The sequence below is a fragment of the Putridiphycobacter roseus genome, assembly GCF_003234935.1.
GTDB classification, from domain to species: Bacteria; Bacteroidota; Bacteroidia; order Flavobacteriales_D; family Crocinitomicaceae; genus Putridiphycobacter; species Putridiphycobacter roseus.
Map to the genome: position 1 here is coordinate 1 of NZ_QKSB01000014.1, position 57671 is coordinate 57671.

At 33.4% G+C, this 57671-nt stretch carries 53 protein-coding genes (1 of these 53 running past the window's edge); 2 read left to right on the plus strand and 51 right to left on the minus strand.

Features of this window, described 5'->3' with window-relative positions; all coding sequences use genetic code 11:
- Positions 1 to 346: 346 nt before the first annotated feature.
- The 12 genes from DNU06_RS15410 to DNU06_RS15465 all read right to left on the minus strand — a co-directional run bounded on the left by DNU06_RS15410 (position 347) and on the right by DNU06_RS15465 (position 11416).
- Positions 347 to 829 (minus strand): hypothetical protein, encoded by a 483-nt coding sequence (locus DNU06_RS15410; RefSeq protein ID WP_111064395.1) that lies wholly within the window; start codon positions 827 to 829, stop codon positions 347 to 349.
- A 64-nt stretch (positions 830 to 893) separates the two neighbouring features.
- Complete coding sequence (locus DNU06_RS15415) at positions 894 to 1826, minus strand: sugar kinase (RefSeq protein WP_111064396.1); 933 nt, start codon at positions 1824 to 1826, stop codon at positions 894 to 896.
- Positions 1823 to 2845 carry an SPFH domain-containing protein gene (locus tag DNU06_RS15420; RefSeq protein ID WP_111064397.1) on the minus strand — a complete coding sequence of 341 codons (1023 nt, stop codon included), beginning with the start codon at positions 2843 to 2845 and terminating at the stop codon, positions 1823 to 1825. Before DNU06_RS15420 ends, DNU06_RS15415 begins: the two co-directional genes overlap by 4 nt.
- Before the next feature lie 258 nt (positions 2846 to 3103).
- On the minus strand, positions 3104 to 4009 hold the full coding sequence (locus tag DNU06_RS15425) for a DUF4238 domain-containing protein (protein ID WP_111064398.1): 906 nt from the start codon (positions 4007 to 4009) through the stop codon (positions 3104 to 3106).
- An 84-nt stretch (positions 4010 to 4093) separates the two neighbouring features.
- On the minus strand, positions 4094 to 4372 hold the full coding sequence (locus DNU06_RS15430) for a hypothetical protein (protein ID WP_111064399.1): 279 nt from the start codon (positions 4370 to 4372) through the stop codon (positions 4094 to 4096).
- Between the two features lie 401 nt (positions 4373 to 4773).
- A complete protein-coding gene (locus DNU06_RS15435; RefSeq protein ID WP_146239275.1) occupies positions 4774 to 5724 on the minus strand; it encodes a hypothetical protein in 951 nt (316 codons plus the stop codon).
- Between the two features lie 85 nt (positions 5725 to 5809).
- Positions 5810 to 6019, minus strand: a complete 210-nt coding sequence (locus tag DNU06_RS15440) for a hypothetical protein (RefSeq protein WP_111064401.1) — start codon at positions 6017 to 6019, stop codon at positions 5810 to 5812.
- Between the two features lie 91 nt (positions 6020 to 6110).
- Entirely contained in the window at positions 6111 to 7094 is a 984-nt protein-coding gene (locus DNU06_RS15445; RefSeq protein WP_111064402.1) for a hypothetical protein, read from the minus strand.
- A gap of 14 nt (positions 7095 to 7108) precedes the next feature.
- On the minus strand, positions 7109 to 7600 hold the full coding sequence (locus DNU06_RS15450) for a hypothetical protein (protein ID WP_111064403.1): 492 nt from the start codon (positions 7598 to 7600) through the stop codon (positions 7109 to 7111).
- Positions 7601 to 7692: 92 nt separating this feature from the next.
- A complete protein-coding gene (locus tag DNU06_RS15455) occupies positions 7693 to 9000 on the minus strand; it encodes a tyrosine-type recombinase/integrase (protein ID WP_111064404.1) in 1308 nt (435 codons plus the stop codon).
- 541 nt (positions 9001 to 9541) lie between these two features.
- Positions 9542 to 10585 (minus strand): ArsO family NAD(P)H-dependent flavin-containing monooxygenase, encoded by a 1044-nt coding sequence (locus DNU06_RS15460; RefSeq protein ID WP_111064405.1) that lies wholly within the window; start codon positions 10583 to 10585, stop codon positions 9542 to 9544.
- A 75-nt stretch (positions 10586 to 10660) separates the two neighbouring features.
- Entirely contained in the window at positions 10661 to 11416 is a 756-nt protein-coding gene (locus DNU06_RS15465) for a hypothetical protein (RefSeq protein ID WP_111064406.1), read from the minus strand.
- A gap of 266 nt (positions 11417 to 11682) precedes the next feature.
- Here DNU06_RS15465 and DNU06_RS15470 point away from each other — a divergent pair, with 266 nt between their 5' ends.
- Positions 11683 to 12150: an OsmC family protein gene (locus DNU06_RS15470; protein ID WP_111064407.1), complete on the plus strand. Its 468-nt coding sequence runs from the start codon at positions 11683 to 11685 to the stop codon at positions 12148 to 12150.
- Here DNU06_RS15470 and DNU06_RS15475 read toward each other — a convergent pair.
- The 7 genes from DNU06_RS15475 to DNU06_RS15505 form a co-directional block, all read right to left on the minus strand.
- Positions 12147 to 12455, minus strand: coding sequence for a hypothetical protein (locus DNU06_RS15475; protein WP_111064408.1), 309 nt, complete (start codon positions 12453 to 12455; stop codon positions 12147 to 12149). The genes DNU06_RS15470 and DNU06_RS15475 overlap by 4 nt on opposite strands.
- A gap of 10 nt (positions 12456 to 12465) precedes the next feature.
- Positions 12466 to 13539 (minus strand): cytochrome d ubiquinol oxidase subunit II, encoded by a 1074-nt coding sequence (gene cydB, locus DNU06_RS15480; RefSeq protein WP_111064409.1) that lies wholly within the window; start codon positions 13537 to 13539, stop codon positions 12466 to 12468.
- Positions 13540 to 13541: 2 nt separating this feature from the next.
- Entirely contained in the window at positions 13542 to 14873 is a 1332-nt protein-coding gene (locus DNU06_RS15485) for a cytochrome ubiquinol oxidase subunit I (protein ID WP_111064410.1), read from the minus strand.
- A 127-nt stretch (positions 14874 to 15000) separates the two neighbouring features.
- Positions 15001 to 16647: a toxin-antitoxin system YwqK family antitoxin gene (locus DNU06_RS15490; RefSeq protein WP_111064411.1), complete on the minus strand. Its 1647-nt coding sequence runs from the start codon at positions 16645 to 16647 to the stop codon at positions 15001 to 15003.
- Positions 16648 to 16727: 80 nt separating this feature from the next.
- On the minus strand, positions 16728 to 17303 hold the full coding sequence (locus DNU06_RS15495) for a hypothetical protein (RefSeq protein WP_111064412.1): 576 nt from the start codon (positions 17301 to 17303) through the stop codon (positions 16728 to 16730).
- Positions 17304 to 17466: 163 nt separating this feature from the next.
- Complete coding sequence (locus tag DNU06_RS15500) at positions 17467 to 18666, minus strand: YCF48-related protein (protein ID WP_111064413.1); 1200 nt, start codon at positions 18664 to 18666, stop codon at positions 17467 to 17469.
- 720 nt (positions 18667 to 19386) lie between these two features.
- Positions 19387 to 20715, minus strand: coding sequence for a hypothetical protein (locus tag DNU06_RS15505; RefSeq protein WP_111064414.1), 1329 nt, complete (start codon positions 20713 to 20715; stop codon positions 19387 to 19389).
- 354 nt (positions 20716 to 21069) lie between these two features.
- Here DNU06_RS15505 and DNU06_RS15510 point away from each other — a divergent pair, with 354 nt between their 5' ends.
- Positions 21070 to 23205 (plus strand): response regulator, encoded by a 2136-nt coding sequence (locus DNU06_RS15510; protein ID WP_111064415.1) that lies wholly within the window; start codon positions 21070 to 21072, stop codon positions 23203 to 23205.
- A gap of 271 nt (positions 23206 to 23476) precedes the next feature.
- Here the strand turns inward: DNU06_RS15510 and DNU06_RS15515 are convergent, their stop codons facing one another.
- From DNU06_RS15515 to DNU06_RS15670, 32 genes are all read right to left on the minus strand, one after another.
- The gene (locus tag DNU06_RS15515) at positions 23477 to 24943 is read right to left on the minus strand and encodes a serine hydrolase domain-containing protein (protein WP_111064416.1); all 1467 of its coding nucleotides are present in this window, start codon (positions 24941 to 24943) and stop codon (positions 23477 to 23479) included.
- A 97-nt stretch (positions 24944 to 25040) separates the two neighbouring features.
- A complete protein-coding gene (locus tag DNU06_RS15520) occupies positions 25041 to 27692 on the minus strand; it encodes a caspase family protein (protein WP_158526923.1) in 2652 nt (883 codons plus the stop codon).
- A gap of 638 nt (positions 27693 to 28330) precedes the next feature.
- Positions 28331 to 29050, minus strand: a complete 720-nt coding sequence (locus tag DNU06_RS15525) for a hypothetical protein (RefSeq protein ID WP_111064418.1) — start codon at positions 29048 to 29050, stop codon at positions 28331 to 28333.
- Positions 29051 to 29087: 37 nt separating this feature from the next.
- Positions 29088 to 29600 (minus strand): SPFH domain-containing protein, encoded by a 513-nt coding sequence (locus DNU06_RS15530; protein WP_111064419.1) that lies wholly within the window; start codon positions 29598 to 29600, stop codon positions 29088 to 29090.
- A gap of 13 nt (positions 29601 to 29613) precedes the next feature.
- Complete coding sequence (locus tag DNU06_RS15535; protein ID WP_111064420.1) at positions 29614 to 30495, minus strand: T9SS type A sorting domain-containing protein; 882 nt, start codon at positions 30493 to 30495, stop codon at positions 29614 to 29616.
- A gap of 134 nt (positions 30496 to 30629) precedes the next feature.
- A complete protein-coding gene (locus DNU06_RS15540) occupies positions 30630 to 32642 on the minus strand; it encodes a reverse transcriptase domain-containing protein (protein WP_111064421.1) in 2013 nt (670 codons plus the stop codon).
- 207 nt (positions 32643 to 32849) lie between these two features.
- Positions 32850 to 34166 (minus strand): tetratricopeptide repeat protein, encoded by a 1317-nt coding sequence (locus DNU06_RS15545; protein WP_111064422.1) that lies wholly within the window; start codon positions 34164 to 34166, stop codon positions 32850 to 32852.
- Positions 34163 to 34975, minus strand: a complete 813-nt coding sequence (locus DNU06_RS15550) for a hypothetical protein (protein ID WP_111064423.1) — start codon at positions 34973 to 34975, stop codon at positions 34163 to 34165. The genes DNU06_RS15545 and DNU06_RS15550 overlap by 4 nt, the downstream gene beginning before the upstream one ends.
- Positions 34976 to 34983: 8 nt before the next feature.
- A complete protein-coding gene (locus DNU06_RS15555) occupies positions 34984 to 35295 on the minus strand; it encodes a hypothetical protein (protein WP_111064424.1) in 312 nt (103 codons plus the stop codon).
- A gap of 154 nt (positions 35296 to 35449) precedes the next feature.
- Positions 35450 to 36445 carry a hypothetical protein gene (locus DNU06_RS15560; RefSeq protein WP_111064425.1) on the minus strand — a complete coding sequence of 332 codons (996 nt, stop codon included), beginning with the start codon at positions 36443 to 36445 and terminating at the stop codon, positions 35450 to 35452.
- Between the two features lie 140 nt (positions 36446 to 36585).
- Positions 36586 to 38430, minus strand: coding sequence for a hypothetical protein (locus DNU06_RS15565; RefSeq protein ID WP_111064426.1), 1845 nt, complete (start codon positions 38428 to 38430; stop codon positions 36586 to 36588).
- Positions 38431 to 38833: 403 nt separating this feature from the next.
- Positions 38834 to 39514 carry a hypothetical protein gene (locus DNU06_RS15570; RefSeq protein WP_111064427.1) on the minus strand — a complete coding sequence of 227 codons (681 nt, stop codon included), beginning with the start codon at positions 39512 to 39514 and terminating at the stop codon, positions 38834 to 38836.
- Between the two features lie 323 nt (positions 39515 to 39837).
- A complete protein-coding gene (locus DNU06_RS15575) occupies positions 39838 to 42081 on the minus strand; it encodes a T9SS type A sorting domain-containing protein (protein ID WP_111064428.1) in 2244 nt (747 codons plus the stop codon).
- A gap of 320 nt (positions 42082 to 42401) precedes the next feature.
- Positions 42402 to 43316, minus strand: a complete 915-nt coding sequence (gene rlmF / locus DNU06_RS15580) for a 23S rRNA (adenine(1618)-N(6))-methyltransferase RlmF (protein WP_111064429.1) — start codon at positions 43314 to 43316, stop codon at positions 42402 to 42404.
- A 94-nt stretch (positions 43317 to 43410) separates the two neighbouring features.
- On the minus strand, positions 43411 to 44457 hold the full coding sequence (locus tag DNU06_RS15585; RefSeq protein WP_158526924.1) for a tetratricopeptide repeat protein: 1047 nt from the start codon (positions 44455 to 44457) through the stop codon (positions 43411 to 43413).
- Positions 44458 to 44467: 10 nt separating this feature from the next.
- Positions 44468 to 46222, minus strand: coding sequence for an aromatic amino acid hydroxylase (locus DNU06_RS15590; RefSeq protein ID WP_111064431.1), 1755 nt, complete (start codon positions 46220 to 46222; stop codon positions 44468 to 44470).
- A gap of 262 nt (positions 46223 to 46484) precedes the next feature.
- Positions 46485 to 47909, minus strand: a complete 1425-nt coding sequence (locus DNU06_RS15595) for an SDR family oxidoreductase (protein WP_111064432.1) — start codon at positions 47907 to 47909, stop codon at positions 46485 to 46487.
- Between the two features lie 259 nt (positions 47910 to 48168).
- Positions 48169 to 48654 carry a hypothetical protein gene (locus DNU06_RS15600; protein ID WP_111064433.1) on the minus strand — a complete coding sequence of 162 codons (486 nt, stop codon included), beginning with the start codon at positions 48652 to 48654 and terminating at the stop codon, positions 48169 to 48171.
- Between the two features lie 21 nt (positions 48655 to 48675).
- Entirely contained in the window at positions 48676 to 49596 is a 921-nt protein-coding gene (locus DNU06_RS15605) for an alpha/beta fold hydrolase (RefSeq protein ID WP_111064434.1), read from the minus strand.
- Positions 49597 to 49602: 6 nt separating this feature from the next.
- Positions 49603 to 50469 carry an SDR family oxidoreductase gene (locus DNU06_RS15610; protein WP_111064435.1) on the minus strand — a complete coding sequence of 289 codons (867 nt, stop codon included), beginning with the start codon at positions 50467 to 50469 and terminating at the stop codon, positions 49603 to 49605.
- A gap of 62 nt (positions 50470 to 50531) precedes the next feature.
- Positions 50532 to 51083 (minus strand): TetR/AcrR family transcriptional regulator, encoded by a 552-nt coding sequence (locus DNU06_RS18130; RefSeq protein ID WP_111064436.1) that lies wholly within the window; start codon positions 51081 to 51083, stop codon positions 50532 to 50534.
- 421 nt (positions 51084 to 51504) lie between these two features.
- Entirely contained in the window at positions 51505 to 52032 is a 528-nt protein-coding gene (locus DNU06_RS15620) for a GNAT family N-acetyltransferase (RefSeq protein ID WP_111064460.1), read from the minus strand.
- Between the two features lie 13 nt (positions 52033 to 52045).
- Positions 52046 to 52825 carry a penicillin-insensitive murein endopeptidase gene (locus tag DNU06_RS15625; RefSeq protein ID WP_111064437.1) on the minus strand — a complete coding sequence of 260 codons (780 nt, stop codon included), beginning with the start codon at positions 52823 to 52825 and terminating at the stop codon, positions 52046 to 52048.
- Positions 52822 to 53355, minus strand: coding sequence for a PH domain-containing protein (locus DNU06_RS15630; protein ID WP_111064438.1), 534 nt, complete (start codon positions 53353 to 53355; stop codon positions 52822 to 52824). Before DNU06_RS15630 ends, DNU06_RS15625 begins: the two co-directional genes overlap by 4 nt.
- 27 nt (positions 53356 to 53382) lie before the next feature.
- A complete protein-coding gene (locus DNU06_RS15635) occupies positions 53383 to 53886 on the minus strand; it encodes a hypothetical protein (RefSeq protein WP_111064439.1) in 504 nt (167 codons plus the stop codon).
- A gap of 113 nt (positions 53887 to 53999) precedes the next feature.
- Positions 54000 to 54719 (minus strand): 3-ketoacyl-ACP reductase, encoded by a 720-nt coding sequence (locus DNU06_RS15640; protein ID WP_111064440.1) that lies wholly within the window; start codon positions 54717 to 54719, stop codon positions 54000 to 54002.
- 107 nt (positions 54720 to 54826) lie between these two features.
- Entirely contained in the window at positions 54827 to 55162 is a 336-nt protein-coding gene (locus DNU06_RS15645; RefSeq protein WP_199399035.1) for a n-acetylglutamate synthase, read from the minus strand.
- 6 nt (positions 55163 to 55168) lie between these two features.
- Positions 55169 to 55591, minus strand: a complete 423-nt coding sequence (locus DNU06_RS15650; protein WP_111064442.1) for a hypothetical protein — start codon at positions 55589 to 55591, stop codon at positions 55169 to 55171.
- A 13-nt stretch (positions 55592 to 55604) separates the two neighbouring features.
- Positions 55605 to 55982: a DUF3703 domain-containing protein gene (locus DNU06_RS15655; RefSeq protein WP_111064461.1), complete on the minus strand. Its 378-nt coding sequence runs from the start codon at positions 55980 to 55982 to the stop codon at positions 55605 to 55607.
- Between the two features lie 14 nt (positions 55983 to 55996).
- Entirely contained in the window at positions 55997 to 56536 is a 540-nt protein-coding gene (locus DNU06_RS15660; protein ID WP_111064443.1) for a lipocalin family protein, read from the minus strand.
- 25 nt (positions 56537 to 56561) lie between these two features.
- Complete coding sequence (locus tag DNU06_RS15665) at positions 56562 to 56813, minus strand: hypothetical protein (RefSeq protein WP_111064444.1); 252 nt, start codon at positions 56811 to 56813, stop codon at positions 56562 to 56564.
- Positions 56814 to 57252: 439 nt separating this feature from the next.
- A protein-coding gene (locus tag DNU06_RS15670) for an ABC transporter permease (protein ID WP_111064445.1) crosses the window boundary here: on the minus strand, positions 57253 to 57671 show its 3' portion. The gene runs 751 nt beyond the window's last position; 419 of the gene's 1170 nt are visible here — the last part of the coding sequence; its start codon lies off the right edge, out of view — the gene reads right to left on this strand; the stop codon is at positions 57253 to 57255.

The following is a 57671-nucleotide window of genomic DNA, read 5'->3' on the forward strand; positions in this document are numbered from 1 at the left end:
TGGAAATTGTCTACCGAAAACTGTGGGGTGCTGTGGTTTTTTAAACCCTTTTTTACCTACTTGCGCTTGTAGTTAACAACCGAGTAAAGCACACTAATATAAATAACATAATTGTTGTTATCGACTAGTTAGCTTTGCCTTAGCCGTTTTTAAGCATTTGTTACTTGTTATTAAATGTTTAGTTTAAAACAAACATTTGTAAACAGTTATGTAGACAAATATAATAAACAATCCCTTAAAAATTAATGGACTAGCTTTTTTTTATTGGATGGCCTGCGGTTTAATTTAACGTTCCAACAGAGGTTAGGGGGGGGTAAAATAATACTTGGCTTGCATATATGTTTTATTAAAAATTAAAACCTGCTTTAATTCCAATTTGAACGTTATTATAATGGTTCGGAGGGGTTTTTGAAAAATGTAAGGAAGGAGTCCATCCAACAGAAGCAAATCCACCGCTTGTTTTTTTTGAAGACACTCTTAAACCCAACCAAGTATAATAATTTATAAAAGTAAATGATTTGTAAAAATATGGTGAAGCATATATCGCACTTTCAATAAAAACATATTTGAAGTCAAAAAGCGCAATCATTCCTAAATTCAAGCCATAAATAGGCCGATCTAAAGGATCTTGGTCGTCTGCATATTCATTAAGTACAACCCCGGTTGCTCCATTAAGTAGTAATTTCCCTTGGTGAAGTATGGTTCTGTCATATGAAAACCCTACTATAGATTGACCTCCAAATTGCAGTCCCAGAAAATTTTTATTCACATCTTGACTATAAGTATAAGAACCAAAACAAAGCGATATAATCAACAAGCGTGTTTTCATTATTAATGGTTACTAATGTTTGAATATGAGTATTAACCTGCCGATAGGTGGCTACTAATTATATTTATTGTTGTATGGTGCTATTCATTACTATGTTTGCTGTTTCTTTTGCTATTCCGATTGTCGCAATTGAGCCACTATTAAAATTTAAAAAGTCTTTTTCAATGCCGTCACTAAATATTATTCCATTATTTGGCATAAATGATTCTATTGTTAAGGTGTTATTTCTGATAATTCCTGCTGTCATTTCTGTTTGAGTTCTAATACTTTTAAACGGTTCTCTAACAGCAAAAAGTAAATCCTTCTCTTTTAGTTTTGGCTGTTTAAGTGTCAGGTTTTTTTCAAACATATTAGTAACACCATAAGCCATATTAAAAATTGAACTCAACCATCCTGTTGAACCTGCGGAAGTTGAAATGATGATTCCACTTGATGAATGTTGTTCCGTTTTGTTCTTGAATGATATTTTATAACGAGCAGAAACGTGAGAAGAAGCACCAATGAATAAATCATTAAAAGCAAGCAATCTTTGACCGTCATTCAATTTTGCTTCGGCAAAACTCATAATTTTTGAGTTGAACTTATTAGTTAGCACATTTTCAACTCCTTGAATAAAATTCATTGTGTTGAAAGGCAACAATATCCCATCATATCTTTCAATATCTGGATTTACGGCAATTATGGGAAGATTGTCAGAATATTTCGCTGTATTTGCTACAAGTCCATCTTGACCAATCACAATTATTATATTCTTCTTGGAAAAAATATAAGAAGAAACATATTGTCTGTCAATAGTTTTGTTTTTAATTACTTTTGATAGTTGTGTTTGTAAAGAATTTAATGAGTTTTTAAAGATCTCATCTTCTATCTCATACTCATCAAAATTTCCTCCAAGTCTTTCTATGTAGAACTTGGCTTGAGCCTTTGTATTAAATCTTTCTATTAGTGATTCTAAACGAGTTTTACTCTTTACGATTATTGCATACTCAAAACTCATTTTTTAGGTGTTCCTTTTTCGTTTAGAATTGAATCTAATAAGTCTGGACTAATATTTAAATTACCAATTTTTTCAGCATTGTCTGCTAACTCTCTAAATGCGAGTGAAATATTAAATCTTGGGTCAGAATTATTATTTAAAGCAGTCAAAGTTTTCCAATCCATATCTCTATATGGTTTTAGAGTTGTCTCTAATACGTAACCCTTTGTTTCCGCTTCTTTTTTGTCATTTTCTGTTTTTTGTTCAATAAGCGATTTACGCTGATTTTCAACTGAAATATCAGCTTCCAACTGCATTTCCCTCAATTTTCTTTGGTTTTCAGCCTTTTGAACATCAGATTCCATTTTCTTTTCTGCTATTTGTTTTTGTTTTTCCTCAACCGCAATTTCTGTATTTAGTTCTGATTCTTTAATTATTCGTTCTTGCTCAACTGCAAAATTTCGTCTTTCATAAACTGCCAAGTCAGCTTCTTGCTGCAGTTTTTCACGTGTTTCAGTTTCCAATGCTCTTGCCATTTCTGGGGTTGCTTGAATGGCAAGAATATTTGCACCAAGAATCTCAATTCCAAGCATACCAATTGCTGTAGAAGATTTTAGTCCTTCTGTAATATTTTCTTCGATTGCTTTTGCAGAACGTATTGCTTCTTTCAGTTTTATTCCGTGAATGTATGCAGAAGTTGCAGTCTGTGCTTCATTGATTATTCTTTGATTCAGTTTCTCAATATCATTCTTTTTGTATTGTCCGTTATCCTGAACCGTAAAATCTAGAACGTCTGCTAATGTTTTTGGGTTGTTTATTTTATAACTTATTTGTCCTTGAATTGTTACCGTTTGGTAATCATTTGTAGATTCATTAAAAACAAATGGCAAGTCATTACTTCCCATTGGAATTGCCGCTATTGAACTATTAGGTGCAAAATAGAAAAATGATAGTCCTCTTCCTTCTCTTTTTATGTTTCCATTTTTAAAATGAAGAACATAAGTCATTGAGTCAAATTTTATGTGTTTAATTCCAAACATATTATTTTCAGTTATTATTTTTTGTTACTTGATTCGTTTTAATGCCATACGACTGGCTATGTTTCTGTTTGCTTTACTTAACAGAAATTTAATTAGATAACCGCCAAGACATTGTTTAGCTAAACTAGTCATTTTAATTATTCTATACAATGTATTGGCGCACTTTCAGATAACTAAATAACTGATTGGTAAATGGAATTTGAATATAGGTTTTGGTGTGGCTAGTTTTCCTTGTTGTTTTTTATTTAAAATGTAATTCTACCCAAAATCTTTTATGAATAATTTTAAATAATTCTCATTTTCGCAGGCAATTTCACCGTATGAATTATCTAAAATTACTTTATTAAAAGCTTTAACCAATTCACTTTCTAAATCATAAATACCATGCCCGAAAACCTGTAGTTCTTTGGGAATTATTCTGTTTGAAGTTACAGAAATAAGTATTTTACTATTTATAGGCATTAGTACTGACGCTATTGGTTCAGAATTATTTACATAAATTTTATCATTTAAAATATCATTATGTAATTTCACCCTTACAACTACGGCTGTTGAATCTGGAAGCATAAAAAAGTCTTTTTCAGGAGCTAAGTTGATTGAATATGTAACTTCACCCATAAGTTCTTTAATACCATCTTTTAATTCTTTAAAATTAATTGGAGTTTTATTCCTTAAATCAGATCGGTTATTATAAAGTGCATAAATCTGATGTTTAAGCTCATCTGTTGCGAGTTCAGCCATTTTATATAATGTACTCCAAATAGCATTATTTCTTAATTCAATTTTTTTTGGATGTCTTGCTTGACCAATTAAAGCCATCCATAAAAGATAATCCAAGGAATTTATGACTTCATCATAATTCGGTATTGTGGCTTCTAAACCGATTTTTAAATTTATTGCTTTTACTACTGTGTCGTAATGTATGTTGAAATCATTTTCAAAATTTTGATTTAATAATGTTTCAACAGAACTGTGGTCAATTTCTCCAGAATGTTCTTTTCGCGAGTTTAAATCATATTCAGAAAAAAGTTTCTTGGTTGAATTTTTAATTTGAAATACGTGATAAGTGCTATTTCGATTGTATTTATAGATTTTCCCTTCTGATGATAAGAATTTTTTACTAAGCACTTGTGATACGTAATGATGATTCCTTGGTTCACTCATATTCTTTCTTTGTAAGTGTTAAAACACAATTATTTGCTACATTCAAGTCAAGAAACGCTAAAGTTATGATTTCAATTGTTTTTATTATTTATAAGATTCAGTTGGGAGTATTTTAAAACTCATTCCTTGATCTACAAACCCATCCATAAAATCACTCAATCTGTTATAAACTGATTCATTATTATTTATTCTAGTATCAATTTGAATTTCTTTATGGAATTCAAGAAACAATTCGTAAATCTCTTTTTTCGAAAATGTATTTTTATGAAGCTCCTCAATAAACTCCACAAATCTACAATGATGATTTTCATTTAATAAAATATCAAATAGTCTGTTTCTGTATTTATCTAATTCCAGTTTCATATCAATTAGCTACAACGGTTGAGCATGTTTTCCTTGCTGTAAGGTACGAAACAGTAATGAAATATAGGTTTTGTTACTTTTAATTATTTTCTGCTTTATTCAGGTTTAAATCGAATCACAAATTATTGCGTTACTTTTATTGCTTGTTATTGATTGACCCATTTTTTTAAATCGTTTAAAAAAGTAACTGAAGGCCGAATTTATGAAAAGGTTGAATTACTGACAATCGAAGAAGAAATTAACTGTGAGCCATTACATGCCGTTATTTTATATGACAGTGAATTATATCTTCGAAGGGCCATCCAAAAATCACGGTCTTTATCGCCATTCTATATTTTTATCGAATCCTATCCTCTAATTGCGATACCTCAAAAAATTAAATTATACTTTTCAGGACATTATCACTTTGGCTTAGAATAAAGCGTCCTCCCTCCAAGAGAAAGTCCAATGCTAAGCTTGAAATAATATGGAGTGATATAATCTATTTTGTACTGATTAATATGGTTAAAAATAACAGGTTCAGAATTACCTAAACCAAAGCCAATAAACTGGCCAACACCAAGACCTAATGTGTAAGAACTAATTGTGTAATTTCTAAATCCTTTTTGATATTCATAACTTAATTTCCATCCAAAAGGATTAAACTCAAAATCACTAAAAATTTCATTACCTGTAATTTTCAAAGAATTATTTAAAAAAAGATATGACCGACTGTTGCTCAGAGCATAAGTAAAGTTAACTTTAAATCTGTGAATGATAATTGTTGAATTAAAGAAACACTTATCTATAGCTACAGCCTTATAAGCCCTTGACCTTTCAAAACTTGCTCCTAAGTGCACATCATCAATCTTACTTACTACAGTTGTGGTTATATTATTATTTTTAGAAGAATAACCAAACCGAGAACGTCCTAACCCAAAATATAAATATTGTGAATTCAAATATCTAGTCTTCGTAAAAACTCGTTGATTCAAATATATAAGTGAATCACTTTCAGACCAATAATTTAACATAATTTTCTTATTCTTCGATTTCTGTTTACTATTAAACATCCAATTTAATAATACACTACCACTAAAATCACCTGCAGCTTGTAATGGAACAGAAACAATAAGTCGATTGTTTAAATGAAATCTAGGCTCGAAATGAACTCCCAAATAGTTTCTTGATATTTGATTGCAAAATACTTTCTTTACGTTTATTTCCCATCTAGGTAAAACTGATGGGTTGTCTTCTAAGATTATTCTTTTAATCTCCCCTTCAAACACATCAATTTCAACAGTGTCTCCCTGGCTAAAAACACACCAGGCCTGCAATGAGGTTATAATTAATAATAATTTTAATTGTTTCATAAAAAGGTTTTTAAACCAAAAAAACGCCATTAATCTGTGACTTATAGTGGCTTTTCGTAAATTATAAATATACTATCTATTTACTTTATTTTGAATTTACATGATCGTACAAAAAAGAGTTATTTTCTTTTAAACCAAATTTTTTGTCGCCATTTCTAGTGGTTTCAGTTTCCGATAATGTAAACTCACTTATTGGTTTTTCTGATATTGAGGTAACGGTTAGCATTGAATCTTTCAAATATTGGTCATTTTCAATTTCTGCTACTTCCTTATTAGAACAAGCTAAAAGAGGCATATGAAACTATAATAATATTTTGATTTCATTAATATTTAATTAACGTTTGAGCATATTTTCGTTGCTGTAAGGTATATAACAGCTATGAAATTTACCCGTTGTTAGGTGCTTTTTTCCGTGTATATTTTGTTTTTCCTCCAAATGAAAATCCAAATCTTATGTTAATATATAGCGTGTTACTGTATGATCTAGGATTACTTGTCCAACCTAATATACCAACACCTATCTGTTTATAGCGTGCTTTTTGGCCTGTTTCAATTCCAAAAGTAAAAGCACTAGATGAATGCTTTATGCTTTTACTAAAGCAATATCCTATTCTCCAACCAAAAGGTATAAATTTAAGAAATTCTGAGGCCCTAGCATCCTGAAGTGCGGCAGCATTATAAGAGTATCCTTGCGAAAAATACATATCAAACTCATTGACTAATCCTAAAGTCCCATTTACATATAATCGATTAATTCTAAATTGAGAAATTGAAACACTATCAATCTGAAGATGAATTGCTTTTGACTTTTCCCTACTAAATCCGAAAATTAATTCCAAAGTTCTGATTGCACCGCCGTCAAATGAAATAGTAGGTCCATATATCTTGTGTTTTTGATAAGATGAACCTGATTGACAATACCCTATTCCAAAGTCTCCGTAATAACTACTAAGTTTATTCCTATTGATATTTCTCCAAATTATGCTATCATTTTTTATGGTTATGATCTCTTCCTTTACGCTTTCTTTACTTGTTAATTCATAATGACCCAATAGCTTACAATCTATTGCTCTCACAGTGTCGTTATAGGCCGGAATTAAATCGTATTTTGAATATGAAAACATTAGTGGCATAGAAAAAGACAAGTTCTCACATCTATATCTTGGTTCAAGATATGCTCCAATAAAATTTGGACTTAAACCTATACTGAAAGGTTGTATATTTATTTCCCATTTAGGCAGAACTGAAGGGTCATCTTCATAAATCAATTCCTTTGTTAAGCTCCCATCTCCAGTAGTTATTCTTTTTGTTTGACTAAGACCGGTAAAAGCAATAAATAGTATAATTGAAATAATAATTTCTTTTCTCATAATTTATAGACTTACTAGTCAATTATAACCTTTGAAATGAGGCCTCCAATCCAATCAATCTTTCCTGGCAAGGTAAGTACATCCCCCTGGGTTATATATGATACTAATTCGTAAGTTGTTGTGTCATGCTTTTTATTACCCTCTGATGACAAAACAAAGAATGTAAACAGATCTGCGTAATTTTGTATGTTGTATGTTTCAGCGGAATCGTAAATAGGATATATTGAATCTTCGTGCAGAAGTTCAATCTTAACAGCTCCCTCATCTAACATTTTATTGACAAAACTTTCGTATACTTCTACATAACATTCCGAAATATAAAAGCATGAATTGTCTTCATTTTGAGAATCAATAAACTCGTTATAATTCACTGCAGATGCATCTGTGCACCCAACTTTTTTTTTACACGCCGACAATTGCAACATTGCAAGTATTACCAAAGGTAAGATAATAGGACTTTTAAATTTTATCTCTTTAATTGCCCTATACTTTACTGATAAATTCATTTTAGCTCTCTTTAGTTTTTGTATTGCTCCCTAACGTTTGAGCAAATTTACGTTGCTGTAAGGTACGAAACAGCTATGGAATTTGCTTGTTGTTATGGTTCGTTTTTAATAATATTAACCAAATCTTCAATGAATGCCTTTGCCTTATTTATTTCAGGTTTGTAGGAACTAGGATGACCACAATGATTTCTTAAATCCAAATTATTTTCCATTTGAGAAAGTTGATGTTTTGAGATTACCTTCAATTCGAATGCAAGTTTCAGTAAATTCAGTTCTTTAATCGACTCAAAGTCAGATATTTTTTCAAATTTCTTTCTGAATTTTAATTTAGCCGAAGCCTCATTTATTGCTTTGTACCCTTTTTTTTCACATCTGTTTTGTAAAATACGAATAAATGATGACCATGAAAAAACAATCCCCGCTTTTAATGCTCCTGCCCTAAAGCATTGAATCGCTTCTAATAAATACTCTTTTTCATCTTCTGAATTTAAGGTAAATACTAGTTGTTCTAAATCCTCAATTTCAGGTTCGTTTATTTTCGGCTTCCCAATAAGCTTGTCAAGCGGCGTAAAGTCTATTTTCACAGAACCATGAATAGCTCGCGTGTATTTTTTTATACTGTCAAAATGATGGACATCTAACTTCTCAAGAATGGAAATAATTGGAATACCCAAACTAACCATATGCTCCATATAACTTCTTCTTAGAGTTTTCACTACGAACGCACTGACCATTCCATTCTCCTCAAAAGCCTTCTTAATTACTTTCTCAGCACTTGTTTTTCCATATTTTTTTCCTGCTTCAGGTCCTTCAAGCAAGTATTCCTGTGGTTTGGTTATGCAGGTTTGCCAATATTCATTTAAATACTCAATAATCTTTGGTGATATACTCGCTTTACGGACAACATCTCCACTAGCATTTCTAACTTGGAGATAAAAAGGTTCCTTCTTTGAATTAATATCTGAAACTCTTAGATTCAACAACTCAGTTAATTCTAAACAACATGAATACACTAAGACAAAAATGATTCTATGTTTCATATTTTCGAAGTTGTCAATCATTAGAAATACCTGCTCCTGTTCTAGAGTATTAATCTCTTTTTCGCGTGCACTAGGTATGTTTTGTCTATAAATCACAAAACTTTTTTTATGTATGTGATTAAAATAATACTCCGCAACTTGAATAAATTGCATGATTAGACTACGTGAACTCTTTTTGCTAATAATGACTTTAATATAAGCATTTAATTCTGCTTCCTTAATATCAATTGGTTCCGTTGCAGGATAATACCTGACAAAGTCCATAAACCTTTTTGTGTAAATGTCAATTGTTTTAATATTCGAATATCTAACATTTAGGATTCTTCGTATCTCCAATTCAGCTTGAATTAAATCAATCATAAGGGTATTTTTTATGAACCATAACAACCGAGTAAAACACACTAATGTAAATAACAAAATTGTTGTTATCGACTAGTTAGCTTTGTTTTAACCGTTTTTAAGCATTTGTTACTTGTTATTAAATGTTTAGTTTAAAATAAACATTTATAAACAACTAAGCAGACAAATATAATAAACAATCCCTTAAAAATTAATGGACTAGCTTTTATTTATTGGTTTTTTATTGGATGCGCTGTGGTTTAAAGGAAAAAGCTGTAATGGGAATCGCATATTCGTGCATTTTTGCTCACTTCTTGACGATAGTCCATGAAAAGAAAAGCCCTTGGGGTTAAATTTGTAAAGCAGAATAAAACAAATACAAACCATGAGAATACCATTTATAATCGCAGTATGGATCAGCAACTCTTTCCTGCTAGGTCAAAATAACAAACAAGAGGGTAACCTGCCAAATCATACAGAAAATCAGATGTAACATCCGCATGCCGTTGTTGCGTCTTTTTTTATGCTGGGTAATTTTTTGGCTGTTTTGCGCTACTACTATTTAGGCTAAATAATCTACAATTTCATGCACGGTTTGTCTTGCTGTTTTACCTACGCCGTATATGGTAGCAGAAGCAAAGCCTGTCCAACTGCCATAACCCACAAGCCATAAATTGGGAATATGTTTCGCACGGGTATATTCCGTTTCTATCCTGTTGTTATTGATGATATTCAAGTCTTTTAAATGGTTTAAATTGGCCTTAAATCCAGTACACCAAATTACAATATCACATGCACTTTTGGTACCGTCTTCCCAAATAACTCCCTTATCATAAAAAGCTTTAAATGGTCTTTTGGCATGCAATACACCGCGTGCTCGAGCCTCTTTAACCGAATCTATCATTACTATTTCACTCAAAGAAGGTTTTTTGATGTCAGGATGGTCTGCTTTATTTTCTAAAAACTTACTGGTCGCCTCATTAAACAAATAACGACCATCAATATCATCTGGCAGAAAACGAGGTGCTTTCCTGGTGACCCATTCGGTATGCGCAACTTTTGATACTTCGGCTAAAATTTGTGCACCAGAATTTCCGCCACCTACAATCAATACCTTTTTATGGGCATAATTGTCGGCATTTTTATACCCAGAAGAATGCAATTGTTCCCCTTCAAAAATGGCTTGACCTGGATATTTTGGAATAAAAGGATGTTGTGCAGTTCCGGTAGCACTGACCAATGTTTTACTGTAAAAAGTACCTTTATTGGTGGCTACGGCAAAGCCTTCATTTTCTTGGATTACGGACAGTACTTTGGTGTGGTGTTGTACCGGAAAGTTATACCGTTTTTCATATTCATTTAAATAAGAAATGAAGGCTGCTTTACCCGGATATTCTGCTGCTCCTTGTGGCATTGCCCAGCCCGGTAGCGAGCTAAATGCCGCCGGTGAAAATAATTTTAAACTGTCCCAAGTCCCCAACCAGGACCCTCCGGTTTGCGCTTGATCATCTAAAACAAGATAATCTAACTTGTAGCGCCTTAAAAAATATGCGGTAGCAAGTCCGGCTTGGCCACCACCGATTACAAGGGTATCGTATGTCTTCATTTTTAAAATTATTTATGTTTTAATTTACTACATGTCTACTCATTCAGCAATGCTATTAACTTATTTTCAAACTCCCTACTCATCCAGTATGGATTGGTACAGCACTTCATTTTCGTAAATAAATTGACTGCCACTTTGCAAGCTGGGGTTGATGGCGCCGTTTTCTCTTACTCTAAAACTAATGCTTAAGCCGACGGTAACTGTTAAGGAATCTTCAAAAGCCGATTTATCTACTATATAACTGCCATTTTTTGTGGTCAGCTCATGGTTATAGATATAATCTTTCTGGTAAGCATTGCGGTGAAGGGCATGCGCGTATTTTTTGTCGTAGATTTCTTTTTTAATATTTAAAACTGTTGGAACATAAATGCCTTCCCATGTTAAGCTTAGATTTTCAGCTGCAGTAAATTTTTTTGGCACCGCATAGTCTATATCCGTATAATCCTGTCTCGGCTTTATATAGGCTAATTGATGCCTTGAACTGTCTGCTAAAATTATTTCTATTAAATAATCCCTCTCTTTTTTATTTTCACTTAATTGGTAGTACGAATAGGTCGTGTAATAATTACTTTTTACGGTTGCTAAATTAAAGGCTTGGTTATTTATTAAAATGGTATTCTTATTGTTCTTTTTTCCATGATCAAATACCTCCAAGTGAATCACTTTAAATTTTTCGGGATCTGAATTATTGTCTCCAATAAAAATATTGACATAGATATTGGCCAATCGTTCGTCTTTTGCGCTATCCAGAAAGTACTTGTCCTTATCCGCAATTGTTTCGGTGCATTGTTGGAAAAGTAATAAAAGTAAAAGAATTTGAATATACTTCATTGGGGTTTCATTAACGGTTGACAATATATGCGCTTAAATATTAATTTCACCACAAGCCCATTGTGCTAATTTAAAGTTTATTGCATTAAATCGCTTTCAGCTTTGTAGTTTCCTTTCATTCAAATCTAACCATTGTAAATAGGTAAACAGCAGTAAAATGAAGGATTTATTTTTTTATTTCGTCCAGCAAAAAATAAGGGGCTAAAAAAAGTAAATCAGCTAGACTTGTAAGGCAATTGTGTACCTTTATTTTTTAAACAAACCTTATGTCTTTTAGTCAAATTTTTGAAGCGGAATTATTCTGGGAACTCAATCCGGGAGAAAATACCGAAAACCCAAGAAACTACAGTAGAAATCACGAAGTGAAAATAGCGGATAAAGAATTATTGGAACTGTCGGCTGCCAAAAGCTTTAAAGGAGACACCAATTTATTGAACCCCGAAGACTTGTTATTGTCGGCACTTACTTCTTGCCATATGATGTCTTATTTGTACGTCTGCGCGCAGCATAACATAGCGGTTCTGTCGTATACCGATAAATCGAAAGGCGTACTAGAAGTCGTTGGAGAAGGAGGGAGGTTTAAAAGTGTGGCACTGAATCCTGTGGTTACCCTACAAAATGCTAAGGATATTGAACTGGCTAAAGAATTGCATACCAAGGCAAATGAATTGTGTTTTATTGCCAATTCTTGTAATTTTCCCATTCACCACAAAGCGACCATACGAGTAGGTTAATTTTCTTTTTTTGGATTAAACTTCTGATTTAGTTTTGCAATCAGCAGTAAGCCAACGGCACCACTGACGAATGATAGCAACAAATTGAGTGCCAATAAGCCATAATTTACGGTGGTTGTTTCTAGGATAAAATGAGGGTTGAAGCCCAAGCGTCCAAAGGATTTGATGGTGAAAATGGCGCCAAATACACCTGCAATGGTATTGCCTACGAGTCCAAAAGAGTACTTTTTATAAAATACTCCAAATAGGTTTGCCCCAACAATACCCATTAATATGCTTAAAAGTGAAATTAAAGTAGCCGTCATCTGTTAAGCTTTAATGGCCGTAATCCATGTCGTCTATTTTACCGCTCATTAATTTTTTCTGCACTAAAAAGTACACAATTATTAAAATTACACCCACAATAGCCCAAGATAATGCAACCGACAATCCGTAATCTTCTGCAGCGGTATTGTAAATGGTAAGAGATTCGTTTGCCGCATTAGTGGAGGGGAGGATAGCGGGGAAAATAGAGGCCAATGAGGAGGTAATGCCACCCACAATGACCAAGGTAGAAAATATAAATCCGTACACTTCTTTTTTCAGTTTTTTGATAAAAAATAAGCCAATTAAACCGGCGGTATAAACCATAGGAAATAGAATAAGGTAAGGTCTTTCTTCAAAGTTTGTCAATGAAGTTGGATTGACATATTGCCAAACGACTAAGGAGAGAATGGTCAAAGCCACAAGGGCAATATTCAGTTTGAAAATAACCGATTTTAGTTTTGTGTTGATGGATGAATTTGTTTTCAGAATAATCCAATTGGCACCGTGAATAGCCAAAGTAACCACTGCAATTAGTCCAATGATAATGGTAAACCAATCAATCACACCAGGGTGTTGGGTAAGTGGACTAAAACTACCATCCCACAAAGGCAAGAAAAAATAATGGGCTTCATAAGCCGATTCTCCATTTTCAAATCCGCCTAAATTTACGCCGCGTATGATGTTGCCTAATGCAATACCAAAAAACAAGGCAAGTAATAAGCTAGAAACACCAAAAGCTTTATCCCAGATGTCTTTCCACATTTGGTATTTAAAATGTCCCCTAAACTCCAGTCCAATTGCCCTAAAAATAATAAGCCAAAGCACAATAATGAGGGGCAGATAAAAACCGCTAAATACGGAAGCGTAAAACGTGGGGAAAGCCATAAATAACATGCCCCCAGCTGCCACGAGCCACACTTCGTTAGAGTCCCAAAACAAGCCAGCAGATTTGGTGATTACTGCTTTGTCTTTTTCATCTTTAGCAAAAAACAAATGAATGATTCCCGCTCCAAAATCGTAGCCATCTAAAATAAAGAATACGGTCAATACGATTGCGATTGTGATATACCAAAATAATTCCATATTTAATGTTTTTGAGTGTTTGGTCCTTCGTTAACAGTTTTTCCTACCAAAACCAAGAATAAGATGCCGAGTAGCATATACAATGCAATAAAGCCCATTAAGGTGAACAAGGTATTTCCTGACGACACAGTAGGGGAGACCCCTTCACTTGTTTTTAATAAGCCATACACCAAGTAGGGTTGTCTGCCCAGTTCGGCCGTGTACCAACCAGTGATGTTGGCAATGTATGGGAAAGGCAACAAAAACATAATCGACCAAAGCAATGGTTTAAAAGTGAATAATTTTTTTCGCCACATCATGAACAAAGCCAATGCCATTATGCCAATAAATATAGTGCCCAAACCGACCATGATGTGATAAGAATAGTACAGGGCCGGAATGTTATCTGGCAATTCTTCTGCTTCAAACTGATCCATCCCCGGGATTTGTTTATCCCATTCTTGGTAAGTTAAAAAGCTCAAAATATTGGGGACCGCAATTTTGTTATCTAATTTTTTCTCCACCATATTGGGTTGTCCAACCAGTACAATTTCAGCACCTGCTTCCTCGGTTTCAAATATACCTTCCATGGCTGCAAAAGCAGCTGGTTGGTATTTGGCTACGTTTTTTGCATTCCAATCTCCGGTAGGAAAAGCGACCAATAAACTAGCGATTAATCCAAAAACCACTCCTGTCTTAAGAAACAACTTTCCGTATTCAACTTGCTTGTTTCTTAAAATATAAAAAGCCCCTATGGCTGCCACTACAAAAGAGGAGGTAACCACCGAAGCCATTTGATTGTGTAAAAAGGAAGGTATTAACCAAGGATTACCAAAAATTGCGGAGAAATTATTCAACACATATTTTCCATTTTCTAATATTTCGTAACCTACTGGGTGTTGCATCCAAGCATTGGTTGCCAAAATAAACCAGCCACTGGCCCAAGAGCCGAGGAAAACCAAAAAAGCAGTTAAAAAATGCAGTTTTTGTCCCATTAGTTTTTCACCAAAAATAAAGAGTGCCAAAAAGGATGATTCCAAAAAGAAAGAGAACATCCCCTCCATGGCTAGGGTTTGACCAATTATTCCGCCTGTCAACTCAGAAAATTTTGCCCAATTGGTTCCGAATTGAAATTCCATTGGTATCCCTGTCACTACCCCCATAGTAAAATTAATGGCAAATATTTTCATAAAAAACTTTGCCGCTTTGTTGTACTTTTCAACAGTAGTCCTAAGAAATTTCCATTTGAAAAACACAATTAATAAGGATAAACCCATCGTCAATTGTGGGAAAATATAGTGGAATGTGATAGTGAATGCAAACTGCAACCTATCGTATAAAATCATGTCTTCCATAGGAAATTAAATTGTGGATAAATTTAATCATTATGGTCCAAAAATTATATGACGGTTATCATATAAATAAAGATTTATTAGGTGATGGTCTGCATTTAAAATGCCAGAAAAAATAGGCTAATTCGACTTAGAAATTAATCTTTTCGGTAGTTTCGATTTCACCTGCTTCGTCATAGGTAATGACTATGTTTTTTTTCCAATTAATCCTTTCCCAAATAATACCTTCTCGATAAAATTCCCAAATACCCACTTTTTCTCCGAGTTTGTATTCTTCCTTTTTTATCAATTTACCATCCGGATCAAACGCTTGCCAAACACCATCTTTTTTTCCCATTGCGTAACTGCTCACTTCAGCTATTGCGCCATCTTCGTAATAGTCCGTCCACTTTCCGTTTCTGCTGCCGTTTTTGTAAGTTTTGATGTGTTTTAGTTGATTGCTATTTTGATAGTATATTTTTTCTACTGTTTTCAACTCGTTTTCGTAGGTAGAAACTTCCTTTTTACTGCCATCTTTATAAAACGAATTTAAGGCTACGTTTTCATTGTTTTTCTTGGTAAAAACAAAATCTATTTGGCCATTGTCGTAATACCACACCCAATCTCCGTCCTCCACTTTGTTTTTATATGCGCCACTGCGGTAAGGTGCGCCCTCACGATTGTAGGTCATCCATTTAAATGAGGTGGTATTCGAATCAATCAATACGCCATTTATATCATAGGATTGTATCCAACGGTAAGTTGGACCATTTCCTTTACCGATTCTAGCCGGTTTTCCATTTTTATGGTACCTTTTTACTTCAATAATATTTCCTTCGCTATCGTGTAAGGTGGTTTCAAAAACGGTTCCATTGCTGTGGTATTTTTTCCAGTCTCCAATCTGCTGGTCATTTTTATAAATCCCAAATTCTTTTATCTGCCCATTTTCGTAATAATAAGTCCAGGCTCCATTTAATTTCCCACGGTCATCTTTGGTAAATCTATTTTTTATCTGACCGTTATCGTAATAGTCAAACCCATCATTGGGGCTTGACAGGTCAATGATCTCTACCACGTCATCTACTGGATCAAAGTTCACGGTTTTGAAAACTGTTCCATCTTCCAAATACCAAATCCAATCGCCAACTCGCCAATCATTTTCGTAACTCCCTTCCTTGTCTAAAGCCCCGTTTTCGTCATAAAGCTTAAACAGCCCCGACTTTTTGTTTTCTAGATAAAAACCAGTCTCTTGCAATTTACCATTTTCGTAATAGGTGCTAGATTCACCTTCAAGCTCACCGGCTTTATAGTGTGTGGTTTCCTTTAATTGTCCATTTTCGTAATAGTAGTTCCATACACCATCTTTGGCGTTCGCTTTCCAATTCCCAATTTCCTGTACTTGTTTGTTTTTGTAAAAAGACTCCCATTTTCCTTCTTTTATAACATCACTACTGTAGTTGGCTATGGTAGAAAGGTTTCCTTCCTTATCGTAAAATCGAGCAATGCGCATGTCAGTGCTATCGAAATAAGTTGTTTTGGCAATTAAATAGCCATTTTTGTGAAAGTAATTCCAAGTGTCTATTTTTTTGCCTTTTTTGTATTTTCCAGTACTTTTAACCTTTCCGTTTTCAAAATAATACGTCCAAACGCCTGTTTTCATTTCGTTTGTGAGGACTCCTGTAGATTTTAATTGCTTATTTTGATAATACTCCTGGGTTAAATTGGATGGCTGTGCGATTGAAACCAGGGGCAATACTAATAGAAAAATAATTGTAGAAATAGATTTGAAGCGATACATGTTGTTTGAATTTTTATGAATTGGCCTTCACCGAAAGTTAAGTTTTATACTCGCTTTTTGCTCGTTTATGCCGATAAAAATTAATTTTTAAGTGATTCAATAAAGGCTTCACCGTTTACTTTGTAAGTCATGTCTTCAATTATTTTCCATTGACCAGCAACAGTTTTAGTGGCTTCTATTTCAATATATAGATTTTCGTTGTTAATCTTTAATTGAACCAGTATATCTGTGTGTTCAATGTTATTTTCCGCTATAATTTTGTAATGACATTTTACAAACGAAACTTGATCCCATTCCAAACGAGCAGCACTTAGTTTTCTCCCCCAGAAACGTCTTATTTCTGCAAAATCTTCAGGCACTTTAACCACACGTACTCTTGTTTCGCCAGGGTGTTCTTGGTTTGCGTTGCTAATTTCTTTTTGAATATATACCTCAGGTACTTTGGCAATTCTCTTTATTTGTATCATTTCCGCTTGGGTAAAAGCCAAATTAACAACCTGCTGTAAGTCATTCGCTTTAATGCCAATAAAAACCTGATAACCCAAGTCGTCAGGTGTAGCAGTACTTGTGGAGTCAACAGGTAATCTCAAGCTGTCCGCCTGTCCGTAAGCTGAACCTGCAAAAAGTAATAGTCCAATGATAAAAATGTGTTTCATATGCGCATTGCTACAGGTGAATAATAAGGAAAACCCAAGGCCATAAAAAAGTATTATCCTGTCGGTTTATTACTTTTCAAAAGATTTTAATTAACCACCGTGTCGTTGATTTTATCGCAGGATAGTATTTGAAAAGCCTTTATTTATGGTCTATTGGGTAACTTTACTTATCTATCTGAATTTTTGAATTAAATTTATTAATGCCATCTGTTAATTCAATAATATAAAGTCCATTCAGTAAATTAGTTTCAACTTTAAGTTGCGTACCGTTACTGTATGCTTGTTGATGAAATTCGATTCGGCCATCAAGACTATAAACGTTTATAGTTAATTCACTGGAAAGTGTTTTGGGGATGTCAATGCTAAAGTTTGCATTGTTACTTGGGTTCGGAAAAACATTAATTCCACGCGCCATTGCTGTTTCAGCAATGGAATTGGTTCCCCCAAGTTTGTAAGCACCATCACCTACGGCATATGCTGTATTTTCTATAAAGTTAAAAGAATTAAGACTTCCAGTAATTCCTGACATGGTGCTAAACGTACTGCAACCATCCGTACTTTTTAAAATAGTATTAAAACTTAAAACGTAGCAATTATTGGCGTCATCACAATAAATATCCAAACCTCCTTGATTCGCATTAGCAATCGACCAGTTAACACCGCCATCTATGGTTTTCAAAATAGTATCTGTACCCAGTACATAACCAGTCAAATCGTCCACAAAATAAACCGAATTATAAGTTTGTGAAGTAGGTTGACCTGAAAGCGTCCATGTGGAATCATTAATCGTCTTGTATATTTCACCACCCCATGCTGTTACTGCGTATCCAACACTACTTCCCGTTGGAAATTGTATGTCTTTAATGCCACTTCCACCGAATGTCCCATTCGCGTAATGCGTCCATGAAGTACCTCCATTTGAAGTAAAAGCTACATCATCCCCATTGCTGGGAGAATAATGAAAACCTTTATCAATGCTTTTAAAATATATTTTACCGTCATTGTAAAGGGCAGTATTAAAACTTGTCCAGTTTGCACCACCGTCAATGGTTTTGTAACACAAATCCATGGGCGTAGCCTGACTGGTTGAAATGAATCCCAAGGTGTCATTTAAAAATTGAATGGATTGTAATGCATAAGTTGAAATAGTTGATGTATTCCAATTGGTTCCGCCATCATTGGTATAAAAATATGCTGAGTTTGGTGCAGACCAGTTACCTCCAACTACAAATCCAGTATCTGCATTTAGGAACGTGACATCATTTAAAGATGCTGTACCTGAATTAATATTCAATGGATTCCATTGTGAAAATGCGCTAAAATTCATTAGCGTGATCAGCATTGCGAGGTTTATTTTTTTCATTTTTATTAAATATAAATTATTAAAATTAAGTTTTGTTTTAAGGGCTATTGCCCGTCACTGGGCTATATTTCTATGGTTAGTGCTTAGTACAATCTAATTAGATGGTGACCTAGCATGGTTTCGCTAAACTAATTATTTTATTGTTCTTTATCGCAATCTATCGAGAATTAAAACGCTGGCGCGTAATTGCAAAGTTGAATTTTTGTGATAAAATTTTCCTTTTCATGATAAACTGTTTACTGAAATTAACTCCATAGAATTCTCCAGCGTGGGCAAGTTATTTCATGAATGGTCAGTCATATTTCCACGCAAAATACCATAGGAATGATCGGCCGAAATGCTAATGGTTTATAGGTGAATAGGTGTTTTTTCTTTTCAAGTATAATAGACAAGCTTTACTTTACGCTGTATAATTTTATCTCCCAGACCTTAATGGCCAAGTAGAAATTATCCGCTAAATCATCACGCCATAAAGGGGTTCTTCCGTTATCCATATCATATTGAAATGTCATGAGTACCTGTTTAAGTAAATCATTGTCCGCTTCCAAATAGTGTTTATCCTGAAAAGTTAGACAAGGACAAGAAATTTCGGCAATAATTTTAAACCATATATGAAGAGGGGGCTAGATGATAAATCCAACCCCCTTAAATAATGACGGACACACTTTAGTGAATTGTATCAAATAGGACTATCGATCAGCGCGTCTTATTTTTTACAAATTAAAAGTTAACTGCTTTTATTATCTCTTTGTATTTTCCATCTCTACCATTGCTTCCTCTGTTGTAACCATATGTTCCTGCTCCACCGATTCCACCATCTGTTGTGTATTCTACAGTTAAACTTGTTACATTTGAATCTTTGTAAACAGTTATATCTCCACCATTTCCACCATTTTCTCCTGGTCCAGTTTCATTTCCATTTCCTGCAGTTTTATAGCCTTTATGTCCTTTTGTCCATACAATTAGCGATTGGTTTGCATCAATGATCAAGTATTTTGGTTGTGCCCAACCTGATAAATCTGTTACTCTAAGCATAATAACATCTTTACCGGTAACTGCATGTTTTCTTTGTTTAGCTTCTATTTTCATAGGCGTACCCGATTTCCCCCAGTTCTTAGAGTTAAAATCCATGGTTAATGATTCACTATAATCCATTACTAAATCAGCAGTAGCCACTATTTTTGAATCAAATTTTGATTTTACAGTAATAATCACTTTGTCATCTTTTACAAATCTTGTATCCTGAATGGTTTTGTTTTTTATATCTGCATTTGCATAAGTAATTTCATAATCCGACCAAAAACCACCATCACGAGTAGAAATTGTTTTACCGTTGGCAAGTGTTGCTTTCATTTGAAAAGAAAAAGATCTATAGTAACCTTTTGAATGAGCTGCATCAAGATCAATAATTTCAATTTTAGAAACTTTTTTCCCTTCAATAGACCATTTTTCTTTTTTCACGGCTGCCGCTTTATCTGCTGCTGCTGATTCATTTTTTGCATAAGCCGCTAATTCGGCTTCTTGATTTGTTTTTGCACTTTCTACATAACTCAAAAATTGCGCAAACTCAGGTTTCGTAGCGCCTTTATTTACAGAGCCATTATTACTAAGCGTTGTACCTCCATTATGCACTTGATAAATAAGAATTCTCTCTTCGGTAAATCCAACAGCAAAACGAGCATCTTTTTCTCTGATGAAATATCGTACAAAATCAGATTTACCCTTTTCATCTGGAACATATTTCATGGTACCTATCCAGACAGCAGTAACTTCATCTCCTGCTTTTTCTATTTTTACTTTTCGGTAACCATCCGGTTGTCCTAAAGAGTTGAAATAATCATATTCTTTATCTTCCCATGTCATTCCTATTTTTGAATTACTAACATTCGGATCTAATGGAGTTGATGTAGCATTTGCCTTATCTTCCATTTTCTTAGCAACTCCTGTTTTTTCTAAAATTTTAGCAGCTAGTTTTTCTTGCAACGTTTGTGCGTTTAATCCTACACTCATTGTAGTAAGGGTTAAGAGTAATGTGATTGTTTTTTTCATGATTTTTATTGTTTTTGTTTTTATTTAAAGAGCTAGGTTTATTTATAAGTAACTCTTGATTTTTATTTGATTTTATGGTTATTAATTCTTTTTGGGGTTAAAATAGTGCAGCATATATCGTTTTAATTGGTTCGTGTTTTTTGTTCATTCCTGTGTTGTGTTTTACTCGATTAATTACACTGCAAACCTACGCCTATGTGTAAAATCTGATGATTCAAAAACCATCTACTACAAGTCAATAATCATTCATTTTGAATCAAAAACCCTCCATTTGAGTCAATTCGTTCAAAACGGAATTATTATTCCATTTTTATCTCCATTTTTGTTATCTATTTATACTTAATAGTTTTGACCATGAAAAATTTATATCAACAGATTATTAGTGCTGGAACCCAAACTTCCAATTCCAATGTCTGGAATAAAAAAATTCGTTTGTTAAATATCTACTGTTTAACTTGGGGACATCTAGTGCTTGTTTTTTATGGCTTGGATGTTATATCTCACCTAATTATTGAGAACATAAATCACGATACAATTACCTTTGATTTTTTTGATGCCAAAGCTTTTTTCGCTCATTTAACTATAGTTACTTCGCTTTTTAGTATCTTTTTTTTAAATAAAAATCACCATTTTAAATGGGCTAGATTTCTCTTTATGATCTTGTTTATTATCATAAATTGCTTTGCTGCAATAGTTATTTCTCCAGGTCATTTTATTGAATATACTTTTTTACTTGCGTCTCCTATTGCAATTACGCTTTATGTAAAAAAAATCACTTCCTACCTTGTATTAGCCATCAGCTTTTTACTATTTCTAACCCCGTATTATTTTTATGTTGTTTACCCTGCAGAAATTGTGGATAGATTAATGCCTTTTGAGAGCATTATCGTTTTTCTAACTCCCGTTCTTATTTTAAATTATTTTAAATCCAATAATTTAATCAATGAAGAACTGTTAGCCTTAGAACGAGATAAAGTACAATCAGATAAAGAACTATTAGAAAAACAAAAAGCCGAATTAAAAGAGTTAAGTGAGTTTAAGTCGCATTTTTATGTAAACCTTTCTCATGAAATAAGGACGCCTCTTACGCTGATAAAAGGACATTCCTTACAACTAGATCTAAAAGACTCGAAAGAAAAAACAGAAGAGAAAATTAATATTATAAATGCCCAAGTGGAACAAGTTGAGTTTATTATTAATAATATTATGGACATTAGTAAAATTGATAATAAAGATTTTCATCTTGATCTTGCTCCTGTAAATATAGCTGTGTTTTTTGATAAACATTATTCCAATTTCAAAAATTTATTTGAAGCTAAAAGTGTGCTTTTTTCAATAGAAAACAGAACGGAAAATTTACTTTTTAATATCGACAATTACTTGTTCTCTAAGTCGATTAATAACCTATTAAGTAATGCGCTAAAGTTTACAAAAAGTGGAGATGCTGTGGTAATAAAAGTATATTTAGAGGGGGTGAATTTAAATGTAGAGGTAATAGATACGGGTATTGGTATTCCAGAAAAAGATATTGAAAAAGTATTTGATCGTTTTTTTCAATCTAAAAATCACATTACTAAAAGCCAGGGTAGTGGTATTGGATTGTCGTTTACTAAAAGTATTATCGAAGCGCATCATTTTACTATAGGTGTAAAAAGTATCTCTAATATCTCTACTATTTTTTCTATTCAAATTCCTCAGAAATCACTGCTGAAATTAGATAGTTTAGAACGTACTTCAATGCTTAAAAAAGGGAATGCTACCGACGCCGTAGTTAACGCTAAGCTTAAAGTGTTACTTGTTGAAGATCATACTGAAATGCGTAATTTTATCATAGGTTTATTGGACGATTATGAGGTAACCGAAGCCGAAAATGGACAAGTAGCTTTAGATATTTTAAAAAATGAAACTTTTGATGTGATTATTACGGATTATATGATGCCAGTTTTGGACGGAAAAGGATTGGTAATGGAGATAAAAAAACAAAAATTAAAAACACCTATAATCGTACTTACAGCTCGAACAGATAGTGATGCTAAACTAAAAATGCTCCGATTAGGAATAGACGCCTACTTACACAAACCGTTTATGAAAGAGGAGTTAATGATGCACTTAAAAAAAGCTTCCCAATCTTTTGCTGTGATTAATGAATTTGACGCAGCACTAAAGGTGGAAGAAAAAGAAAGTTTGAATAAATTTGCTCAAAAATTTAACGAAGATTTAAATGCGTTTATATTCGAAAATATGCATTCTTCTGTATTTGGAATAGAAGCAATTGCTGCGCATTTTGAGATTTCTAAAAGCACCTTAGTGAGAAAAACAAAATCTCTTTTAGGGCAAGTTCCAAAAGATATTATACTGGAGGCTAGGTTCCAAAAAGCACGTTCAATCTTAGAGAAAAATCCAAGAGAATCGAAGATAAATATTGCAAAAACAATAGGAATTAAAAACACCTTTTACTTTTTCAAAAAAATGGAAGAACGTTTTCGTTAAATCGTTCCCAATTTTTAGAATGAGCAGCAGCAATTTGAAGCGATTGCGCATTAAAAGTAAATGCCTCACCATCTGCTAGGGCTTGAATGTAATATCTACTCGGTTTTTTTTTTTTAGAAAGTTTAAATAAGAAATAAACAAGATACATTCTTCTTCAGAAAAGTATGTTATTTTTCTCCTCTGAATTTTGAACTTGCCTAAGTTCATTTGGATGTGTTTTTTTGCGTTACGCTTGAATGATGAATACTTTTTAACCTGTTGTTAAGCACTTTTATTTTGTTAATGCTGCAATCATTTTTTTTGAATGTACGGATGCCCATTCTTGATTTTCAGTACAATACTTTATGGTTAGATTGCAATACTTTATGGCCTTCTTCGTATTTTTTTCTTTTTCATAGATTACCGCGCTGCCATAATATCCGCCAAAATAATTCGGGTAATCACTAGCTAGACAGGAAAAAATTTTCAAAGCTTCAGCACTCTTATTATTGTTAATGTAGCTAATTCCAAAATTAAAGAGTGCCTCTTTCGACCATGAATAATTGACAGTATCTGTTTTAATTTGGTTATACATTTTAATGCCACTATTTATTCCATTCTGCTCAATTTCTTTTTCTAATACAATTTGGAACGGCATTTGAAATTTCCCATTTGTATAATGGCTGATCAATGCTTTAGCGCTGTTGGCCAATTCTTGACCTTTTTTACTTCTATTTGTAAAAATAGCAACCGATATATTCTCGCTCGGTATTCTTATCACGTGGCTTCCAAATCCAATGGATGAGCCGCCATGTTGTAATATTTTAATCCCTTTGTAATAATCCACTTTCCACCCATAGCCATATCCTTTGACTTCAGATTTTCCGTGTTCATCATAATTGTAGAAGGCAGCATCTAATTTGTTTAACGGCAATAATTTGTCGGTGTACAATGCTTGGTCCCATTTATAATAATCCATAACAGATGAATAAATTCCTCCATCACCTTGTATGGCACTATACAAACTTTGATCTTTGAAAATTATGGATGTGTCTTTAACAACATAACCATATGCTCTGTTTTTAATTGCTTTGTCTTTTTCATATACCATAGAATTCGTCATTTCTAAGGGTTGAAATATTTCTTTTTGCATAAAATCGGCAAAGGAAAGTCGGGATAATTTTGCTACAATTTGCGCCATAACAGCATAACTGCTGTTGCAGTAGGCATATTTTGTATTCGGCTTAAAATAGGTGCTATCGGTTTTCATAAGACCATTTAATACATCCTTATCAAGCATCTGTTCCGTTTGTCCCGCTTTAAGAAAACGATTATAATTTACAAGACCAGACCTATGGGTTAGCAGCTGTTCAATTGTAATGTCTTTGCCATACAAAGGAAATTCAGGAAATAGCTCTTTCAAATTTGTTTGGTAAGTAAGTTTTCCTTGGTTAACGAGTAGCATAATTGCCATTGCTGTAAATTGTTTGGTTACAGAAGCAATGCGATAATTGGTTTGTGGGGTTGAAAGTATATTATTTTCTAAATCTCCATACCCATAACTTTTTACAAGTTCAATTTCTCCATTTTTTATTACAATAATACTGGCACCTGGTTGCGCCGCACTGTAGTTTCTGAAAAGGTAATCGACAAACGCACTAGCTTCATTTGGACTGAGAATCGTGTTGTTTAAGTGCTTTGCTGCGTAGCAGTCAAAATTTAAGATAAAAAATAATACTGTGATTGGGAGATACTTCATTTTGATTCCATTACATGACAATATTCTTGCATAATTTCTGTTGCTGTAAGGTACGAAACTGTTATGAAATTTGTTCTTTGTTAAGCTTAATTTTAATTTACCAAACTCTAAAATCGACGGATTGGTTCTCTATTCTTGCCGTAGGTTGTTGTTTTCCTCCTGACAGCTCAGTTACTTGTTCTGAAACGTACTTTTGTAATTCAGAAAGCCAAATTTCGCCATCTTTATTTAAATCTGCTTGATTACTTTCAATTCCGTTCAATAGGCAAAAAGTATAAAGACCATTTTTCCATTCTGCACCTTCCATGGCAAATTCCATTCCACCAGCAGATGATATTACTGTAGCACCTGTTCCTTTTCTTAAATCAGAAAATAAGGAGGTGGTGAATTCAGAAGTGTTTTGCATTCCCAGTTTTTGTTGAACTGCGTTACCGACAGCTCTAAAACGGATTTCACCGTGTTCAGCATCTACATTTGAAGCCAACTCAATTTCGTCCTTATCCACTTCTCCACTATGGCATGCGTCAATTAAAAGCGTCTTCTTTAATGGTTTTATACCATCTAATAAATCTTCTAAGTCTTCGTAAGCTAATCCTTTTTCTTTTGGGTTCACAAAATCCATATTGTAGGTGGCAAGGAAGTAATCATAATTCAAGTCTAAAACACCGTGTCCCGCAATAAATATCATGACTTGGTCATTGATGTCAGCTTTCTCAAAAAATGATTTTAAAGCCAATACATTTGCTTTAGTTACTTGTTCATTTATTAATGACTTTGTAAAAACGGAATCATAAGCTTTACTTTTTAAGAACAATGTTGCTATGTCTTTTGCATCTTTAGCAGCATAAGTCAGATTATAATTAGCTTGCTCAAATACACTTGCACCAATTGTAATGATATAAAGGTCAGGTGTTTTTTTACCTGCTGTACATTCCATATTAATTGTTTCCTTATAGCTCTCTGCACCAGCTTTGTTTAAAACAGATACTTGTACTTTGTTCTGCCCTTTAGTTAAGTTAACGGACAGTGTGGTAGTATAGGTTTGGGTATTTTTATCTCTAAGTGAAATGCCATCTGCACCATAAATAGCTACATCATTCACCCAAACGTTTATGCGATCTAATTTATACTTTGAGTCTTCTAATTTCAATTTTAAATCAACACTGCCTTGATCTTGCAAGGTTGGCAACGCTTCAAGATTCTCAATCTGGATTTCTGGCAGGTGAAAATCATCTTGCAGCATATCTTCGGTAAAGCCCATTTTCTTTAGGCGTTTTAAGTAAGCTGAATGGTAAGCGTCAATTAATACCTGATCGGCATAACCTAATCTGTCTAAGATAATGTCAGGGCGGTTGTATTTAAGGTCGAATTGTTTATAGGGGTATATTTTACCTTTATATTTGACATTTACTATGCCTTGTAAATCCGAATTGGTCATATAGTATAAGTCATCCGCATAGAAAAATGGCCCACCGTCTACAACATACATCAAATTGATATTTCGCTCTGCTGGGTTTATTTTATTGCCATTCCAGAACTGAAGGTTCATTTCCTGCCTCAGGCTTGTGTTAAAGAGACTAGCAGATTTCACATCCATATAAATCACTTTATTATTGAAAGCAGAAAAAACGTACCAGTTATAGGCTAAAGAGTCTGCTAATTCATTTCTATTCCAAAAGGTAGCAGGATAAAATTCTCGATTGATTCGTCCTGGAATTGAGTCAACCTTCAAGGTGCCGTCTCTATTGTAGTACTTTCTAAAAATGTGCCATAATGATTGATGTGTATCCACAAAGTATGGAGAATTTGCTTTGGTGCTGTCTACAATAATAGCTCGAGCACTGTGCTGTAAGTTTCCATTATTCTCATTCATACTACCGTAGTTAAAGGCATGATAATGGCCATTACTCAAGTCAATTTCTACTTGGAATTCAGCATATTTAAATGGGTACTTTTTTAATGGTAGCACTAACTTATTTTCTATTAAATATGAGTTGTAGTCAAGCCCTCCAAAAGGATTTTTAGTACTAAAAATAGTGTCCTCCTTTAAAAAATCATACCAGATGAATTGCTCGTTTTTATCCTTGCTTGTTTTTGCACTAAGTACCACCACACTATTTTCTAAATACACTGGTGAACGATTTTCATAGATAGAGGATTTTTGCTTTGGTGATTGCCAAACTTCTTCGTCAGTGTCCTCTGCTTTTAGGTAGATTTTTTTGTTGAATTCTAGCACATATTTAGTTTTTAATTCAGAAATTTCAAATGCGGAACTAAAATCAAAATCATAATTTAACTTAAAGTATCCATCCATATCATCTGATTGCGACCAATCAATTTCAATGTCATTAATCAAGCTATCTGGTTCAATGTCATAAACAAAATATTGTCTATCCTCCAAAAAAACTTTGCATTCTTTTTCAGCAACCATCTGTTTGCCATCATTGCTTAATCCAATAACTTCAATACTAAAGCACTGCCCTTCAATAGGCAGCGAGATAATGCCTGAAGCAATTAAAGTGTGATTTTTGACTTGAAATACTGCATAGGACAAATGGCCTGCATATATTTTATCGGTGAGCACAAAGTATTCAGAATTTGGCGAAGAAATAACCTGATCAGGTTGAATAATATCTGGACTTTGGAAAATAAGAGTCGTTTCACTTTTCTGCGAAACACCATTTAAAAGTGCAAATAGCAAGCAGAATAAAAATAATACTGTTTTAATAAAACTTACTGAACCTTTCATTTTTACAACCATAATTTATTACTTCATTTTCAATTTTACCAGTAGGTGACTGTTGACCATTTGATCGTTCAGTGCCTCTTTAATTTACCTATCGATTAGTTGAAGCTAACCATATCTCTTTTTGTCCATTTTGATTGCAGCTTTACGCGAAATTGATTTAATCAAACAATAAGCGAACAATCCGTAACACCAATTCCCCTCCCAATTAAAATGCTTAGCCTCTATTGAAAATTCAACTTGACTGAAGCATATCCTCTAGTAAAAAAATAGCGACAAGCTAGACAGAAGGTGATCATAAGTACGTTAAAACTATAAAAGTAATAGAAGTAAACAAATAATCATATTCAAAATAACTTTTATGGCCATCTGGGCTAATTTAGTCTTACATAAAAACTTTGCTAGGAGCAGGGCGACTATGAAATGATACTTTTTCCAAAGCTTTAAACAATTATTTTTATAAAATTATAATCGACCAGATGGTTTGTATAAGAAGGTTAAGAGATATAAAATATAGTTACTTGTAAGGTTAACATTTAGTCGAATTTACAATGTTTACGGATACTTTTCTTTAGATTGTCAAATTGTAAATTCGACGGTGATTGCTGTTATCTTTCTACTTTTAACAATTTATAAAGTCCTTATTTGTTATATATATTGTTAGGTGCTTTTTTTAATTCTAATAGTCTTTTAAATTCACTTTGAACTCTTTGTTGTTCTTTCTTAAGATAGTCATCTGCAAAAGGTGCACCGCAGTCTAGATTACTTAATTGATGAATTAATTCGTTTTTATGAAAATAACTTCTTTCCTCAATAATTTCAGATGCTTCAATATCAAAAATCTGGTTATCACTAATTTCTTTCATGCTAGTAGAATCCCAATAAATAGGTCTATTATAATTATAAGATTTTTCAAAGACAAATGAAAGTTCGCCCTTAATTAAATAATATTCAGCTAAATATTTAGATATTTCTCCAAAATGACGAACAATTATTTTTTCTAAAGTTTCTTCATTGTAATAAAATTCTACTTGTCCACCTTCTGTTGTTTCCCAAAGAACTGCATGTTGGATTGCAGTCCACTTTATGATAGAATTAATTCTCTTAAAATTCTTTCGAATGGGTTTAAGTTCTTCTGTTAGATATTCGTTTACAGGCTCGTCTTCAATCTTTAAAGATTCAGTCAAAATAATAGTGTCACTAGCACTCAAATCTGTTATTTTATTTTCATATTTTTCTCTTAAATGCTTATCGGGTTCAGGAACTAGTGCTATTCTAGAACTCTCAACAGTGTTTTGTTGTTCGGAATTACTACATCCTAACAAGGTAATTATTATTAATAGATTTAATGCTGGTCTCATTTTCTCAATTGCATCTAGCGATTATTGTCTGATACTGTTATTCCTTTATTTCTAATAAATTAACTGATTGAAGATCAATATATTTTTTGTTAAGAATGGGTTTTAAATTTTGTAACAATACGACCTCGATTTCATTGATGGATATTTTTTTTATTAATTCCAAAAACATATTTTTGATTTCGGGCTCTAGAACATATTTTTGGTAATCTGCACCTATGTAATACTCTAATAAATTAACTTTTTCAGGAATTGGTTTATAAGTGTATTCAATTTTGAATTTTTGTTCATTTTCAACTAAATCAACACTTCCACTTTTTGATGAAATATTATAGATTTTAAAATAATTCCATTTCGTTGTTGAATGTTTTCCTGGTAAGTAAACTTTTGAAGTATCAATTCCACCATCAAAACGTTTAAAAAGAACTCCCCTTTCATTTTCTTTAATTTTAATTGTATTACAAGAAATTAAGAGTAATAAAGTAATAAAATGAAATAAAATTCTATTTGTTTTTCTGTGTTTGCTTTTTCTCTCTTTTTTTGCTAAGAACATGTTGTTTGTTTTTTTATTGCTGTACAAGCAGTGATTTTTCAAGCGTCAAGTCGTTGACCATTTTTATTTTAACTACATAAAAACCATGTGCTAAAGAGCTGATATCCGCTTTATTGCTGTAACTCTTCAAACATTCTTTTCCATCAATAGCTATAATTGTAATTTCCTGAATTTCGATAGCAGACGAAATCGTAATTTCATTGGATGCAGGGTTAGGGAACAAAATGATTTTTGACTTTTCATATGCTGTTAGTCCCAGTGTTATATCAAGGTCACAAAATGTTGTATCACTTGCGTCGGAGTGCCATAACGAACTTGCATTTTGACCATAACAATGAATCCCGTATCCTGTTCCGAAAGCGATAGCAATCGGCGCTATAAATTCGCCTTCTACCATGTTTTCATGCAGTTGAAATCCAATTCCTTCTGTGATCAGCACACCAGCGTTCAAGGTGTCAAAATAGAATTGCTTACGGTATTCAGACCCTATGATAATGGAATCGATTTTTTGAACTACAAGTGTGTCTAAATCTCCAAAAACAGCATTGTGCGCATGTTTTAAACTATCTCCAACCACTAAATCATAATTAGATAATAGTAAATCAGCATGCATGTTAGCATCATAATACCTAATCGACTGCCCGTCTTGTCTTACTAATAACTTAAATTGATTAAAATAAGTCGACCATGGCGTTATTCCTTTAGTCCAAAGTTGATGATAGGTAAATCCGCCGACAACAGAGTCGTTGCCACTCAAGTAATAATTATAAGTAGTGTATCCTCCGCTAGGCGCTTCTGTGCAATGCCAACTGGGACTATGCGCAAAATAATTTGGAATCTGTGCTATCGAATGAACTGTCAAATGCAAAAATGCGATAAAAGTAATGAGTCTCATTTATTTTCTGTTTTTTAAATTAAACTAGCAATTTAGCAGTAGTGTTTTTTCTGTTTTAATTAAAGAGAGCGCTTGAGCATGTTTTCGTTGCTATAAGGTACGAAACAGCTATGAAATTTGCATGTTGTTATCTGCTATTTTATCTTCTTAAATATAATTTTTATTAATGGGATAATTCTTTTTTTGTATTTGAAGTACTCCTTTTCAGATACGCCCCAAAAACCTAATTCATTGTGGTTTGTGTGTGAAATTGAATTTTGATTTCTCCTTTTAAAAAAGTCACTTACAAATAGCACATCATTTGTCTTAAATCCTTTTTGAGCAAGTTTGTCACGAATTTCTAATGCATTTTTATCTTTCCTATTAAAGTATGCAGCTTCAACAATGTTTTGGAATTCATTTAGAAGGTGATTAAATGCAACATTGAAAAAACCAAGTTTTTCATTTAAATGTCTTTGCTTAATTTGTTGTAAAAGTGATGAGTTTTCAAGTTTATTTAAAAACCTAACACCATACATTGGCTTGAAGTCGATAAGTATAATATTAGGATTAAGCATCTTATTTAACAATGTACAGTAGGTATTATTAGGTTTTTCAGCTGTAAAATATGATAAGATACTGCGGTACTCACCTTTATAAAATTGAATATCTGCTTTTGATATAATTTTTTCTTTACTATCCTTGAAAGAAACAAATTCCAATTGCAAAATAAATCTTTCGATTAACATTAACTTCTGATTTATGTTGACACTACTGCTACATTCCTTAAGTAGTAATGAATGAAAATATGTTCTAGAGTCTGGCTGAATTGTGATTAGGTGCAGAAGAACTTTTAATTTTACAAGTAAGTAGTCAAATGATTCATAAGTAAGTAAAATCTCTTCCTCACGAATAATACTTAGTGCCATAGCACTTTTAGAATATGATAGTACAGTTGGATTAATTAAAATGTTGTTCAAGTAATTGGAATCTTTTTTACTGATTTCGATTTTATGATAGTCATTTAATTGCTTTTTTATAACTGAAACAATATCAATACATTCTTTAAAAATAGTGGGAGCATTTTTTCCCTCCGTCTCCCTTTCCTGAACAATATCTCTTATTTCAATTCCCACTAATTCTTGCTCGTTTGGGCTGGTTGTATGCGAAACTGTTAGAAATTCAAAATAGCTTTGTACGGAGTCAATTTTTGTTCTTTTGGATTTAATAGTACTAACTGTAAGACCTAACTCATTTGATAAAAAATCAGAAATATCATTTTCGATTGTGTAAATCTCATTTCTAACCACACTTGCTAATTCAGAATCAGGAACTTCATATATTAAATAGAAATCATCTACATATCTTATATATGATATATTTGATTTTGATAGATACGTGTCAACTACATATTGGTCAAACGGAGAAAAAAAGACAGAGCTTAGATAACTAGCTACAATGTTCTGCGAAGCAACAGGGATGCCTTTTTCGCCGTTCATGAAATACTTTAGTAAAAAGTCAATGGATGCTACGGTGTTTTCATCATATTTCATTGACTTTTTTGCAATATTTGTTGCATTATTATCAATGATTGAAAGTAATTTCTTGTGGTCGATAGAATAAAAAAAAGCCTGGATATCAACAGTCAAAACATATTTCACCTTTCCTTCTGAGGGCTTTGTAAGTTTTTCTTTTGCTGTTAAGAATTTTTGATAATCATCATAGTAGAAAATGGTGGAGCTTTCAGCTTTTTCATAATTTAGTCTACCTCCATAGAATGTTTTCCCGTTAGAATTATTCAAGATTGAGTCAAAATCAGTTTGATATTGAGTTAGTAATTCTTGTATATACAATCCAACTGCATTAAAAAGAATTAGAGATTCAAAAGACAGAAAATGATACTTTCTGTTTTTATATGCTGATTGAACTCCCAAAAAATCAAGGACATAAAATTGGTTCTTGAAATAATATAAAGTGTCATTTTTGATAAAATTATTATAGAATGTTTTAGAATTAAAACTATCTATTTTTCTTTCTTCTCTGTAAATTTTAAAGTCTAGAGTATTATACAAAGGACTAGTTTGTTCAATCTGTTTTTTTAATAATTTAAATGCGGAATCAATGTGACGTTCATTTAAAAAATATCCAATAGTGTATTCTTTCTTCATTCACATTTTGTTTTATTCTGACTAACGTTATTGTATCGTTCTGAAAAACAACCGTTAGTATTTCTGTTTTTCAATCGTGTTTTTTTCTTTTTTTTAGCTAATTAAAAGTTAGCTTAAAGTAATTATTTGTTTTTTCCACAAAGGGAGGAATTGCTACTAACGTTTAGTATATTTTCGTTGCTGTAAGGTACGAAACGGCTATGAAATTTAGGTTTTGTTAAGGGTTGTTTTTATTTTATCAATTAGGGCAGAAATTTTTAATCGAAAGTGGTCTTTTTTCTCAAACTGCAACGATTGAGTTAATAGCTTTAATGCTTCAGGATAGTTATTATTCTTCATTTGCATGATCCCATAATTCATGTACACTTGAGCTAAGTGTCTTTTAATACCTACCTCATGTCCCAATTTGATACTATTTTCATAGAACTTGGAAGCATCAATAAACCTATCAGGAATTTTTGCTAGAAGATTTGCCAAGCTATGATATACTTGTGCGAGGCCATAATTGTCAGGTTCACTTTTGAGTATCGGAATACTCTTCTTATAATTTTTTTCTGCCTTATCAAAATGTGCTGAGAATTGGCTAAACAGATTTCCTAAACTATGATGAACCTGGGCAACTCCATTTTGGTTATCATTTAGTAAGTCAAGTTTCAAGCTTTCATTGTATGCCCATTCAGCTTCAGGAAGCATTTTTCGACTACTATACAGATTACCCAAACTGTGATAAGTTTGGGCAAGACCAATTTGATCACCAACTTCTATTCTTATTTTTATACTGGAATCAAACGCTTCTTTAATTTCCTCAAAACGATATTTTTTCTTACTCCAAATTAAACCTATTATATGCGAAGCAATACCTGCGTCTTTCAAACTTAAAATTGAATTATCATGGTTTTGCCACACAGGAGTTAAATATTTTAATGCTTCATCATACTTGCGCTTATTATAAGCATACATTCCTTTCATAAAAAGTGCGTTTAAAATGTATGAAGGAAGCTCTTTTGCATCAACATCTATTTTTAATCCGTCTTCAAGATATTTATAGATTAATTCAGAAGTCGTGTGTATTTTATAAGTTTCAGAAATATCATACAAAGAACGAAACAATTGAATCCCATCTTCCTGTTTATCAGGCAATGCAAGCGATAGCCGTGATATTTGAATATAGAAGTCTTTCAATTCTCGTGTATTTAAAGATTGAATAAGGTTTGGCCTAAAATCTTCTAATTTTTTATATACAGATTCAATTATACTTTGCGAATTTCCATTTAATTTTTTTAAAAAGACATTTCGAATGTCATTTTCTATAATCCAAGAGTTTTCACTTCTTCTTTTCCAAATTGGATAGCATTGAATTTTTGAAAAGAGATCATTATTTGAACTTGAAAGAATGTCTAATTCAAGCAATTCTTTTGCAATTGAATCATTCAAAAAGGAAGGCACAGATAATATTGAGACTGCCAGTATTTCATCTACATTAAGACTATCTTCGAGATTAGTTATAAAGCCAGTTGAATTCATTTGATTTCGCTAATTTTATCTAATTTAAACTTAAATGTTCTGTAGTCAATTTCATCTGTATCTAAATCTACAATTGTTTTACAGAATGTTTCATGCTCTTCAATTTTAGTTTTTGCAACTGGCAATATATCTTTTAAACCTAGTGCATTTAGAGCTATATGATCAGAATACTTAACAAGTGATTCTAAAATATTTCTTTTTTCATTAGTTAGAAAACAGACTTTAATATTACTTAGCATATTTAATTTTCTCAAAAAATCATTCTTAAGCCAGTTTAGAAATGATTTTGAAAATTCGATTTCTGGGTCTAAATCTAAACGACAGACTAGTAAAAGTTTGCTTTTCTTAGAAATTGCGGACAACTCGTTCAAAAAGGGAGCTACAAGACTCGATTTCTGATGTTCCAGCTGATAAGTTGATAAAAATTGTTTATCTACAATTTGTGACTGAGTATTATTTACGAAATTGACTGATTCTTCAGAGGTAATCTCCTTACCCATAACGGGATTAAAAGAAGGGCTAATTTTTACTTTAACAATTGTTTTTTTTAGTTTTGAGTATTTCCTAAAGTTTTTATTACCCAGTATATCTGTGACTTGATCCATTAAACCAGTTCCAGGAGTGTCATAACTTGAATTTAGAAAAATGGTAACAGTTTGGAAATCTTTAGAAAGCTTTCCCATCCAATTTGTTGCATCCTCAAGTTCTTGAAATTCAGGTGCACTTATTATAAGATTTAATCTATCTGATTTAACCCAAGTTTTAATGTGTGCTTTATAATCAGTTCGATCAAGCCAATTTTCTGACATAGATAATTTTATGATTGTTTATTTCCTTTAAAGGTAATTTTCTTTCCCTCGATATCAACTCCCATTTCTTGTTCATTTGCGTTAATATCTTTTACTGCTTCTTGCTCATTGTCTTCAAAGTGGGTCTTCCCTTTTAATTTTTTCCCTAAAGTCTGTTTGTTCTCAACTTTATTTTGAGTAAAAATGAGTCCGGTAACATTCAGCATAAAGGCTATAATAACCGTTAGTGGCTCCAATTCAAAGTCCTCCTGATAGAACCATATACCTGCTATGACTATACCAAGTGCATTAAAAAAAATTAATATATATATTATCTTCATATTGTTTTATTACCCTTAACGTTGTTGTATATGGTTTGTTGCGTGTTTTAAGCAACTAATTTAGTAAATAATTACCGACCAAGAAAGTCCGCGAGGACTTTCGTAAGTAGGCGAGAAGCTAGCAATAAATTATATACGGTGTTAGCTGTAGTTTTTATTCCACTTTGTAACGAACAATGACTTCATTATCCAAAACGACATTAGTAGACCAAATAAATTCAGCACCTTTTCCACTAAATTTTTCTATGAAGTTCATATATGCTTTTTTATTATTTACTCCTATTTCATCTTCAGTATATGTGGTCGCATTTGGCCATTGGCTGTCATTGAAAGTAACGTCAAAACTATTTTCTGGAATTTTCCAATGAATACCGTAAAATGCTGTTCCATTATCAACTCCATCTGTACTGCAATTTGAAGAGATTCTTTTTTCTCCAATTTCACTTAAACAACTTAAATCACTAATAGGTGCAGTATAAAAAGTTTGTGCTTTCCATTTACTATTTGTAATAGTCCCATCACTAAAGCTGGCTATAAAACCTCCATCTCCAGGATGAAAATCTTTTCCTCTATTATTTTCTGAACCTAAACCTAAATGTTCTTCCCAATCTATTAGTTTTACTGCAATTGTATAAGGTTTTTTTACTTTGAATTTTACAATGTTTGAATTAAATGGTGTAAAAGGTATTGGGTCAACTGCTATTAATTTTCCGTTAATGTAAAGTTCAAAATAATTATCCGCAAAAAGATAGCCTGTAATGATTTCTCCGTCCGAATCTATCTCAAAGACAGGAACGGAATTCATATCTATTTCTGAAAGATTATTTGGTGTTATAGAGTTACATTCATTATATAAATCAGAAGCTTTGGTCGTTTCGTTGAAATGATTAATTCCGGGAACTGTCCAACTATTTCCTAAATCATCTTTTATTTCTCCAACTCCTGAAATTCTGCTACCTCCTTGATTACAAGAAATAAGACTTTTAATTTGTGTTTCCGCTAATCCTTGGGTTACGTTTCCTGTTCCATTGTAAATTTTTTCGTTAGTTGTTTCTTTAGGAATTGATTCATTAGTTGATGATTTTGCGTTTTTTTCCTTACAACTGATTATCGTAATTAATAGAAATAGAAATAGAATGTTATTTTTCATTATATGAGTTTTTTTAAATTACAGCTAACACGCGAATATAAACCACTAATGGCTTATACTATCATTAATGTATTCCGTTGATTTTAATTCAAATATAATAAAATATAGGGATGTCAGTCTTTATAAATTAACTTATTAGGTTATTTACTCAAGGCTTTTATAATTCGATCTTCATTTATTACTATGTCTCTAAACAATACATGTGGAAAAGTCGGGTATTTTGAAGTTTTAAATGCCTCAAAAATGTTAGAAAGTGTTGCGGCAGTAATTAGTGACAAATTCATTTCGGTGTCCATTTCACAATCAGTTACGAAGTCGTCACTAAACTCAGGTGCAATAAGTAATATCTTTACGATTCTCAAATTGTTTTTTAAGGCTAGATTCTGATATGATTTTAATTGCCTTGACACGGAACTGAATTTATTATACCCTCTTTCTTTACTTGTTTTACACTCAATAATGATAATTTCTTGGTTGTCTAAATTGAGTAGGATATCCATCATATCCTTTTTCGTATTCAATTGATTTTTTAAGGATTCGTCTACATTAAAACCTAAGCCTGTGAATATGATCTTTGTTAAGTCTTCAAACTTAATTCCCAATTCACTTTCCTTTACAGTGATACCGTTGTCTTTCAATAAATTTAGATTTCTATAGGCAACGTTCTCGTAATTTTCTAAGTATAGATTGTCAACATCTTTATAATGTTCTAGAATATTTAGTGTATCATCACCTCTCTGTTTAACACCATTGTCTTTAATGAATTTAGTTGAATCTTTCTTCTCAATTAAATCTAAAATATCTCTTGGTTTGATGTTATAATCAAGTAAAAAGTCTGCTTTTAATACAAATTCCTCTTGAAATTCAAATTGTGTTCTGATGGCATTATTTAAATTAGGTAAGGATAAATTTAATTCAGTCAATAATTTTTCAAACCCATCAAGAGAAATACCAACTTTTTCGTCCCGTTCTACATTTTCAAAATGTTCAATTAAACTGTTAATTTTTTCTTCAATGGTACTTCCCTTCAAATTGTCTATTTGTAATCCTTTTTCACAAAGTTCATTCAAGGATTTCTTCCTTTCTGTTAAATTACTATCAGTCTTATGAATTCCTTCGGCTAACAAATTGGTGAAAGATAAACCCTCCTTGATTAATTTTTCAATTTTTTGAGAATTAGAAAGTTTTCTATCGATATTATGTTCTTTAGCAATCTGATTAATAATAGGCTCTCTCAATAATTTAAGTGTCCTTCTAAAGAATTTCTCAGCTACTTCTTTTTTTCTGATTTTCCTTAAAATCCTAACCATTTCATCTGCAACATAAATGGTGTTTTCTTTGTTAGAATAAAAGATAACACCAATGTTTTTTAAACTTTTTATAACTTCTTGTACGTCTAATTTTTTAATAGGTAAAATAGAGTAGTTGATGAGTTTTATTTCTTCTTGTGAAAGGCCTAATTCTTTTGAAAGTGTTAATATAATAGATAGTTCGTCCGCAGTTATTTTAGCGTCTCTATTATTTACAATGTCATTGTGATACGCTGTGTATAAACATGATTTATAAATTTTATAATCTCTTTTTCTACTTGCACTTAATTCTGATTTATCGTTTTCAAAGTCCGCATTTAAATCTTTAATTCTATTCTTTAACTGTTTAATTTCAGTTTCGTAAAGTCTAGAAAACCAATCTTGTTTAATAATGCAATTCCCATCTCTAATAATGATGTCGATTAAAATATCTAATTGAGATGATATTTCTTGAAATTCACATTTTATATGTTCTTGAAATTCGTTAGCTGTAAGTGAAAAAATGGTAGAAATATTTTGGTTGTCTACAGATTTTAACCCCTTGTCAGTTGAGCTTAAAATCTTATCAATTACTTTTCCATTTTTTGGATTTTTAGATATGATATTATCAATTATTTTAATGAAGGAATTTTTTTCAATAGACCCGAGTTTATCTAAAATCTTTTCTAATTTCATAATTTATCACTTTTAAAAGGGTATGTACTTGATTTTAATTCAAATATAATAAAATATAAGGATGTCCGTTCTTTACAAGAGTGAAAATAATTAAGACCTTGTGGATTAAAAAGCCCAAGCGACAATGCGGGTGATTTTATTGCCAGTCCCCATAGAAATGGTTTTAACTTTTTTTGCTTTCACGTTTTGTTTTATTGCAGATAACGGGTTTGGCTAAGCTTAGTGTGGGAGTTGATAAATCGAGATTTATCGGACGAGCCACTTAGCTAAGACTTATTTTTCAGTTTTTTCTTTATCGACTTAAAACTAATCAAATAAGTTTAAGCGGACAAAGTAAATAAGCCAAAAACTTCGAGAAAGCCTAAAAACCCACATTAAGTTTAGCCGGTGTTGTGTGTTGGCTTTACTTATATTTTTGAATTTGTATTTCATCTATTATATCGTTTAAATATTTGACTAGATGATCAATTAACATATTTAAAAAAGTTACAGAATCGATATTTATAAAAAGAGAATTTTTATCAAAGGATATCCCTTCTGTTGTATTAATAAATTTTATAATTTCTTTATTATTTGGTTTTATGATTCCGTTATTGTGTGCTATTAAGTTTCTGATTTGTTGATATTTCTCAGTAATTTCCCATTCGTTTTTAAATCTGTCCAAATTTACGTTTATAACTTTTTTTATGTAATTATTACAGAGAGCAATATAACTTCCTCCTTTTAAATCTTTGGGGCCTAAATTTAAATTCTCGATTTTTTGAAGAGATTCACATAATTTAAAAAATTCATTTTCAAACATTGAGTATATTGTTAAATAAACAGATTTATTTAAAATATCAGGAAGTTGTTTAGTAGTTAATTTTCTTAGTTCACTCAATTCCATTAAGTATTGAATATGTTCATTGTATTTATTGTATTTCTCTTCTAATTCTTTTTCACATAAAAGAATTGTTTTTTGTGAATTTTCAAGATAGAATTTAATTGGATGAAATTGAAGTTCGTAGCTAAGTTTTGTAGTTTCAAAAATCTGAAGAACTAATTCTTTTTGCATTTTTTTTATCTCTGATTTTATTTCTGACATTTTTTTATAGCTTACACACAACACGCGAATATAAACCACTTCTGGCTTTTACTCCATTACTGTATTCCGTTGATTTTAATTCAAATATAATAAAATATAGGAATACCAGCTTTTTACAAGAGTTAAAATAATTAAGACCTTATGAATTTAAAAAGCCCAAGCGAGAATGCGGGTGATTTTATTGCCAGTCCCCATAGAAATGGTTTTAACTTTTTTTGCTTTCACGTTTTGTTTTATTGCAGATAACGGCTGAATAAAATTAGGCATTTATGCCGAATCGCGTTAGCGGTGAATTTTATTCGTTGTTGTGTTTTCGTTTTTAATTATTTTTTTACAAATCTTGTAACTAGTTTAAAGTCTGGTGACTTTAAAGAAACAAAATAGATACCTTGAGGTAAATCATTAGTATTGATAGAAAACTGATTTGAAATATTCTGGCTAAGAAGAAGTTTTCCACCTGAATTATATATTTCTAATGTTGAAATATCATCATAATCAATTGAAATTAATAATGAATTAAAAGTAGGGTTCGGAAAAACAGAAAATTTATAGTTTATATTCTCATCAACATTAAGTCCTTGTATTACGATACATTCTGAAGTATCTAAACAATTACCATCATCAATAATAACAGCATACTCTCCATTTGCGTTTGCTGCATAAGATGGGGCATTTGCACCAGAAATACTTGTCATTGTCTGACAGTCTATCCACTGATAAAATTGTGCTGTAGTATTATTTGCCGACATCAGGTTTAGAATAGTTGTAGTTGAAACATCAACCTGATTTATTTCTATGTCTAAAACATGAGTATGGCCGCAACCTTGCGAATTAATAATGGTAGTATCCTCATAGATCCCAGATAAAGAATAAGTCTTGTTAGTAAATGACGAAACATAAGGTGTACAATCACTGACCACAATTGTATCACTTGTAAAAGGAATTTGATTTATATCTAAGTCCAATAAATAAGTATATCCACAACCTTCTGGATTATAATAAATTGTATCTTCATATATCCCAGATGAATAATAAGTTTTATTAGTTATTGGTGAAATATATTGCGTACAACCTGTTCCTATTATTGTTATATTTGTTGTAACACACCGTTCAATATTTGCACAATATGCGCCCATATCGCCAGCTGGTAATTCTAATACACTTAATCCCGGTCCATTGTCAAAATCGGCCGAATCCATATATACACCAGTAAATAAAAGTGAATTATCATGATTTAATGTAATATCATATATTGCTTTGCCAAAACTCCAAGAATTTCCTGCTCCTGATAGATGATATACCCATCTAAAATCACCAGAAGAATTTAAAGAAATCAAACATGCGTCAACACCTCCATTTGTAGTAATAAAAGCTGTTCCAGGTCCCGGGTCTAAGTCTCCCTCTCCTGAAATTCTTACACCAATATAGATATTTGAATTATGATCAGTAATTAAGCAAGTGATTCCATCAACACCATCTGTACCAAATGATTTGGCCCAAATAAAATTGCCTGATGCATCAAATTTTACAACAAAGTTATCGTCTAGTCCCGTAAAAGGTAAATAAAACACATTGGTAGGATCCGGATCAAAGTCTATGTTACTGCTATGTGCACCTGTATAGTAAATATTATTTTGTTCATCTGTAGTTACTTGATCAAGATAAGGTAATAATCCAGAATAAGCTAAGGGGTAACCTTTAACCCAAATAAAATCATCATTTTTTGATAACTTCTGAACAAATGTATTTGATCCCACAGGGAGATTAACAGTTCCAGTTCCTGGGTCAAAATCATTGTAAAAACCTGTAGACCAACCACATAACACAAGGTTTTGATCTGTGTCAATAGCAATTGATTCATAGAAGTTTGGACTTTGATTTGTGGAAATCAATGTATGAGCCCAAACAAAGTTACCATCTGTATCAACTTTCTGTAAAAAACCACTGGGCCTGCCAATGCTTGTGACATTGAACGAATTAATACCGGGATCAAGATCCAGTGCACCTACAAAATATCCTACTGTATAAACATTAGCCGAGTCGTCTAAAACTAAATCATAGCAGGTCGTTGAAATACTTGAATTTAAGTCATTAGCCCATTCAAAAATACCATTACTATCTAGCTTTACAACAAAACCACTATAATAAAAATTTGAAAAGTAATTTGATACACCAGGTCCAGGATCAAAATCAATTCCTCCATCATAATATCCACAGATATAAATATTGCCTAGCGAATCAATCTCCATATCTTTCAAATATACCTCCGAACTATTTGAAATAGTCTTCACCCACAAAATACTTCCAGAACTATCATACTTACTAACAAACAGACCTGGATATTCTGAAGCAGTAGCAGAACTTGAAGAAAAATCAAAATCAACAGTGCCATAGAATCCACCTGCAAAAATTTTGTTTCCCGAACGATCTACTCGAATAGCTTCACCAACGCTTTTTACATTGGAAAGGCTTAAATGCTCAAGCCCTGACACTGAATTAAAGGCTGGGTATTGAGCACATAATGAAAATGTTGCTAAAAAAAAAATGACAAGACTTAATTCCTTCATATTGTAAATATAGTTAAACTAAACTTCCAAATGACAATTCCTCGAAATCGCTGGCAAAATACAGTTAAATACTAATTGAAAATAAAGGTCAGGCAATACTAAAATTGTAGATTATTTTTTTCATACTAATTGTTTTCACTGCGGAAAATCAATTATGCGGTTTTAAACTCTTTACATGTTGGGTATGAAACCTAACACGCGAATATAAACCACTAATGGCTTTTATTCCATTACTGTATTCCGTTGATTATAATTCAAATATAATAAAATATATGAATACCAGCTTTTTACAAAAGTTAAATTAATGATGATTTTATGGATTAAAAAGCCCAAGCGACAATGCGGGTGATTTTATTGCCAGTCCCCATGGGAATGGTTTTAACTTTTTTTGCTTTCACGTTTTCTAGGGCTTGGTATATGGCCTTCAGGTTTTCTTGTTTAGAGACCAAAGTGGTGAACCATTTGCAATTTTGAGCAAATTGGGCACTTTCGGTCACCATACTTTTAATGAATTGTAATTCTCCACCAGGGGTGATTAACTCATTGGTATTGCCTGCAAAGTTGAGGGTAGGGCTAGGCATTTTTTTTCCTTTTAGGTTAAGCACTTTTCTTCGACTGCCTTTTTGAGCAGCTGCCAAGGAAGCGTGGAATGGGGGATTGCACATGGTAAAAGTGATGCGCTCTTCTTTTTTGAGTAAGCCCTTAAAAATAGCCTTCGGATTTTTTTGTAGTCGACATTCAATTTTACCAATTAATGGAAGATTGGCAGCTATAATTTTTTTTGCCGAAGCAATGGATTTTGGATCAATGTCAGCCCCTATGAATTTCCATCCATAGATACTTTGCCCGAGTATGGGATAGATGCAAGTAGCCCCAGTTCCGATATCAAGCCCTACAATTTGCGCTCCTTTGGGAACTTTTCCCTTGTTGCCGCTGCCCAATAAGTCGGCCAAATAATGTAAATAGTCGGCACGACCAGGAATGGGGGGACACAAGTTTTGGACAGGGAAGTCCCAATTTTTAATGCCATAATAATGGTTAAGCAAAGCCTTATTCAAACATTTAACGGCGGCCGGAATGGCAAAGTCAATCGAAGGTTCTCCTGTTTTATTGGTCGTCAAGTAATTTTTTAGCTCAGGCACGGCTTTTATCAATGCCTTCAAGTCATATCGGTCGCGGTTCTTATTTCTAGGGTGTAATCTTGCTTTTGTCGCTGATTTTTGAGGAGTGGCCATACGGTTACTTGCTTTAATTTTTAGTTAAATTAAAATATGATTTAATCTTGGAGTGACTTTTCTACCGGCTACTGGAGCACAGGAATGTCGTAAATTATTTTTGTTTTCCTTTCAAGTACAACAAGGCTTTGTCCAAATTGTCATGCTGTATGCTTTTTTTCTGTAAACTTTCAATGTCTTCTATAAATATTTCGAGATAGACTTTTTGATATAAAACATATAGTTTATCACTTAATTGATCATATATTTTTATGGCTTCATCATAGGAATCATTCAACAAATAAGCTAAAGCCAAATTGGTTTTAATCCACTCCTGTTCGGGGTCATAATTTAATCCCTTTTTTGCCATGTTTAGGGCTGCTTCATAATTTTTACTTTCTAAGGCCATCCAGGATAGTCTGCCACATTCTCTGCCATAAAAAAAGGAGAGATTGGATTGCATGCTTTCGTAAAAAAATGTTTGATTCATGTCAGCTAATGATCCAAGTGTTGTATCTCTCCGCCTTTCGAATTCGGCTAAACTTTTCAAACGATAATCGATAGTACTTTGGTATTTAGTACTGGGTTTAAAAATTTGACTGCTCATCTCGTTAAATCGATCGAACCCGCTTGGATAACTTTGGTTAAATGCAAGTTTACTTGGCGCGTCACCGAAGTTGTTGTAAAGATATTTAGCGCTAAAAGCCTTGATAATAATAGCGTTATTCTCCATTTCGAAAGCATAATCAATATGCATCCAAGTATTTATACCTGGTTCTATTTGGTAAATAATTAATTTGTTTTTATAAATCCTTTCTGGGCATTGTTTGGTAAAATCATCATAACTCCCTGAAATGTCTCCAAATGATGCATTATAATGCCCATGTATTCTCCAATTGGAATGGGCAGGTACTCCTTGTACTTTTTTATAAAAAGAAAGTAAATCCTTTTTTAACAATGTGTCTTCCATAAAAACGCCAATACTGCTTGTATCCTGTTGCATAAAGGTCTGTTCAACGAGACTTGTAAAATCAAATCCAATGTATTTGTTGAAGGCGGTAAAGTCAGAGGAATAGCCATGAGGTGCTTCGTCGTAAACCCTTTGTTGGGTGAAACTAAATAGGTAAAGTTGGGAAAATAGCAGTAAGAGTATTATTTTCATAGTTGTTAAATTAAGCATTTACTTCCAATAATGCCATTCCTTCCATAATCAGCTGGGTAAGTCCTGGTTTTTGTGCAGTAATTGCCGTAAGGGAGTTACGTATTTTCTTTTTTAAGTCTTTGTCATTTGCCAATTCTAATAATTCTAATTGCAACAACCATTCTTGGGGGAAGTCTTGTGCAACTAATTCAAATATTTGGGCTATCTGTTTAGTTTCTGTCCGGCTTTCATTTCTTATTTGTCTGACTTTTGCATACTGGTCTTCTATTTTTAATTGGGTAGCCGATTTAACAGGTTGGATAGTCTGCATTTTAGATGCCGCATATAAATTTGGAAAGGAATCATGATCGGCAGCGCCAGCATATGCCGAAATAATATCACTACCTATGGCCATATCAAAAGTCCCGTATTCTGGTTTAAATAGTATTTGGTCTCCATTGGTAACGGTACATTCTGTCAATTGAATCAGCATGAGTTTACCACGAATATTTCTAATTCCAGTAATGTTTAATCCTTTTACTTTTATCCCGCTTTCAAATTCGAAGGATAACCATTCATTGTCATAAAAATTGTATGCTTTTAAATCAAATGGTCCCATGTCTTCAATGGCAAGGTTGATGTTTTTTAATTTCCCTAAAGGAGAACTAAAACCTTCTTGGTGATATTCAATGCCATGTCCAATTAATTCTTTTTCACGATATGCCAAAGCGGTGGGACCTTCCGTTTTAAAGAAAATCACCTCCTTGTCATCATTTACAATACTTTGGGTAAATTTACCTGAAATCTGTAAGCCTGTATTTAATTCTATGGTGCCCACCATTTGAGAGGCTATGAGTTGTTGAAGTCCTTTAACGCCACCTTTTCTTAAACTTAAACTATTTGCAAATTGTTCTAAAACCTCCATTAAATAGGAAAAATCAGGGGTGACATATAAAAGAGGTTGTGGACTGGTGATGTCAAAATCTTGTTCCGTTACTTGGATAGAAAAGGGAATTTTTTTTACGGCAGCTGTCATACAAGATTTACTTTCCCCAATGGAAGAGAGTAGACCAGCACCATATATTTTTGGGGCGTCCATATCACCTATCAAGCCATATTCCACACTCCACCATTGTAAGTTTCTTATTTTAGCCATTTCAGAAAAGGCTACTTTTTTCAGTTGTAATTCTTCCACCGCTTTTGAAGCCATTTCAATTTCAACTTGGGTAGAACTTTCTGCTTCTTTTAAGATGGATAACTTTCTTACTGCCTCGTATAAATCAATATCGTGTTGAGATAGTATGGCCTTGGAACCAATATCGCCCAAACGTCTTAAGAACTCTGAATAGTCGGGATTAGCAATGATGGGCGCATGTCCAGCCGCTTCGTGAATAATGTCTGGAGAAGGGGTGTATTCAATATTTTCTAATTGGCGAATGTCGGATGCAATCACCAGTACTTTGTTGGCTTGAAATTCCATGAAGGCATTTGGTGGTATAAAACCATCTACCGCTACTGCAGCCCACCCAATTTCTTTCAATATTCGATTCATGCCATAGAGACTAGGAATTTCTTCCGTACCAATTCCTGTTTTATTTAAGCCCTTCACATAAGAGGGGTGCGCTACTTCTGCCAAGTATTTCACGTTTTTTCTCATGACATAACGCCATACTGCCTGGTTAATAGGAGAATAGTCGGTGTAATTTTGTGGCTTGATGAATTGTTTGAGGTGTTTGGGTAAACGGTCTATTAATTCGTTGCTTTCGTAGGCGTTGTTTAAATTCATATTTGTTTTTTTCAGCCATATGTACTGCACAAAATAGCTGTGCCTTTATAAACGGATAAACAAATATAATTCTTTAGTAAAATAAGTATTGTGGTTTGGTGAATTTTTTTATTCATCCTAACACTCGCTTTCCTATGGTTAGGAATACTATTTAATGGGAAACGGTTCCGAAAATTAAACATGCCTAAATCCGCTTGCTGCTCCAGTACGTTAAATGAAAAAGCGAGGTGCTATCCAACCATAGGTTTGGAAGTTTTCCCCCTTATTTTTTTTGTTTCGCTAAACTTTTCAACATGCCGTTAAAAATAAATCCATGGAATGGAAAAACAGCATACCAATATAATCTTCCACCGAGACCTAATGGTCGAAATGTGGCGGATTGTTCTAGTTTATTGTCTACTATTTTAAATTCTAACCAAGCTTCTCCAGGTAATTTCATTTCTGCAAATAAAAGCAGTCTTCCTTCTTCTTTATTGGCATATAATACACGCCAAAAATCAATGGTGTCGCCCACATGTATCGCAATGTCACTGGTACGTCCTCTTCTTAAGCCAACTCCCCCTGCCATTTTATCCATAATGCCTCTTAAGCTCCATAACCAATTGCCATAATACCAACCAGTGTTTCCACCAATTCGCCATATTTTTTCAATGGTAGCTTCTCTGTTTTCTATGGTTTTCGACCTTTTGTCAGTAAAGCAACCAAAAGAAGGGACATGGATAAAATCGGAAATATTAAAACTTAAACCACTGCTCGAATAAGCATCTTTCCAACTGGAAAGAATCTCATTACTCTCTATTTTAAGGAAAGCTTTTTGAATGGCTTCTCGATAGGAAATAGGGGTAACACCTAAGATTTCATTAATGCTATTGTCTCTACAAATTACCTCAATCTTCATGCTGTTGACTAGTGATTTTGCTAATTTATAAGAGGTGGAGGTGACAAAATATAACCAATAGGAAGATAGTTTTGGTGTCATGACTGGTACTACCCAAATTTTCCGTTTTAGATTTCTTTCTTCGGCAAAATTTAAAAGCATCTCTTTATAAGATAAAATATCTGGTCCGCCTATGTCGTAGTTTTTATTATACGTTTTTGGTTGGAATAATGATTTGGATAGAAAAGCCAATACGTCCGAAATTCCAATCGGTTGACATTTGGTGTCTAGCCATTTTGGCGTAATCATCACAGGTAGTTTCTCTACCAAATCTCTAATTATTTCAAAGGAGGCAGATCCTGAACCAATAATTATTCCAGCACGTAAAGTGGTGAAGTTATACGCGCCTTTTCCCAATTCAATTTCAACATTTTTCCTAGAGTCTAAGTGCTTGGATAGTTTATCTTCATTTACAATACCACTCAAATAAATAACCTGCTGGACTTGGGTGTTTTTAAGTGCATTTCTAAAATGGATGGCAGATTTTTCTTCTAATGATTTATAGTCCTCCGAAGTGGACATGGAATGTACTAAATAATAGGCAGCGTCAATATCTTTTGGAATAGCTGCCAAAGAGGCTTCGTCTAATAAATCTACCGTAATAACTTGTATTTTATCCTTGATGGATGCCGATACGTCAAACCTTTTTGGATCTCTGACGCAACAAACGACTTCGTGACCCATTTCAATTAAAATAGGTAATAATCGCTTGCCAATATATCCCGTGGAACCTGTTAGTAGTACTTTCATAATGTAAATGAAAAGCTAAAGTACAAAAAAAGTCTCCGAACAAGTCTTGTTTTGTTTAATTAATTTAAAAAATCGTTAAACAAAAATACGGGACAGCTAAAATAACCATGGCAAAGCTTGTCTTTTTCTGGTTCGCCTAATGCAATAAACATTTACTTACCGCATTTATAATGGGGGACATAAAGTCGACCTGAGTTTTAATAGTTCTAGAGGATGGGTGACTGTATAGATAGGTAAATACAAATAAAGCTATTCTTTTTTAGGTTGGCTGTTTTGTCAAAGCAGATAGGTATATTTTGGTAAATTTTTCCCCAAAGTAATCTATGCCAATGGCGAATGCTAAATGAATGCATAAGGCAAACAATAGACCGCTTAACCAAGAACTCATGTTAAATAATAGGAGGGATATGCTAAAGACGAGGAAAAGCGAGCCATAGATTCTTTTTAGCAGGACAAAGGTTTGAATGGCTTGATGGGATATGTTTATTTCAGACTTAACAAAGGCAGCCGCTTCTTTTTGAAGCAAATCTTGCTTTTGTTTTATTTTTATGGGATATCGGAAATAGGATGGAAACATGACCAACACTTCTAACAAACCAATGAATATTAAGCCCAGGGCGAAATACTGCGGGCCTTGGAAAATATAAAGTATACTCCCGGCGGATAAAGAGAGCAGGCCTATGATACCTGCGTAGAGGTATAAGGCCCGCTCCGTTTTTAAAAATTGATGCAATGCGTGAAACATAAAAAAGTATTTTTATTATGGTTATTTCAACACAAAATTGACCACAGCTTCAGCCACTTCTTGTGGGACTTCCAATTGAGGAGAATGTGCCGCTTTGTCTAATAGTTGTAAGGTAGCATTCGGAATGTGATCTCTGTAGAATTCTGCTACATTAAATTTCACCACTTCGTCGTGTTTACCCCAAAGTACGAGTGTTGGAGAGGATATATTTACCACCTCTTCCTTTAAATTGAAATATGGTCCGTTTTTAATGGCTGGAATTAAAGTGCCGTCCACAAATTCTTTACTGTTGTTCACCTGTTCAATCATATAATTTGCAATCGGTCCAGGCAGATCAGGTGCTTGGTAAAACACACGGTTTAAAACCGTTTTTAATTCCGCTTTATTTTTAATTTTTTCACCAAACCCGGTGTAAACAACGTGCTCATCTAAAACTATGCCGGGCGCATTTAAGAGTATTAAATGGTCAACATCTTGCTTGTATTTGATGGCATAGGCGGCAGCTGTGTGTCCGCCCATAGAGTTGCCAATCAAACTAAAGTGTTCCATTCCTTTTGCTTTTAAGAATGATTTTAGAAAAGTTGCTTGTCCACCAATGGAGTAATCAAGCCCCAGCTTCTTTTCATTGTCTCCGTGTCCAGCCAAATCAGGTAATATTAAACGAAAATGATTGCTTAAGTATGCTGCCGTTTGTAGGAAACTGCTCTTATCGTCACCCATACCGTGTAGCATCACTAAAACGGGCTTTTCACTTGCAGCATTTTCATAATAATGGACATTGTAGCCGTCTACCATCAAGGTTTTCTGTTCCAGGTTTGCAGCTCTAGCATAACTGGCATTGGTTTGATTAATCAGTATTCCAGGGAAAAAGAAAAAGATAATGAGACCCACAGTCAAGGGAATTAACAATATAATTCCGGTAATTTTTAATACTTTTTTCACGTCTTTTTAATTTAAGAAATAAGTTGCTACTGCATTCACTAATTTAGTGCCGTCTGGATCTGCTTCCGTTTTTAAACGACATAAGTTTTCTGCCCATTCAGAAGTGCGTACGCGTAATGGCGGATTTTCAGCATGTACCACATCCATAATCACTGCAGCCACTTCACTGCTGGTTTGGAAGGTGGAGACTTCTGTATTTTTGGATCTATTTTGTGAACTTGCCATATATTTTTCAAAAATTGGGGCATATTCACCAGTCGCCATTGTACCTTTTTCATCCGCTGTTTTAGCAACCGCACTGTTCATAAATTCTGTTGTAATTCCGCCAGGTTCAACCATGGAGAAATGGATGTTAAATGGTTTCGATATATAAGAAGCCATGGCTTCGGTAAATCCTTCCACCGCAAACTTGGCGGCGCAATACAATTCGTTAAAAGGTTGACCAACTAATCCACCAACTGAAGTGACATTGATAATGTGTCCCGACCTTGCTTCACGCATATATGGCAATACCGCTTTGGTTGTTCTAACCACACCCGTATAGTTGACATCTGTTACCCAATCAATTTCTGCTTGCGTGGCTTGTTCTAGTGTTTTTGCAAAGCCTGCACCCGCATTGTTGAGCAGGATATCAATTTTTCCTTCTGCTGCGATAATGGCTTGCACCGTCTTTTGAATAGATGCATTGTCTGACACATCCAATTGCATGATTTCTATGTCTAGTTTTTCATGGACTATTCTTTCGGATAAAGCGGTAGCCTTTTTCAAATTCCGCATGGTCGCGTAAACTTTAAAGCCATTTTTAGCAAATAAAACAGCGCTTTCTAATCCAACTCCTGAAGAGGTTCCGGTAATCAATACATTTTTTTTCATGATGCTATTTGTTTATTATTATACTGGAGTGAATGTTCATTCCAATTTTGTTTTAAATTTTTTTAAGCTTTAATGGCGTCCCAAACCATGGTGATTTGATTGGTTAATGCTTTTTTATTGGGCTTTTCTTGATTAAAATACCACCTTAAATAAGACATGATCGCACCTCCAATAAAAACCATAATTTCGTTGATATCTATGGCTTTAATGATCCTGTCTTGCTGTCCCTTTAATAATAATCTGCGGGTAGAAGCTACCGATTCGCCACCTAAATCGCGACTCTCTTGTGTGATGATGGGAGAGGCCTGCAATTGTTCCATAAACTTAAAGTAGACCCGGTTTGCAATAAAAAAGGTAATGATGGCTTTAAAATAGTCTTCAAACTGGGTCTGAATTGGTACGTTTTCGTCAAAGACTTGAAAAATTGTTTTTTCCTCGGCTTTGATGTTTACATATATTTCGTTGATCAATATTTCTTTGTTCGGAAAGTAATTGTAAATGGTCCCCATACCTGTCCCCGCTGCTTTTGCTATGGCAGACATTGGGGTGTTGTGTACGCCAGTATCGGTTAACAAAGTTAATGCTGCAGCTAATATGGTTTCTTTTTTATTCACCCTGCAAATATAACTATATTGGAATGATTATTCCAAGTAATTTAAAAAGAAATTAATATTTTTTAAGATTTCCTGGTGTAAAATCGCATCCAAAAGCGATAGGGGTTCAAGATCGAGAAATGATGTGAAGTGGGGGAGTAGTGTTGATAATGTGGGTTTTAGTCTGGGTAGTTTCGTTAGAAACTACCCAGCTAATGTGGTTAAATGAAATTAATTACTTTTTGATTTCTTTAATTTTTTTTCTGCTTTTTTTTCTTTAGCCGTCTTTAACGGTTCTTTTTTAACGCTTTTTTTTGCGTCTTGTCCTTTTCCCATGTTTCAATTATTTGATAATAATAAAGATAATAAAATTTGAGATTTGTGTAGGATTAGAAGAACTTTTTATTCTTAAAATTTTAATAATGTGAATAAATATTAAAATTTATTCAGACTTTTTGATCTCAAAAACTAGGTTCATTAAATTGTCTTCATCCTTTTTATCAGGCAATAATTCAAAACCTTGCTTGGTTAATAATTGGATGGAGTTTTTATTATTGCTTTGGGTATAGGCTTCAATCACTTCAAATTTTAAGGTGTCAAATCCAAATTTAATCACCCGTTTCAAAGCTTCTGCCATGATGCCTTTTTTGTGAAACGCAGGACTTAAATCGTAGCCGACTTCCGCTTTTTTTCCATCTGTTGAAAAATTCCAGAGACTTATACTACCAATCATAGTCGGATCTGGTTTTGCAGTAATCGCCCAATAATATAAGGTTTCTGCTTTTATACCCTGGTCAATTCTCGCCAAAAACTCCAGTACAAGGTCCTTGGTTTCGGCTGACTTTCGCTTTACAAATTGATTCACCACTTTGTCTGATCGCAAATAGGAAATGATTTCCCAATCGCTTTCTGTCGCTTTTCTTAAAGTTAGACGCTCGGTTTCAATGGGAATGTATTTGATTGTACTCATAATTGTGGTTCCATTATTTTTTTTCAAAATCTACATGAAAATGATCGTCGTGTATAGCATTTACTATTGGACTCAAGTTTTTAACCACATAAATATCACTTTGTTTTAATAGTTTTCCGTTTGGCGTATTGAATAAGGCATTTTTGTATTCGGTTTTAATAATCACTTTAGCAATTTTATAGCCCACCTTTTTTGCATTTTCATGCAAGCATAAAATGTGTTTGGCTATGAGGTCAAAATCAATTTTAATGCTTTTATCATCATGGTATGTTCCATCATCATTGAAAGTTAAAAAGTAATGGTCTTTGCCCAAGGTATCCAATTCATAATTTGCGATTCCGTTTTTTGTTTTAGGCATCATAAAGTCCACACTAAGTCCATTTTGATGGGTGCGGTGTGGCGACATTTCCCCTCCATGAATATTGGATAATTCCATCAAGAAAAACTTTCTATTGGGAACAGTTAGTTTTAGATCATCATAAGTATTTAAAATAATAGTTTTTACAATCTTGCTGGTAAAAGCCCTTTTTGCTAAATAACTATCCTGGTCAAAATAATTGAAGTTGCTGCCATAAAAAGGCATGAGACTGGCATTTTCTAATTTTCCATTTCCCACAGTTCCTATGTTTCTGCTAGGTAATTCGTTGCTTTTATTTTCAGCGTAAAAAGCAAGCATGGCCAAACTGTCTTCATTTAAAAAAGTGTTTAACGACAGGTTTGTGATGTTATTTAATGATTTATCGGTACAAGCTATGCATGAAAAGCATAAAAAGTAAAAAGTTATCTTTTTCATTTGTCCTTGATTGCATTCAAAATCGCTTTGATATCAGTCAATAATCCTACAATTTGATCATTATCGCCAAAGGCTTGGTTTGAATTGGATGGTGCCGCAGTTTTTAGCAACTCTCTTTGGTTCAATACTTTTTCTTTAAAGTCAACCGAGTTAACAATGCCAATGAGTTTCATGTCACTGCCTTGCGGGTTGCTGTGTCCAGCCGTTTCTATTTTTAGTATTTTTAAATCCAAGTAATTCAATATAGGATTCTCTAAAAAGGTCAAGTCTTGAATGTTTTCCAAGGGAATGGTTTTTTCTACTTTAAATAAAACACCTTTTTTAAATTCAAGGTGTCGGTCGGTTAATTGACAAGATAAATTTTCGTAATACCTTTTACTGATGTATTGTCCAAGACCTAAAAACCAAATAAGGAGCAAGGGGATGCCCACAATAGTAATGGCCAGAAAAAAAGCGACTAACCATAAAATATAGGTCTTGATGCTTTCGTTAAAAGTTGCTTTTTGGACTAAGGTAGAATGAATGGCCATGTGGATTATTTTTTAAGGGATTTTAAACTAGCCTTGTGGCTTTAATAATTCAGTATAATTTTTATCGACTAAAGTTTTAAATTCCCCCAAGGGAAGTTTGAGGTCTTCGTAATTGTATAAATTGTAAATTTTTATATCATCACTTTTATTCGCTATGGTGTTGGCATAGGAAATTTTTCGCATCTCAGGCGCTTCAGAACATAATGCGGTTTGCTTCACCCGCTTTTTTAATTTGTATCTGCGGTCCACAAGTTTGACTTGATCAGGTTGTAGTACGATTTGAAGACTGTCGTTTTTTGCATTAAAAGCAGCTAAACTGTCCATGGGAATGGTAAGGTCTCGATACTGCGCATAGGCTTGGTTGTACCAATGATTAAACAATTCATACCGCACCATTTCACTGTCCACATGAATGACTACATGGTAATGTCCTGGCATAAATCGGGGACCCTTTTTAGCCGTGTAAACCGCTTGTGCCTCGGCATTAAAAATAAAAAGTGTGAGTCCTAAAATTATTAATATCGATTTCATCTGTCGTTGGTTACTTGTCCACTGTTCAATATAGGACTTTTAAAAAAAGGAGCACAAAAAAAAGGAAATTTTAAATGAATAAAATTTCCTTTTCAATATTTATTTTGAACCTATTATGGGTTAGTCGACCATAAAGAAGCCTTTGCTAACATGGCTCTTTTTGGTAATTTTAATCCCGCCAATACCAATTCAGCAAAATCAGAAGGTTGTAAAACACTGTCTTCTGAATCTTTGCTCGCAATTCCTAATTCAATGGACATATCAGAAGCGATTGTACTCGGTGTTAATGTACAAACTCTAATGTTGTTTTTTCTTACCTCTTTCATCAAAGACTCAGACATGCCTATTACGGCAAATTTAGATGCAGAATAGGCAGATGTACTTGCATTACCATTCAAGCCTGCTGTTGAAGAAACATTGATGATTTCTCCTTCGTTTTGTGCAATTAAAAAGGGTAAAACTTCCTTGGTAACATAATACATGCCCATCACGTTGGTCTGAATGATTTGCGACCATTGACTTACTTCCATGTCGTTGAATGTGCCAAATGCAGCAATTCCAGCATTGTTGACTAATATGTCGATACCGCCTAATTTTTCTACTAAACTTTTAATGGCTGGTTTTACCGCTTCGTAATCACTGACATCAAATGTAGCATACATGGCCTTTACCCCAAGTGCTTCTAATTCGGCAACCGTTTCCTTCAATACCGTTTCATTTCTTCCTGTTATGGCTACGTCAATTCCTTCTTTTGCAAATGCAATGGCTGTTGCTTTTCCCAATCCTCTACCACCACCTGTAATGATCGCTTTTTTGTTTTTTAAATCTTTCATTTGTCTTTGTTGTCTGTTTATTCTTAGAAAATTATTTGTACTCGAAGCCCAAAATTAATATTTTAAAAGGAAAGAAGGGGGAATGAATGTGATGAAAATAACAATTTTTAAGTTTCTTCTAAAATCGAAGTTCCGGCTGTTTGTTCCCCCGAAGTCCATTGCCATTTTTCATGCAATCTTATTTTGCCATTGCGCCATTTTTCAGGCGTGGAAAAACAAGTACCGGTCATGCGTTCGTCTGCTATATTTATTTGTTGATAGCGCATATTGATGCAGCCATTTTCATCTACAAGTCCAATTAACTGTCCTTTGCGAATATTTGCCCCGCTATAATCACAAGTGAGTATATTTCCAATTTGAACATAGTGAAAAATCATCTCTTCATCCACGATACCGTTTTCGGAGTTGTGAATCACTTTAAATTTTTTATGGTGATAGTTCATGATAGATCAAGTTAGGCTGTGGTTATTTTTGTCGACCAGTATTTTAATGGTTTTAAATTCTAAAATACCGATTACCAGTACAATTATTACTTCAATAGCAAAGTAAGTAATGCCGAGTAGGTGCATGGTACCAAAATGATAGATGGTTAGTCCAAGCGATAAGGCAGCATAAATAATATTGACTGTGGCAATGATGTTAAGACAGTTCGTAGCTTGACTTGTTCTACTGAAATAACAAAAAAAATCGAAGGCAGCAAATAGGCAAGGGAAAATGGCCAAGGAGATCAACATGTAGTGTGGAATGCCCAACTGAACTTCAAACATAGGGAGCAGTCCCCCTAAACAAAAGGCAGATATTAAGGCGCCAAACCCATCCACTAAAAATAATTGTTTTGGCTTTTGCGCATATACTTGAGCTAATTTTTTCAACTTGATTATTTTTTTATTGTAGCTGAATTCCCGCTTTAATAAATACCGCTTGTAGTTCTTTATCAATGGGAAATGATTTTAAGGGCGGAACATTAGCACCTCCCGGATTGCCGACAGGTACTTTACCTACAAATGATTTAACACCCCCAAATACCAGTCTCGGAATTTGACCGAGAATTTCTTTTCTATTCTTAATTTTAAATCCAAAACCAAGCATTTTCCAATGGATGAATGAATGTGCAAAAGGGTAACGCTGTCCAATGATATGTGCCCGCTCTAAATGGTTCCAAGCACTTTTTAATTGTCCTTGTGCTAACATGTGTTTGTAATCGTTTAATTCTTCCTCAAAATATGATTTCAAACTTTGAGGAAGCCTGGTATAAAATTTCACCATTGCATGATTTTTTATTTCGTTTTGTCCTGCTTTACCCAAATTAAATCCGCAGTCTGATAACCGATTTTTTCGGCCAAAGCCAGATAAGAGGTTTTGATTTCAGCCGGAATACTGGTTTTGCGCGATAGTATCCATAAATAGTCTAAGTTTTTACCCGCAACCAAGGCATACTGATAATCTTTATCAATGGCCAATACGTTATAGCCCGCATAAAACGGTCCGAAAAAAGAAACTTTCAATTTGGCGATATTTTCAGATTCCACAAACTTTGCTTTACCTATGGCTTGGGTCCATTCCTTTTTGACAGTATTGTATCCTTGATTGTCGACCTTAATTTTATTGCCTTCTCCTACAGAATAAGTAGCTGTAGTATTGTTTAAGTTTTTTTCAAATTTGAAATCCATTCTGGCAATTTCGTACCATTTTCCTAAATATTTTTCTTTTTCAAATCCTGCAACTGCTTTCGCTCCTTCGGGAATAGTTGCACATGAAAATAAGCCGAAAAATAAGGCTGCTAACATGACCTGATGTAATTTTTTAATTGAATTCATAGGTCTTAAAATTAAGCAATATTCTTTATAATTTTACCTTAAGTCCAATGGGAATAGCTGAAACAGCATAGAAGTGATTGATGTCATTGGTTTTAATAGGGGAATAATAAATTCGATTGATTGGTAGAATAACGAATAATGGCGCAGTTTCAATGTATATTCTCTTACTGATTCTAAAATTTAAAGTCAGACTGGCATTTACGGTGGGGCCAAATTTATTGATTTCATCCCAAAAAACATGCAGGACACCAACACCGAATCCTGCGGTCCAAAACAAACTGTTTTTTATCAGGTTTAATTTGTAATACCCATTTAAACTTAACTGACTGGTATTACTGGGGACTTGATAACCGGCGTCACTTGCGAAAAAAAAGCGTGCCTCGAGTGTTCATAAGCAATGCCATATTGCCAGTTTTTCTCCAAGTCTTTTTTATATTCAAAAAATATTTTAACACCCAAAGAATTATAACGGTCAACCATACATCCGGTTTGAAGGGATAAATAATCACTTTTTTCAACAAGCTTTTGGGCACATGAAGGCTCCTGGAATAAAAAAAGGAATAAAAACAGGCTATAGAATCTCATACTTACTCCATTAACGCATCATTCTATAGCCGGTTGCTTTTATTGGTCATCTTTGTCTTGTTTTGGGTCAAAGGGTGGTATTTTATCAACTGCTTTTCTATTTCATTTTTAATGCGTAAATCCCATTTTAATTAAGCTAATTTTGCTTGTTTTTTGCGTGTGCGGTGAATTTTAAGTTGAAGTAATACAACCATGGCTACAAACGTAATTCCTATAATAATTGACAGTATGCTCACTTCTTTTTGTATGGACGATAAATCTCCGCCGTAAAAGGCAATCTTTCGGAAACCACTTAAAAATTGAGTCAGTGGAATGTATTCGGCAACAGCGGTGATTGGGGACGGAAAAGTAGAAGTCGGCCAAGTAAAACCACTCAATACAAAAGCAGGTGTGGAGATTACCATCAACAATTCAGTGGCCTTTAATTGACTTGGAATTGCAATGGAAAACAACATGCCAATACACATGGAAGCAATGGTTAAAAGTGCAACTAAAGTCAACATGGGAAGATTGAATATGTCAATATCAATTTTGAAAAATGGTATAAAAG

Bases quoted from the DNA above. Each gene is read 5' to 3' on its own strand.
- DNU06_RS15410 (WP_111064395.1), bottom strand. From the start codon at position 829: ATGAAAACACGCTTGTTGATTATATCGCTTTGTTTTGGTTCTTATACT.
- DNU06_RS15415 (WP_111064396.1), bottom strand. From the start codon at position 1,826: ATGAGTTTTGAGTATGCAATAATCGTAAAGAGTAAAACTCGTTTAGAA.
- DNU06_RS15420 (WP_111064397.1), bottom strand. From the start codon at position 2,845: ATGTTTGGAATTAAACACATAAAATTTGACTCAATGACTTATGTTCTT.
- DNU06_RS15425 (WP_111064398.1), bottom strand. From the start codon at position 4,009: ATGAGTGAACCAAGGAATCATCATTACGTATCACAAGTGCTTAGTAAA.
- DNU06_RS15430 (WP_111064399.1), bottom strand. From the start codon at position 4,372: ATGAAACTGGAATTAGATAAATACAGAAACAGACTATTTGATATTTTA.
- DNU06_RS15435 (WP_146239275.1), bottom strand. From the start codon at position 5,724: ATGAAACAATTAAAATTATTATTAATTATAACCTCATTGCAGGCCTGG.
- DNU06_RS15440 (WP_111064401.1), bottom strand. From the start codon at position 6,019: ATGCCTCTTTTAGCTTGTTCTAATAAGGAAGTAGCAGAAATTGAAAAT.
- DNU06_RS15445 (WP_111064402.1), bottom strand. From the start codon at position 7,094: ATGAGAAAAGAAATTATTATTTCAATTATACTATTTATTGCTTTTACC.
- DNU06_RS15450 (WP_111064403.1), bottom strand. From the start codon at position 7,600: ATGAATTTATCAGTAAAGTATAGGGCAATTAAAGAGATAAAATTTAAA.
- DNU06_RS15455 (WP_111064404.1), bottom strand. From the start codon at position 9,000: ATGATTGATTTAATTCAAGCTGAATTGGAGATACGAAGAATCCTAAAT.
- DNU06_RS15460 (WP_111064405.1), bottom strand. From the start codon at position 10,585: ATGAAGACATACGATACCCTTGTAATCGGTGGTGGCCAAGCCGGACTT.
- DNU06_RS15465 (WP_111064406.1), bottom strand. From the start codon at position 11,416: ATGAAGTATATTCAAATTCTTTTACTTTTATTACTTTTCCAACAATGC.
- DNU06_RS15470 (WP_111064407.1), top strand. From the start codon at position 11,683: ATGTCTTTTAGTCAAATTTTTGAAGCGGAATTATTCTGGGAACTCAAT.
- DNU06_RS15475 (WP_111064408.1), bottom strand. From the start codon at position 12,455: ATGACGGCTACTTTAATTTCACTTTTAAGCATATTAATGGGTATTGTT.
- cydB (WP_111064409.1), bottom strand. From the start codon at position 13,539: ATGGAATTATTTTGGTATATCACAATCGCAATCGTATTGACCGTATTC.
- DNU06_RS15485 (WP_111064410.1), bottom strand. From the start codon at position 14,873: ATGGAAGACATGATTTTATACGATAGGTTGCAGTTTGCATTCACTATC.
- DNU06_RS15490 (WP_111064411.1), bottom strand. From the start codon at position 16,647: ATGTATCGCTTCAAATCTATTTCTACAATTATTTTTCTATTAGTATTG.
- DNU06_RS15495 (WP_111064412.1), bottom strand. From the start codon at position 17,303: ATGAAACACATTTTTATCATTGGACTATTACTTTTTGCAGGTTCAGCT.
- DNU06_RS15500 (WP_111064413.1), bottom strand. From the start codon at position 18,666: ATGAAAAAAATAAACCTCGCAATGCTGATCACGCTAATGAATTTTAGC.
- DNU06_RS15505 (WP_111064414.1), bottom strand. From the start codon at position 20,715: ATGAAAAAAACAATCACATTACTCTTAACCCTTACTACAATGAGTGTA.
- DNU06_RS15510 (WP_111064415.1), top strand. From the start codon at position 21,070: ATGAAAAATTTATATCAACAGATTATTAGTGCTGGAACCCAAACTTCC.
- DNU06_RS15515 (WP_111064416.1), bottom strand. From the start codon at position 24,943: ATGAAGTATCTCCCAATCACAGTATTATTTTTTATCTTAAATTTTGAC.
- DNU06_RS15520 (WP_158526923.1), bottom strand. From the start codon at position 27,692: ATGAAAGGTTCAGTAAGTTTTATTAAAACAGTATTATTTTTATTCTGC.
- DNU06_RS15525 (WP_111064418.1), bottom strand. From the start codon at position 29,050: ATGAGACCAGCATTAAATCTATTAATAATAATTACCTTGTTAGGATGT.
- DNU06_RS15530 (WP_111064419.1), bottom strand. From the start codon at position 29,600: ATGTTCTTAGCAAAAAAAGAGAGAAAAAGCAAACACAGAAAAACAAAT.
- DNU06_RS15535 (WP_111064420.1), bottom strand. From the start codon at position 30,495: ATGAGACTCATTACTTTTATCGCATTTTTGCATTTGACAGTTCATTCG.
- DNU06_RS15540 (WP_111064421.1), bottom strand. From the start codon at position 32,642: ATGAAGAAAGAATACACTATTGGATATTTTTTAAATGAACGTCACATT.
- DNU06_RS15545 (WP_111064422.1), bottom strand. From the start codon at position 34,166: ATGAATTCAACTGGCTTTATAACTAATCTCGAAGATAGTCTTAATGTA.
- DNU06_RS15550 (WP_111064423.1), bottom strand. From the start codon at position 34,975: ATGTCAGAAAATTGGCTTGATCGAACTGATTATAAAGCACACATTAAA.
- DNU06_RS15555 (WP_111064424.1), bottom strand. From the start codon at position 35,295: ATGAAGATAATATATATATTAATTTTTTTTAATGCACTTGGTATAGTC.
- DNU06_RS15560 (WP_111064425.1), bottom strand. From the start codon at position 36,445: ATGAAAAATAACATTCTATTTCTATTTCTATTAATTACGATAATCAGT.
- DNU06_RS15565 (WP_111064426.1), bottom strand. From the start codon at position 38,430: ATGAAATTAGAAAAGATTTTAGATAAACTCGGGTCTATTGAAAAAAAT.
- DNU06_RS15570 (WP_111064427.1), bottom strand. From the start codon at position 39,514: ATGTCAGAAATAAAATCAGAGATAAAAAAAATGCAAAAAGAATTAGTT.
- DNU06_RS15575 (WP_111064428.1), bottom strand. From the start codon at position 42,081: ATGAAGGAATTAAGTCTTGTCATTTTTTTTTTAGCAACATTTTCATTA.
- rlmF (WP_111064429.1), bottom strand. From the start codon at position 43,316: ATGGCCACTCCTCAAAAATCAGCGACAAAAGCAAGATTACACCCTAGA.
- DNU06_RS15585 (WP_158526924.1), bottom strand. From the start codon at position 44,457: ATGAAAATAATACTCTTACTGCTATTTTCCCAACTTTACCTATTTAGT.
- DNU06_RS15590 (WP_111064431.1), bottom strand. From the start codon at position 46,222: ATGAATTTAAACAACGCCTACGAAAGCAACGAATTAATAGACCGTTTA.
- DNU06_RS15595 (WP_111064432.1), bottom strand. From the start codon at position 47,909: ATGAAAGTACTACTAACAGGTTCCACGGGATATATTGGCAAGCGATTA.
- DNU06_RS15600 (WP_111064433.1), bottom strand. From the start codon at position 48,654: ATGTTTCACGCATTGCATCAATTTTTAAAAACGGAGCGGGCCTTATAC.
- DNU06_RS15610 (WP_111064435.1), bottom strand. From the start codon at position 50,469: ATGAAAAAAAATGTATTGATTACCGGAACCTCTTCAGGAGTTGGATTA.
- DNU06_RS15620 (WP_111064460.1), bottom strand. From the start codon at position 52,032: ATGAGTACAATCAAATACATTCCCATTGAAACCGAGCGTCTAACTTTA.
- DNU06_RS15625 (WP_111064437.1), bottom strand. From the start codon at position 52,825: ATGAAAAAGATAACTTTTTACTTTTTATGCTTTTCATGCATAGCTTGT.
- DNU06_RS15630 (WP_111064438.1), bottom strand. From the start codon at position 53,355: ATGGCCATTCATTCTACCTTAGTCCAAAAAGCAACTTTTAACGAAAGC.
- DNU06_RS15635 (WP_111064439.1), bottom strand. From the start codon at position 53,886: ATGAAATCGATATTAATAATTTTAGGACTCACACTTTTTATTTTTAAT.
- DNU06_RS15640 (WP_111064440.1), bottom strand. From the start codon at position 54,719: ATGAAAGATTTAAAAAACAAAAAAGCGATCATTACAGGTGGTGGTAGA.
- DNU06_RS15645 (WP_199399035.1), bottom strand. From the start codon at position 55,162: ATGAACTATCACCATAAAAAATTTAAAGTGATTCACAACTCCGAAAAC.
- DNU06_RS15660 (WP_111064443.1), bottom strand. From the start codon at position 56,536: ATGAATTCAATTAAAAAATTACATCAGGTCATGTTAGCAGCCTTATTT.